Source organism: Cohnella algarum (assembly GCF_016937515.1).
Classification (GTDB): Bacteria; Bacillota; Bacilli; order Paenibacillales; family Paenibacillaceae; genus Cohnella; species Cohnella algarum.
Window position 1 is genome coordinate 3,804,519 of record NZ_JAFHKM010000002.1, and the last position, 57,671, is coordinate 3,862,189.

50 protein-coding genes and 1 pseudogene (2 of these 51 cut by a window edge) are annotated in these 57,671 nt (G+C 58.9%); 36 read left to right on the plus strand and 15 right to left on the minus strand.

What is annotated here, in order from left to right; all coding sequences use genetic code 11:
- Positions 1-3,846 carry the 3' portion of a M20/M25/M40 family metallo-hydrolase gene (locus JW799_RS29355; protein ID WP_080833973.1) on the plus strand. It extends 561 nt beyond the left edge of the window, so only the last 3,846 of its 4,407 coding nucleotides appear in the window; its start codon lies beyond the left edge, outside the window; it ends in the stop codon at positions 3,844-3,846.
- Positions 3,847-4,007: 161 nt separating this feature from the next.
- Here JW799_RS29355 and JW799_RS17030 read toward each other — a convergent pair whose 3' ends face one another.
- The 5 genes from JW799_RS17030 to JW799_RS17050 form a co-directional block, all read right to left on the minus strand.
- Entirely contained in the window at positions 4,008-4,976 is a 969-nt protein-coding gene (locus JW799_RS17030) for a M15 family metallopeptidase (protein WP_080835409.1), read from the minus strand.
- Between the two features lie 187 nt (positions 4,977-5,163).
- The gene (locus JW799_RS17035) at positions 5,164-5,472 is read right to left on the minus strand and encodes a winged helix-turn-helix transcriptional regulator (RefSeq protein ID WP_080833972.1); all 309 of its coding nucleotides are present in this window, start codon (positions 5,470-5,472) and stop codon (positions 5,164-5,166) included.
- Positions 5,473-5,580: 108 nt separating this feature from the next.
- Positions 5,581-6,465, minus strand: coding sequence for an EamA family transporter (locus tag JW799_RS17040; RefSeq protein ID WP_205430788.1), 885 nt, complete (start codon positions 6,463-6,465; stop codon positions 5,581-5,583).
- A 175-nt stretch (positions 6,466-6,640) separates the two neighbouring features.
- Positions 6,641-7,456 (minus strand): histidinol-phosphatase, encoded by an 816-nt coding sequence (locus JW799_RS17045; RefSeq protein WP_080833968.1) that lies wholly within the window; start codon positions 7,454-7,456, stop codon positions 6,641-6,643.
- 28 nt (positions 7,457-7,484) lie between these two features.
- Entirely contained in the window at positions 7,485-8,387 is a 903-nt protein-coding gene (locus tag JW799_RS17050; RefSeq protein WP_080833966.1) for a LysR family transcriptional regulator, read from the minus strand.
- Between the two features lie 351 nt (positions 8,388-8,738).
- Between JW799_RS17050 and JW799_RS17055 the strand changes: the two genes are divergently transcribed.
- From JW799_RS17055 to JW799_RS17080, 6 genes are all read left to right on the plus strand, one after another.
- Positions 8,739-9,197 (plus strand): chemotaxis protein CheX, encoded by a 459-nt coding sequence (locus tag JW799_RS17055; RefSeq protein ID WP_080833964.1) that lies wholly within the window; start codon positions 8,739-8,741, stop codon positions 9,195-9,197.
- Between the two features lie 139 nt (positions 9,198-9,336).
- Entirely contained in the window at positions 9,337-10,122 is a 786-nt protein-coding gene (locus JW799_RS17060; RefSeq protein WP_080835405.1) for an SDR family NAD(P)-dependent oxidoreductase, read from the plus strand.
- Between the two features lie 62 nt (positions 10,123-10,184).
- Positions 10,185-11,780 (plus strand): DEAD/DEAH box helicase, encoded by a 1,596-nt coding sequence (locus tag JW799_RS17065; protein WP_240353321.1) that lies wholly within the window; start codon positions 10,185-10,187, stop codon positions 11,778-11,780.
- 218 nt (positions 11,781-11,998) lie between these two features.
- Positions 11,999-13,225 carry an S-layer homology domain-containing protein gene (locus tag JW799_RS17070; RefSeq protein WP_240353322.1) on the plus strand — a complete coding sequence of 409 codons (1,227 nt, stop codon included), beginning with the start codon at positions 11,999-12,001 and terminating at the stop codon, positions 13,223-13,225.
- A gap of 171 nt (positions 13,226-13,396) precedes the next feature.
- Positions 13,397-14,155 carry an ABC transporter ATP-binding protein gene (locus tag JW799_RS17075; RefSeq protein ID WP_205430789.1) on the plus strand — a complete coding sequence of 253 codons (759 nt, stop codon included), beginning with the start codon at positions 13,397-13,399 and terminating at the stop codon, positions 14,153-14,155.
- Positions 14,148-15,404, plus strand: coding sequence for an ABC transporter permease (locus JW799_RS17080; protein WP_205430790.1), 1,257 nt, complete (start codon positions 14,148-14,150; stop codon positions 15,402-15,404). The genes JW799_RS17075 and JW799_RS17080 overlap by 8 nt, the downstream gene beginning before the upstream one ends.
- A gap of 206 nt (positions 15,405-15,610) precedes the next feature.
- On the opposite strand, the gene JW799_RS17085 is transcribed toward JW799_RS17080, so the two are convergent.
- Together JW799_RS17085 and JW799_RS17090 are read right to left on the minus strand one after the other, a co-directional pair.
- Positions 15,611-16,912, minus strand: coding sequence for an aminotransferase class I/II-fold pyridoxal phosphate-dependent enzyme (locus JW799_RS17085; protein ID WP_080833959.1), 1,302 nt, complete (start codon positions 16,910-16,912; stop codon positions 15,611-15,613).
- Positions 16,913-17,096: 184 nt separating this feature from the next.
- Complete coding sequence (locus tag JW799_RS17090; RefSeq protein ID WP_205430792.1) at positions 17,097-17,729, minus strand: pyridoxamine 5'-phosphate oxidase family protein; 633 nt, start codon at positions 17,727-17,729, stop codon at positions 17,097-17,099.
- Positions 17,730-17,874: 145 nt separating this feature from the next.
- On the opposite strand from JW799_RS17090, the gene pdxR reads away from it, so the two are divergent.
- Positions 17,875-19,368 carry a MocR-like pyridoxine biosynthesis transcription factor PdxR gene (gene pdxR, locus JW799_RS17095; protein WP_205430795.1) on the plus strand — a complete coding sequence of 498 codons (1,494 nt, stop codon included), beginning with the start codon at positions 17,875-17,877 and terminating at the stop codon, positions 19,366-19,368.
- The gene (locus JW799_RS17100) at positions 19,361-20,146 is read left to right on the plus strand and encodes a helix-turn-helix domain-containing protein (protein WP_080833952.1); all 786 of its coding nucleotides are present in this window, start codon (positions 19,361-19,363) and stop codon (positions 20,144-20,146) included. The genes pdxR and JW799_RS17100 overlap by 8 nt, the downstream gene beginning before the upstream one ends.
- A gap of 67 nt (positions 20,147-20,213) precedes the next feature.
- On the opposite strand, the gene asd is transcribed toward JW799_RS17100, so the two are convergent.
- Positions 20,214-21,032, minus strand: coding sequence for an archaetidylserine decarboxylase (gene asd, locus JW799_RS17105; RefSeq protein WP_205430798.1), 819 nt, complete (start codon positions 21,030-21,032; stop codon positions 20,214-20,216).
- A 194-nt stretch (positions 21,033-21,226) separates the two neighbouring features.
- Here asd and JW799_RS17110 point away from each other — a divergent pair, with 194 nt between their 5' ends.
- The 24 genes from JW799_RS17110 (at position 21,227) to JW799_RS17225 (ending at position 47,934) form a co-directional block, all read left to right on the plus strand.
- A complete protein-coding gene (locus JW799_RS17110) occupies positions 21,227-22,330 on the plus strand; it encodes a glycosyltransferase family 4 protein (protein WP_245809670.1) in 1,104 nt (367 codons plus the stop codon).
- A gap of 299 nt (positions 22,331-22,629) precedes the next feature.
- On the plus strand, positions 22,630-27,090 hold the full coding sequence (locus tag JW799_RS17115) for a WIAG-tail domain (RefSeq protein ID WP_205430800.1): 4,461 nt from the start codon (positions 22,630-22,632) through the stop codon (positions 27,088-27,090).
- A 249-nt stretch (positions 27,091-27,339) separates the two neighbouring features.
- Complete coding sequence (locus JW799_RS17120; RefSeq protein ID WP_205430803.1) at positions 27,340-28,188, plus strand: MurR/RpiR family transcriptional regulator; 849 nt, start codon at positions 27,340-27,342, stop codon at positions 28,186-28,188.
- A gap of 62 nt (positions 28,189-28,250) precedes the next feature.
- Positions 28,251-29,561 carry an ABC transporter substrate-binding protein gene (locus JW799_RS17125; protein ID WP_080833941.1) on the plus strand — a complete coding sequence of 437 codons (1,311 nt, stop codon included), beginning with the start codon at positions 28,251-28,253 and terminating at the stop codon, positions 29,559-29,561.
- Between the two features lie 31 nt (positions 29,562-29,592).
- Complete coding sequence (locus JW799_RS17130) at positions 29,593-30,618, plus strand: serine hydrolase domain-containing protein (protein ID WP_205430805.1); 1,026 nt, start codon at positions 29,593-29,595, stop codon at positions 30,616-30,618.
- 28 nt (positions 30,619-30,646) lie between these two features.
- On the plus strand, positions 30,647-31,555 hold the full coding sequence (locus tag JW799_RS17135; protein ID WP_338026283.1) for a carbohydrate ABC transporter permease: 909 nt from the start codon (positions 30,647-30,649) through the stop codon (positions 31,553-31,555).
- Positions 31,555-32,367, plus strand: coding sequence for a carbohydrate ABC transporter permease (locus JW799_RS17140; protein WP_205430808.1), 813 nt, complete (start codon positions 31,555-31,557; stop codon positions 32,365-32,367). Before JW799_RS17135 ends, JW799_RS17140 begins: the two co-directional genes overlap by 1 nt.
- The gene (locus JW799_RS17145; protein WP_205430821.1) at positions 32,364-33,185 is read left to right on the plus strand and encodes an HAD family hydrolase; all 822 of its coding nucleotides are present in this window, start codon (positions 32,364-32,366) and stop codon (positions 33,183-33,185) included. Before JW799_RS17140 ends, JW799_RS17145 begins: the two co-directional genes overlap by 4 nt.
- The gene (locus JW799_RS17150; RefSeq protein WP_080833932.1) at positions 33,182-34,207 is read left to right on the plus strand and encodes an N-acetylglucosamine kinase; all 1,026 of its coding nucleotides are present in this window, start codon (positions 33,182-33,184) and stop codon (positions 34,205-34,207) included. Before JW799_RS17145 ends, JW799_RS17150 begins: the two co-directional genes overlap by 4 nt.
- Positions 34,185-35,099 (plus strand): N-acetylmuramic acid 6-phosphate etherase, encoded by a 915-nt coding sequence (murQ, locus tag JW799_RS17155; protein WP_205430823.1) that lies wholly within the window; start codon positions 34,185-34,187, stop codon positions 35,097-35,099. The genes JW799_RS17150 and murQ overlap by 23 nt, the downstream gene beginning before the upstream one ends.
- A 22-nt stretch (positions 35,100-35,121) precedes the next feature.
- Complete coding sequence (locus JW799_RS17160) at positions 35,122-35,865, plus strand: MgtC/SapB family protein (protein ID WP_205430825.1); 744 nt, start codon at positions 35,122-35,124, stop codon at positions 35,863-35,865.
- A 273-nt stretch (positions 35,866-36,138) separates the two neighbouring features.
- Positions 36,139-36,975, plus strand: a complete 837-nt coding sequence (locus JW799_RS17165) for a glycosyltransferase family 2 protein (protein WP_275901470.1) — start codon at positions 36,139-36,141, stop codon at positions 36,973-36,975.
- Position 36,976: 1 nt separating this feature from the next.
- Complete coding sequence (locus JW799_RS17170) at positions 36,977-38,173, plus strand: hypothetical protein (protein ID WP_205430829.1); 1,197 nt, start codon at positions 36,977-36,979, stop codon at positions 38,171-38,173.
- Positions 38,173-38,904, plus strand: a complete 732-nt coding sequence (locus JW799_RS17175; RefSeq protein ID WP_080833918.1) for a glycosyltransferase family 2 protein — start codon at positions 38,173-38,175, stop codon at positions 38,902-38,904. The genes JW799_RS17170 and JW799_RS17175 overlap by 1 nt, the downstream gene beginning before the upstream one ends.
- A 32-nt stretch (positions 38,905-38,936) precedes the next feature.
- A complete protein-coding gene (locus tag JW799_RS17180) occupies positions 38,937-39,662 on the plus strand; it encodes a sugar phosphate nucleotidyltransferase (RefSeq protein ID WP_080833916.1) in 726 nt (241 codons plus the stop codon).
- Positions 39,659-40,093, plus strand: coding sequence for a hypothetical protein (locus tag JW799_RS17185; RefSeq protein WP_205430831.1), 435 nt, complete (start codon positions 39,659-39,661; stop codon positions 40,091-40,093). Before JW799_RS17180 ends, JW799_RS17185 begins: the two co-directional genes overlap by 4 nt.
- A 2-nt stretch (positions 40,094-40,095) precedes the next feature.
- Positions 40,096-40,674: a GT-D fold domain-containing protein gene (locus JW799_RS17190; protein ID WP_205430832.1), complete on the plus strand. Its 579-nt coding sequence runs from the start codon at positions 40,096-40,098 to the stop codon at positions 40,672-40,674.
- A gap of 42 nt (positions 40,675-40,716) precedes the next feature.
- On the plus strand, positions 40,717-42,093 hold the full coding sequence (locus JW799_RS17195) for a glycosyltransferase family 2 protein (protein WP_080833913.1): 1,377 nt from the start codon (positions 40,717-40,719) through the stop codon (positions 42,091-42,093).
- 353 nt (positions 42,094-42,446) lie between these two features.
- Positions 42,447-42,734, plus strand: a complete 288-nt coding sequence (locus tag JW799_RS17200) for a nucleoside-diphosphate sugar epimerase (protein ID WP_080833911.1) — start codon at positions 42,447-42,449, stop codon at positions 42,732-42,734.
- 61 nt (positions 42,735-42,795) lie between these two features.
- On the plus strand, positions 42,796-43,092 hold the full coding sequence (locus tag JW799_RS17205; RefSeq protein WP_205430833.1) for an alpha-helical endospore appendage domain-containing protein: 297 nt from the start codon (positions 42,796-42,798) through the stop codon (positions 43,090-43,092).
- Positions 43,093-43,141: 49 nt separating this feature from the next.
- Positions 43,142-43,444 carry a hypothetical protein gene (locus JW799_RS17210; protein WP_080833907.1) on the plus strand — a complete coding sequence of 101 codons (303 nt, stop codon included), beginning with the start codon at positions 43,142-43,144 and terminating at the stop codon, positions 43,442-43,444.
- A 741-nt stretch (positions 43,445-44,185) separates the two neighbouring features.
- Positions 44,186-45,337, plus strand: a complete 1,152-nt coding sequence (locus tag JW799_RS17215) for a CgeB family protein (protein ID WP_338026284.1) — start codon at positions 44,186-44,188, stop codon at positions 45,335-45,337.
- Between the two features lie 58 nt (positions 45,338-45,395).
- The gene (locus JW799_RS17220; RefSeq protein ID WP_205430834.1) at positions 45,396-46,892 is read left to right on the plus strand and encodes a glycosyltransferase family 4 protein; all 1,497 of its coding nucleotides are present in this window, start codon (positions 45,396-45,398) and stop codon (positions 46,890-46,892) included.
- A 49-nt stretch (positions 46,893-46,941) separates the two neighbouring features.
- Complete coding sequence (locus tag JW799_RS17225; protein WP_080833896.1) at positions 46,942-47,934, plus strand: SDR family NAD(P)-dependent oxidoreductase; 993 nt, start codon at positions 46,942-46,944, stop codon at positions 47,932-47,934.
- A 52-nt stretch (positions 47,935-47,986) separates the two neighbouring features.
- Here JW799_RS17225 and JW799_RS17230 read toward each other — a convergent pair whose 3' ends face one another.
- Positions 47,987-48,994 (minus strand): ketoacyl-ACP synthase III, encoded by a 1,008-nt coding sequence (locus tag JW799_RS17230; RefSeq protein ID WP_205430835.1) that lies wholly within the window; start codon positions 48,992-48,994, stop codon positions 47,987-47,989.
- 191 nt (positions 48,995-49,185) lie between these two features.
- Between JW799_RS17230 and JW799_RS17235 the strand changes: the two genes are divergently transcribed.
- The gene (locus JW799_RS17235) at positions 49,186-50,073 is read left to right on the plus strand and encodes a YhcN/YlaJ family sporulation lipoprotein (RefSeq protein WP_205430836.1); all 888 of its coding nucleotides are present in this window, start codon (positions 49,186-49,188) and stop codon (positions 50,071-50,073) included.
- 423 nt (positions 50,074-50,496) lie between these two features.
- On the opposite strand, the gene JW799_RS17240 is transcribed toward JW799_RS17235, so the two are convergent.
- Positions 50,497-50,721: a helix-turn-helix domain-containing protein gene (locus tag JW799_RS17240; protein ID WP_019422432.1), complete on the minus strand. Its 225-nt coding sequence runs from the start codon at positions 50,719-50,721 to the stop codon at positions 50,497-50,499.
- 349 nt (positions 50,722-51,070) lie between these two features.
- On the opposite strand from JW799_RS17240, the gene JW799_RS17245 reads away from it, so the two are divergent.
- Positions 51,071-51,301: a response regulator transcription factor gene (locus JW799_RS17245; protein ID WP_080833888.1), complete on the plus strand. Its 231-nt coding sequence runs from the start codon at positions 51,071-51,073 to the stop codon at positions 51,299-51,301.
- A gap of 113 nt (positions 51,302-51,414) precedes the next feature.
- Here the strand turns inward: JW799_RS17245 and JW799_RS17250 are convergent, their stop codons facing one another.
- From JW799_RS17250 to JW799_RS17270, 5 genes are all read right to left on the minus strand, one after another.
- On the minus strand, positions 51,415-51,555 hold the full coding sequence (locus tag JW799_RS17250; protein ID WP_176220676.1) for a hypothetical protein: 141 nt from the start codon (positions 51,553-51,555) through the stop codon (positions 51,415-51,417).
- Between the two features lie 18 nt (positions 51,556-51,573).
- Positions 51,574-52,725 (minus strand): Ger(x)C family spore germination protein, encoded by a 1,152-nt coding sequence (locus tag JW799_RS17255; protein WP_080833886.1) that lies wholly within the window; start codon positions 52,723-52,725, stop codon positions 51,574-51,576.
- Positions 52,718-53,827, minus strand: coding sequence for a GerAB/ArcD/ProY family transporter (locus JW799_RS17260; RefSeq protein ID WP_205430837.1), 1,110 nt, complete (start codon positions 53,825-53,827; stop codon positions 52,718-52,720). Before JW799_RS17260 ends, JW799_RS17255 begins: the two co-directional genes overlap by 8 nt.
- A 61-nt stretch (positions 53,828-53,888) precedes the next feature.
- A complete protein-coding gene (locus JW799_RS17265; RefSeq protein WP_338026285.1) occupies positions 53,889-55,322 on the minus strand; it encodes a spore germination protein in 1,434 nt (477 codons plus the stop codon).
- Positions 55,323-55,427: 105 nt separating this feature from the next.
- A complete protein-coding gene (locus JW799_RS17270; RefSeq protein WP_205430838.1) occupies positions 55,428-56,795 on the minus strand; it encodes a sensor histidine kinase in 1,368 nt (455 codons plus the stop codon).
- 133 nt (positions 56,796-56,928) lie between these two features.
- Here JW799_RS17270 and JW799_RS17275 point away from each other — a divergent pair.
- Positions 56,929-57,671 (plus strand): annotated as a pseudogene (locus JW799_RS17275) (DRTGG domain-containing protein); it runs 600 nt beyond the window's last position.

Sequence of the window (57,671 nt, forward strand, 5' to 3'; positions counted from 1 at the left end):
GTCGCATTCGGGGCCGAGGAGCAAGGCTTGCGCGGGTCGAATTATTACGTTTCCCAGATGAGCGACGAGGACAAGAAAAACACGGTCGCCATGATCAATCTTGACAGCCTGGCCGTCGGCGATCACATGTATATTTACGGCGGGGCCGGCGAGCAAGGCTTCGTGCGCGATCAGGGGCTTGCCATTGCGGAGCGCCTCGGCTTGAACCTTCAAACGAACCCGGGGATCAATCCCGATTATCCGGCCGGAACGACGGGAGACTGGAGCGACCATGCCCCGTTCAAAAGAGCCGGCATCCCTTATGGCTACCTTGAAGCAACCAACTGGACGCTGGGGGATTTGGACGGGTACACGCAAACCGAGCAGGACGGGGAAATTTGGCATACGCCCAAGGATAATCTCGAGTACATTTCCGCCAACTATCCCGGACGAATCGAAGAGCGGTTAAGCACGTTTACGCAAGTTTTGACCCATCTCGTGCTGGAGCTCGAGGTTCCGGTTCAGGAACTGCAAGTAAGCACCGACAAGGCGTCCATGACCGAAAAACGGACCATCGACGTCGAATTCCAACTGCTCAACGCCTCGACCTTGAACGATTTGCAATGGACGTTCGGAGGCAAGCCGCTGTCGGAATGGAAAAGCTGGAGCACCTCTCCCTCTCCCGCCGGCTATAACGGAGCTCCATTCATTTATTTGGAGGAGCCGCCGACCGTTAACGGAACGACGGTAACCGCGAAGGTCACCTTCGACTTGGTCTACGGGACAAGCAATCTGTCCGGATCCTTCCGTTCCCGGTATCCGGCGCTCATCGGAACGTACGATCTGGCCGTGCTTGACGGCGCAGGGGAAACGATCGCCAAAGCCCCCGTCAAGCTGAACGTATACGACGATTACCATACGTACGACGAGATCAAGCCGGCGATCGACGCCATTGCCGAAAGCCCCGACCGGGTGGACGGACGGTATGCGGAGTACAAAGTCATCGGCAAGTCCGGCCAGGGCCGCGATATCCACTTCTCGATCGTGGCCAGGGACAAAGCATCGGTCGACCAGTATTTGAACGAAACGATGCCGATGATGCTCAATAACCCGGAAGCCCTTCAGGAGAAAGTAAAAAGCGGTTCGCTCGGCGACTATAAAGTGCCGATCTGGATCAACAATATCCATCCCGACGAAGCGCCGGGCGTGGACGCCATCATTACGATGTTCGATACGCTGCTTACCGATGAATACGTAACGTACGAAACGACGGACGCTTCCGGCACTCCGCAAACGGTTGTGCTGGACATCGACAAGGCGCTCGACAACGTCATTTTCCTGCTCGATTATACGGAAAACCCGGACGGACGCTATTTGAACACCCGCGCGAATGCGGCCGGATTCGACCTCAACCGGGATAACTCCTATCAGACGCAGCCGGAAACGCAACAGGTGATGGAAGAGCTCGCCAAGTGGACGCCGCTCAGCTTCCTGGATCTGCACGGTTTTGTCGGCGAATTCCTGATCGAGCCATGCACGCCGCCGCACGATCCCAATTTCGAATACGACCTGCTGATCGACAACATGCTGGAGCAGGCGAACGCGATGGGCCGGGCCGGGGTGGCCAACACGAAGTACGATTCCTATTTGATTCCGTACGAAGAGCATCAAAGGGGAACGGATTCCGGCTATGCAACCGGCTGGGACGACGCTTCCCCGGCTTATACCGCCGTATTCGCCATGCACCACGGCGCGCTGGGTCACACGATCGAAATTCCGGAGCTGAACCAGGATTCCGCGGATGCCCTATATTACACGCTTCTGGCCGCGACGAATTACGTCGTGGAAAATAAGGACAAGCTTTTCCTGAATCAGCTTGAAGTGTTCAAGCGGGGCATCGAAAACGAAGACAACCGTAACGTCGACCAATATCTGATCAACGCTTCCGACGAAGTAATCGGTCGCCCGAGAGGCGAGCACGAAAACTTCTTCCCGGAATATTACGTCCTCCCGGTTAACTCCGAGCTGCAGAAGAATCCCGTGGAGGTTTATAAAATGGTGCAGTACCTGCTTCGAAACGGAGTCAAGGTCGAACAAACGATCGAGCCCGTCGCGTTGGAGGGCGTTCCCTATCCGGCCGGTACCTATGTCGTCAACATGCATCAGGCGAAACGCGGGTTTGCGAACCTTGTGCTGTACGACGGGATCGACGTTTCCGATTTTTCGGCGATGTATTCGGACATCATTCAGGATTTTCCGGTAATGAGAGGCTTTGATCTCGTCGCGGTTCGTCAATCGGGCGTATTTTCGGGAAGGACGAGCCAGGTGAACGCCGTATCCGTTCCGGAAACGTCTTTCCCCGGCAACTCGACGCATTACATTATCCGCAACAACGGCAACGCGGCCATTCAAGCGGTCAACGAATTGATCGCGGCCGGCAAATCCGTTACGCTTCTGAGCGAGGGCGGGGAAGGATACGAAAAGGGCGACTTCCTCGTATCCTATGCGAACTTGAAGGGTCTGAAAGCGAAATATTTGCTGACTCTCGTTCCGTTTCCGGATGACGGAGGCAAAGAAGGCAAAGTGCTGAAGGCGCCCGTCGTGGGCACTTCCGACCGGGTAACCGATTTCGTGCTCAGACAGCTCGGATTCACCGTTTCCTCCGACGCGTCTGCAAGCGGCGTATTGGTCAATTCGGTCAACAAGAACGAAATTCTGGCCGGCAAGCCGTACGTCGGCTTCGGCAGAACGGGCATGAACGCCTTGAGGAACAACAGTCTGCTGACGGAGGAAGGATTCGCCTTCACCTCCCAAAGCTCGTACGAAGGGCTGTACAAAGCCGTTTTCGCCCAGGACAACGTCATCACGGCGCCATACGCGGAAACCGATTATTTGTACACGAACACCGGCTCATACATTACCTCTTTGCCGGAAGGCGCAATCGAACTGGCGCGGATCGGAGACGGCGAAGATTTCTTCAAGGCCGGCTGGTGGCCGACCCGCGACAATGCGAAAGGACAATATGCAGGCTTCCTGTATAAGCAAAACGGCCTTAACATTACCGTATTCGCTTCCGATTCCTTGAACAAGGATCATCCGCAAGCCCAGTTCCGCCTGCTGGCCAATGCCATCTACGCCGCGGCTCCGGAGCTTGGGGAAAACGAAACGATGGACGACGGCGTGACGGAACGCCCGTACAATTATAATCCGATTCCGACGAATCCGGGCACGCCGACGAGTCCGGAAACGCCTGCGGATCCGGAAGCGCCGGCCGAGCCGGAAACGCCGACCGACCCCGGAACGCCTGAGCCGCCCGAGTTCAACGATCTGGACTCCGTGCCTTGGGCCGCGGACGCCATCTTGGAACTTGCGGCCAAAGGCATCGTGAACGGAGTCGGCGACGGCACCTTCGCGCCTCAACGCGAAGTCACCCGCGCCGAATTCCTGGCGATGCTGATTCGGGCATTCGATCTGCTGGACGAAGAGGCAACCGTATCGTTCGGCGACGTGAGCTCGTCTTCGTGGAGCTATCCGTATATCGCCTCGGCGGTCAAGCTCGGCCTGGTTCAAGGGGTAGGCGGAGGCAAGTTCGATCCGGCCCGTCCGATTACCCGCGAGGAAATAACCGTAATGGCGGCCAACGTCCTGAAGTTTGTCGCCGGCGCGCAAACAGCCGACGGCGAAGCCGCGCTGAGCAAGTTCAAGGACGGCGGCAGCATCGCTTCCTTCGCCAAAGAAGCCGTCGCGCTTCTGACGGAGAACGGCGTCATTACCGGCGTCGGCGCGGACCTGTTCCTGCCGAAAGGCGTGGCAAGCAGAGCCCAGGCTGCCGTCGTGATCAGCCGACTGCTGAACCTGAAGCTGTAAAGTCCCGAAAGCGGCCCGCGGGCTCGATAGGCGGCCGGCAGCGAATAATAGGGAAAAATAAAGAAACGGCGGCGCTTGGGAGCTTTCCCGGCGCCGCCGTTTCATTTGAACAGATATTTTGAAGCTTTGCGGGCCGGAAATCCGGCCGTTCGGTCTGCTTCTCAGGACGCCGATACTTCGACCGCTCCCGAAAATTGCTCCATATATTGCTCCAGCGTAACGCCTTGCTCCATGACGTCCCGAGCGATTTCCTTGCCGACGTAACGGATATGCCAAGGCTCGTACGTGTAGCCCGTAATATCCTCCGTGCCTTTCAAATACCGGATAATAAAGCCGTAATCCGCGGCATGCTCCTTCAGCCACTGGCCTTCCTTCGTGTCGCCGAACGATGTTTCCAGCGCGTAGCCGGCGCTTTTGCTGGATACGTCCATCGCGAGCCCCGTTTGATGCTCGCTCTGGCCGGGCTTCGCGCTTGTCCGGTTCGCGACTTCCTCGCCTTTCTGCTCGGCGTTGCGCTCGAAGATCGATTTTTGCGTCGCGTACGAGCGATATCCGGATACGGCTTTAAGCTCGATGCCGTCCGCCTCCGCTCCCGCGAACAGCTCCTCCAGCGCTTCGGCCGCCGGCTTGCGAAGCTTCTTCTTCGGCGAATCGCCGGAGAACGAAAACGCGACGTCCGGAACGACGAGGTCGTCCGGCACGTAGTCCGACGGCAGGTTTCGCTTTTTGTTGACGAGCACGAGGAGGCTGGATTCGTTGGTTACGACCGCCAGGCCGTCGTTTCCGGTCGCGATCGTCGCGTCCGGCGCGTTCTCGCGGAGCATAGCTTCGACGGCCTCCGAGAGCGAGCCGCCTGCGGACGTTTGCGTATCGCCGTCCGAGCCGGCTTGTCCGCCGCCGGCTTGTTCTTCCCCGGCCGTAGCGCCGGATCCCGGGGAAGCCGCCGGCCCTTCCGTCGCCGCGCCGTCAGCCGTTCCCGACGGAGCCGCCGAACCTCCGGTTTGCGCCGGCTTGGAAGACGGCGCCGTTTCCGAAACGCTTCCCCATACGTTCCATTTGCCGTATTCGGACGCTCCCCAAATGCCGGCGGCCACGACCACCGCGAGAATGCCCCATTGTCTAAGTTTCATTAAATTCGCCTCCAAAGAAATGACGACCAAGCGACCGTACAAGTTGCATGCATGTGTCGAATGATAGCCGAAAAAAGCGAAAAAGAAAAGGGCCGAATAGCGCAATTCCTGCCAGTTTGGCCGAAACGGCGGAATTTGAAACAACAAAGCCCGAGAGCCGCTTCGTTTCGGCTTCGGGCTTATCCGCTTATATCCATTTCTCGGCCCAGATTTGGATCGAGTTGGTCACGTCTTCAAGGTCTTGACCCTTTTCGGTTAATTCATACTCGATTCGCACGGGCATTTCGGGATAAACGGTTCGTTTGACGATTCCGAGCGATTCCAGCTCCTTCATGCGGTCGGTCAGCATTTTGTCGCTCATATCGGGGATTTGTTCCTTGATATCCTTGAACCGTTTCGGACCTCCCATCAGTACGCGAATGATGAGCCCCGTCCACTTCTTGCCGAGCAATTCCGCGGCGGCTTCGTACTTGGGGCACATTTTGGAGTAGTCCATCCGAATCCCCCCTCTCTTTAGGCATTATAGCATATCCATCACCGAAAAGAAAGAAGATACAATACAACGAATATTAACTTAACAAAAGTTAGTAAATGCCGATCGGAATTAAATCCGAACGAGCGCGAGGCCTGCCATCAAAAGCAAAAAGGCGACGCGCTGGAGGGGACCGAGCTTTTCCTTGAAAATCAGCAACGAGCCCAGCGCGACGACGAGGCTGTTCGTGGCGAAAATCGGCGCGACGAGGTGGGAGGGGCCTGCCAGCAGAGCGGCCGAATACAATTGCAAGCCTCCGTACGAGCCTATTCCCGCCGCCAGCCCCCATGCAAGTCCCGTCCGAACGGAGGATGAGCCGAAAGACGCGGCGGCGCTTCGGCCTGCGGAGCTCCGTCTCGAACCTGCGGCCGTCGCGGCGGCAAACCAGAGAAACGACAGCAAGTACCCCGACCATAGCACGGACGCATTGTCGAGTCCCATTTCCGCCGTTACCTTGAGCCCTCCGTTGCGGAACGCGAACAAAAGCGTGGCCGCGATCACGAGCGCGAACCAGCGCTTGCCGGCTTCGGCGCTCGCTGCTCCGGGCTTTACGGACAGCAAGACGACGGCGGCAAGCAAGGAAACGACGCCGGCGATGCCGGCCAAGCTTACGGCTTCTTCGTAAAAGAAGGCGCCCATCGCGACGACAAGAACGATGTTGCTGTTGGTAAGAGGCGAAGTGAGACTGGCGGGGCCGCAATCCAGCGCCTTCATGAACAGCAGGTTTCCCCAGGCCGAACCCAGCCCGATGACGGCGCCGGCGATCCATATGCGGTAATCGAACGGGGTCCAACCGCCGGAACCGGCGGCTTGAAGCCAAAAGCCGCAAGTGCCGGAAGCGTACAAGCCAAGCAGCATGGCGGTCGTCGAGCCCCGCCGCATTTGACTGACCTTCATGAACAACCCGGCCAACCCGAACACGAGCGCGCTGCCTACGGCAAGCGTAAACCACCACACGACAAGATCACCTTTCCGGGTTGCGATTCACTTTCGATAGGAGCTTTGTCATACAAATGAAATGTGACTGTTACGATTTTGTCGTATTCCGGGGCTATAATGAACCTCAAGACCCCCTTTTTCATTTCTTGACGAGCCTGTCTGCCTGGACGGGTTCTTTTTTTTGGGAATAAGGTTACAGAGCGACGACGACTTTGCTTTTTTGACGATAATAGACCCAGCGGGAAAACCCGATTTCCTTGAGCCGCTTGCGGACTTCCTCCCATTCGTCCCCGACCCGCTTCGGCACGTGGGCGTCCGAACCGAACGTAACGTCGACCCCGAAATGCAGCGCCCGTTCCAAAATTTCGTCGGAAGGATACCAGCCGCCGCAATCCTTCGTCTTTCCGCTTGTGTTGATTTCGATGGCGATATCGTGCTCGGCGACGGCTTTCAGCGCCTCGTCGATTTCCTTTTTCGCGCCGGGAATTTCGGAAAATACCGGGTAGTAGCCTTTCATCGCGTCGATATGGCCGAGCGCCTGGAACAGGCCGCTTTTGGCCGAGTGGCGGATGAGTTCGTAGTAGTGGCGTTTTTCCTCCGTTTTTCGCGCTTCGTCCAGGTTCTTCCAGCGGTTTCGGTTAAAAATGCTGACGCCCCTCGTTTGGTGCACCGAGCCGATAATATAGTCGAACGGGTAGGGGGCGTAGCTCGAGCGATACAAGTCGATCTGATCGGGATAAAAGTCCGACTCCACGCCGAGCAGCACTTCGATTTTTCCTTCGTATCGTTTTTTGAGCTCCAGCACTTCCTTGACGTAGTTCGGGAATTCGCTTTTGGCCATGCAAATGCCGGGCTGGGGGTGATCTTCCTCTCTTGCGAAATAAGGCGAATGGTCGGAAATTCCGATGGCCGAAAGACCGGCTTCAATCGCCGCTTCGATGTAATCCTCGATAGTGCCCTCGGCGTGGCCGCAGCGGTAATGGTGGGTGTGCAGATCGAATTTTTCCATCCGAATTCCTCCTTGAAATGAGCGCTTGTTATTCGCTGCCGATAAATTGATCTTCCGGCATGCCCTTCAAATCGCTAATAAATTGCCGCATCGCGCTGTTCATGTAACGACCCGATTTCGTGATGACCCCGACCGGGTGGGTGGCGTCGAATTCCCGCACCGCGATCATCTTCAGGCTTCCCCGCTTCAATTCGGCGGCGATGGAAAGCTTGGAGACGACGGCGGCGCCGAGGTTGAGCTCGGCCATCCGCTTCACTTCCTCGCTGCTGCCGAGCTCCATCACGACGTTCGGCTGAATATGGTATGCGCCGAAAACCCGGTCGACAAACCTGCGGCCTTGCGTGTCCGGGGAGAGCAGAATCATCGGCACGTCCTTCAGCATGCCCACGTTGATGACGTCGAAGGATGCGAGCGGATGATCCGGAGAGACGACGAGCTCGAACGTATCGTAGTAGAGCGTCGACGTTTCCACTTGCGCGCTTCGCTCCGACAAGTAGCCGATTCCGACGTCGATCGTCCCGTTTTCCACGCTCGCAAGCACTTGAGACGAGGGCATGGACATAATCGTCGTCTTGATCAGCGGAAACTGGTTTTGAAAATAAGAAAGGACGCGGGGCAAAATTTGGATGGCGATCGAGGCGGTCGTGCCGAGCACGATATGCCCTTGGGGAATATGGTCGAGATCGGCGAGCTTCTGCTTCAGCTCCTCGACGATGGCCAGTATTCGCTCCGCATGCTCCAGAAAAACTTTGCCCCGGTCCGTCAGCGCGACCGGATGGTTGCGGTCAACCAGCACGACCTTGAATTCGTCTTCCAGGCTTTTGATTTGCGCGGAAACGGCGGGCTGCGTCAGATTGAGCCATTCACCGGCTTTCCGAAAGCTTAGCGTTTTGGAAATCGTAAGCATCGTTTCCAGCTGGCTGATGTTCAATGGAAGCGCCTCCCTAAATTTAAATTATTTATCAGGTTAATAAAGAGGCATAAAATCCTTTTGTCAACAAACCTATTATAGGCCATTTGTGCCTGACCTGCAAAACCGTTCCAACTGTACAATCGAAGGGTTAGGGTTCGAAGCGCGAATAGGGATAAACGACTATTTTTGCATATTCATCCATTTGTCTTCGACAATATTCATGCGGGTTCGAGCCGATTTTCGTCCATGCGGACTATTTTTTCCCGAATAAGAGTATACTTGTCCAATTGATTACAGTATAATAAAGGAAATCGTATCGGACCTAAGCAGGATGTCGGGCAAACGAGATGAGGGGCGGCGTTCAAACTTATGAAGGCAGAATTCATCAACCCATTTTTGGAATCCGCGAGCAATGTCATCGAACAGATGGTACAAATTCGGCCTAGCACCGGCCAGCTTACGTTGAAGGACATTCAGTTGATCGACCACCACGTATGGATTCATATCGGGATGACGGGCCAGGTTAACGGCAATATTGTATTCGGATTAAGCGAAGCGGTCGCGTTGCGGATGATTTCGGCGATGATGGGCGGATTCGTCATAACGGAAATCGACGAAATGGGGAAAAGCGCCATCTCCGAACTCGGCAACATGATCAGCGGGAACGCGAGCACGCTTCTGTTCAACCAGGGCGTGCGGGTGGACATCACGCCGCCTCGCGTTCTGCAGTCCGACGCCGTGCGGGATTTTTCGCCGGGCCGGGCGTTGACGGTGCCGCTTATTATGGACGGGATCGGCGAATTGGAAATTCAGGTTTTGATCGCTTGACGGCATTTTCGGAGAGATGGCTTCAAGGCGATTGTCGCGCCCTTCGGGGCTATTTTTTTTTGCTTTCGGGAAGCGCGATTACCGGATGGCGGCCCGATTGGTGTATGATGGAAAGAAGAACGTTCCGGGAGTGATCCGAATGGTGAGACAATCGCTTGAAGGGCGCGTCGTATGGATTACCGGCGCGTCGAGCGGCATCGGCGCGCTGACCGCCCGCAAGCTTGCGGAAAAAGGCGCGATCCCCGTGCTGACCGCGAGGTCCGCGGACAAGCTGTCCGACGTTTCCGCTTCGATCCGAAGCGAGCATGCGGCGTTCCCGCTGGACGTGACCGACCCGGAGGCGGTTAGCGCCGCGGCCGAGCGGGTTTGGGAGCGGTTCGGACGCATGGACATTTTGCTCAACAATGCCGGCTACGGCGAATTCGTGCCGTTTGACGAAGCGACGCTGTCCCATTTCCAGAATATGATGGACGTCAATTATATGGGGGCCGTCCGGTGCGTCAAAGCGGCCCTTCCTTATATGCGAAAAGCCGGCGGAGGGCATATTGTAAACGTCGCCTCGATCGCCGGGAAGCTCGGAACGGCCAAGTCGACCGCTTACACCGCCTCGAAGCATGCGCTGCTCGGATTTACGTCCGCGCTTCGGCAAGAGCTGAGCGGGGAAGGCATCGCCGTGTCGGCCGTCAATCCGGGGCCGATCGACACGCCGTTTTTTCAGCGCGCCGATCCCGGCGGCACCTATGTCAGCAATGTCCGGTGGTTTATGATGAAGCCGGAAAAAGTGGCCAACGCGATCATAAGCGTAATGGAAAGCAGGAGGGCGGAGAAGGATTTGCCGCTGCTCGGATCGGCCGGGGCCCGGATCGTCCAGCTGTTTCCGGGATGGACGAGCGGCATCGTCGCTCGCCTGACGAATAAGAAATGACCGCCGCCGCCCGGCTCCATGACCGGGCGGAAGCGGTTCAACGCGATGAAGGAGCAAACGAAATGAACGAAAAGGAAATGCCTTTTAACGAACCTCGGGCCGGCGAAGCGGAAAAGCGGGAAGCCCGTTCGGCGTCTTCGCTGGGCATCGATTCGAGACTGGCCGATAAACTGGCCGAGGCGGGCATCGCGGAGCCGACGGAAGTCCAGGCGGAAGCATGGCCGCCGCTGCTTGCCGGGCGGGACGCCGTGCTGCGCTCGCCGACGGGTTCCGGCAAGACGCTTGCATACTTGCTGCCGCTGCTGCAGCGGCTCGACCCGGACAGACGCGAGACGCAAGCGATCGTGCTGGCGCCGACCCAGGAATTGGCGATGCAAATCGTGCGCGTCGCCGAACATTACGGAGAGCCGCTCGGCATCAAGACGGTCGCCCTGATCGGCGGCGCCGCGCTGTCGCGTCAACTGGAACGGATGAAAAACCGTCCCGCGCTCGTCGTCGGAACGCCGGGCCGGGTACGGGAAATCGTCCTGCGCAAAAAGCTCCCGCTGCCGGCGGTGCGCATGGTCGTCGTCGACGAGACGGATCGCGTTTTTTCGCTCGGAGGCAAAAAAGACGTGGAGGCGATCCTGCACGGAACGTCGAGGGAACGACAAACGGTATTCGTTTCCGCCACCCGGACGGAAGCGATGCGGGAAGCGGAAAGCCGATGGCTGAAGGAGCCGTTCGTCGCGGAGGCGGCGAACAACGGTACGGCTGCGGGACTTCCGGACACGATCGGACATTGGGTTTTCGTCTGCGATCGCCGGGACAAGATCGATACGGTGCGCCGGATCGCAAGATCCGTCAAGCCGTCCTCCGCCATGATCTTCGTCAACGATACGGAGAAAATCGCCGAGCTGGTCGCCAAGCTGAAATACGAAGGCTTTACGGTGGAAGCCCTATACGGCGACACGGGCGGAAACGACCGCAGCGAAGCGCTGCGCAAGTTCCGGGAGGGCCGCACGAAGCTGCTCGTCGCGACCGATGTGGCCGCGAGGGGGCTCGACATTCCGTCGTTGCCGCTCGTCATTCAATTCGAGCCGGCTCTCGATGCCGACCATTATGTCCACCGCGCGGGACGGACCGGCCGGATGGGACGGTCGGGCGTTTCGGTTACGCTCGTTTCGCCGCAGGAAAGATTCATTATCGGCAAGCTTGCGAAGAAGCTCGGCGTCGATTTCGAGGAAAAGGCGCTGCGCGAGGGGCAAGTGATCGGGGCGGGCGAAGCCGAACGCAAACGCGCGCCGGCGAAACAAGCGGATCGTCCGCGCAACAACGAAGCGAACGTCCGGCCGCGCAACGAAGCCGCCTTCTCCGGCAAAGGCGAGAAGGCGGCCCCGGCTCGTGAAGCGAGCAGGGGGAGCGGCTTTTCGGGCGGCAGGGCGAACGGGAAAGCGGATGGCACGATGAAAGGCAAAGCGGCTAGCATGATGAACGGCAAGGCAACGGACGGCAGCATGCACGGCAAGCCGGACAGCGCTCCGCCGAAGCCGAAGCCGGCCCGCGCGCCGTCCGGCCCGGCGAAAGCCAAGACCGATCGGGCAAAGAAGAATAAAGACAAAGGCGCGCCGCGCTGGCTGAAGGAAAAGCGGGAGCAGTCCCGGCCTCCGGCGGAATAAATCCCGGTTTTTCGCAGGCCCGATTCGGGTTCGGAAGGCATCGGGATACGACAATAGTACCGCCGTCAACCAAGACGGCGGTATTTTTTAAGGCTTGAGCCTTATTTTTAATCGCGTACCCAACCAATCTTCCCGAAGTCCCCGAACGGTATAAATAGCGGCGAACGGCCGAGCGGCCGGCAAGCGCCGAAAATTCGGAAATAAGGGGATGGATGGACATGAACATGCCTTTCGAAGAAACGAAAAAACGGAAATTCCGCTCCGTCCTGCGGAAAACGACCGTTGCGACGCTCGCGGTGGGGCTGGCGGCCGGAAGCTTGTCCGGCGTCTATGCGGATGCCAAAGGCAAGGATAACGGCAACGGCAACGGCAAACGGCAATCGGCCAAAGGGGAAATCAACCTTCGCTACAGCGATTTGAGCGAAAAGGAATGGAAATGGGCGTACAAGCACATTATCCGGCTCGCCTCCAGGCAAGTGTTCAACGGCTACGAAGACGGAAGCTTCAAACCGGCCAGCAGCATTACGCGCATCGAAGCGATCGTGGCGTCCGTCCGGCTGCTCGGCTTGAAGGACGAAGCGGAAAAAGCCGAAAACATGAATGCGGCGTTGAACTTTAAAGATTTCGACAAAGTGAAGAAAAAATTTCCGTGGGCGATCGGCTACCTGAAGGTGGCGCTGGAAAACGATCTCCTTGCGGAAACCGAAACGTCGGTGCAGGCGGAAAAAGCCGCCGATCGGCTGTGGGCGTCGATTTTGCTGGTGAAAGCGCTCAAGCTGGAAGACGAAGCGCTTGCCAAGATGAATACGCAGTTGACGTTCAAGGATGCGAAGGAAATTCCGGCGGGAGCGGTCGGATACGTTGCGGTGGCGCTGGAAAAAGGGCTGATCACCGGTTACGGGGACAACACGTTCAAGCCGAACAAGCCGGTGACGCGGGCGGAGCTCGCCACGCTGCTGGACCGCGCGGGCGAGCAGCTTCCGGAAGAAGAAGCGCAGGCGGTTGTCGGCTCGGTTCAGTCCGTAACTTACGGAACGCTGACGTTGACCAAGCCGGACGGCAGCTCCGTCGCGCTCGCGCTCGGCACGGACGTCTTCGTGTTCCGCGAAGACAAGAAAGTCGACGTATCGGCCGTGCAGGTCGGCGATACCGTGCTCGCCCGCACGTACGGGGGCAAAGTCGTGTTCATCGAAGTGACGAAAACGGCGCAGCAGACGATCGAAACGACCGACTACGGCACGGTCGGATCGTTCACCTTGAACGCGCAAGGCAAAATAGCGACGCTGTCGCTCTCGAAAACGGTGAACGGCTCCGCGGCGATTACCGTTTACAATGTGGCGGATAACGTCGTCATTTCGGGCGGGAACGGAGCGCTTTCGCCCAACCAATCCGTCATCGTCACGATTGCAGCCAACGCCGTCACCAAAATCGCGATTCAATCGTAACGGTCGCGCCCGTCGCCAAGCCGCCGCAGGATCGCGGCCCAACCGTTCTGGACATGGCAAAATGGAAAACCGGCCCCGCTGGAGTTAGCGGGGGCCGGTTTTTTAGATTTTCCCTTTTTGTGCCTGCGTTTTCGCTCGAGTATAATTTGATATAAAGAAGGGGGAAGGGACATGACGCCAGTGTTGAAAATAGAACGGCTGACGGGAGGCTACAGCCGGCGCAAGCCGGTGCTTCACGAGGTGTCGTTCGACGTCGGAGCGGGCGAAATGCTCGGCCTTATCGGCTTGAACGGAGCCGGCAAGAGCACGACGATCAAGCATATTCTCGGCCTGATGATGCCCCACGAAGGCGAAGTGCGCATTTCGGGCGTGCGACTCGAGGAAGACCGCGACAAATACCGTTCCTCCTGCGCTTACGTGCCGGAACAGCCTTCCCTGTTTCCGAATCTAACGGTGGGCGAGCACTTAAGGTGGACGGCGATGGCTTACGGCCTCGATCCCGGGGAAGCGGACCGGAGAACCGCCAGGCTGTCGGCCACGTTTCGGATGGACAAGGCGATGAACGCTTTGCCGGACACCCTTTCCAAAGGGATGAAACAAAAGGTTATGCTGATGAACGCGCTGCTTGTGGCTCCTCCATTGCTTATTATCGACGAGCCTTTTCTCGGCTTGGACCCGCTGGCGACGCGGGCGCTGATCGACGCGCTCGACGACGTTCGCGAGCAAGGCACGGCCATTTTGCTCAGCTCGCACATTTTGCCCGCGCTGGAACGGCGCGCCGACCGGATCGTCGTGCTGCATCAGGGCCGCGTCCTCGCGGCGGGGACGCCGGATGCGGTGAAGGCCGCGGCGGACGGCGCCGATTCGTTGGACGACGCATTCGAAACGCTTGTTTTGTCGGCCGAAGAAAGGGGCAAGCCCGGTGAATAAGGAGCGGCGTTCCCGCGAGGAGCTGCCCGCCCTTCGCGCCAGGCGGGCAGACGAGTTCCGCAAAGAAGTCGTGCCCTATTTCCGCTATGTTCTTCAGAGCGGCGGGCTTGTTTTTTCGGCTATCGCCATTTTTCTCATATCGGGTTACGTCGGCTTGCTGACCGATATGCCGGCCGGTTGGCCGGCCGCCGCCGTCGGGGTGGCAGGGCTTGCGATCGTCGCCGTTTATACGCCGTTGCGCACTTATTTGCAGCCGTCGGATACGATCTTTTTGCTGCCGCTGGAGACGGATTTGGCGGATACGGTCATCCGGCCGCGGCTTCGGCGGGCGATCGTCGCCGCCGCAGCTCGTTTGCTTGTCGCGTTTGCGGCGTTTGCGCCGCTTTACGTCCGCGCGCCGGAAACCGCCTCCGCTGCCGAAGCGCGGCCGTTATGGGCGGTTGGGCTCGCGTTCGTCCTGCTGGGCGGCTGCAGCTCCTGGCTTGCGTGGCAGGAACGCCGGATCGTCGCCGCCGCCTTGCGGCGCTTTCTCCGCCTTCTTCGCTGGCTCGCCGTTGCCGTCATGACGGCTGCGCTGCTGCTCAAGCCGTTCTGGCCGGCGGCGGCGTTCGCCGCGCTCTGCTGCCTTCTGCTGGCGCTGGTCGTTCGCTTGCCGGCGCGCTACGAGGTCCCGTGGGAAGCGCTGATAGCCGAGGAAGGCGCGACCCGCCGGAGATGGATGCGGTTTTTGGGCTGGTTTGTCGACGTGAAGACGGAGCAGGCGAAACCGGCCAAGCGGGATTGGATCGCGTGGACGGCGGATTTGCTTCCGCGGCGCAGCCGATCGGCGTGGACGTACTTGTATGCGAAAACGTTGGTGCGGGGAGAGGCGTTCGGGGCTTTTTGGCGGTGGAACGCGCTCATGGCCGCGCTTGCCCTGTTCGTGCAACAGCCGACGATCGACCTGATCATTTATGCGGTCGGCGTGGCGGCCGGCGGCCTTCAGCTCACCGAGCTGGGCCGGGTACGTTTCGCGGAGAGCGCGGCTGCGGTGCCGCTTTCGGCGGACAAGCGCCGGCCGGCGGCTGCGGCCGTTTCCCGCGCTGCCGGCACGGCCGCTGCGCTGCTGTTGTGGCTCGCCGCCGCGCTTCCCGTCCGGCCGTTTTCGGCCGGCGCATGGCTGATCGCGCTCGCCGCGGGCCTGCTATGGTCGGGCTGGCTGCTGCCGCGCCGGACGGCCCGACCGGACGAGGACGACGACGAGGACTGACGGGATCTAGACGGTCTTCGAGCCCATTTCCATTAAACGACGTCGCTTGATCGGATGAAATCGAACGAAAACGGGTAAACGGTGATTTTGCGAAAGCCCGGTTCTTTGTCGGACAAAATCCAACGAAGGCGGAATATGAAAAAGGGGTTGCCCGCGCCGCGGCGGAATGCTTCCGCCGGACGGGACAACCCCTTTTTCATGCCGGATCAGGCGCCGTTTTTCACGTCGAGCACGGCTTGATGAATGCGGTCGAACAAATCTTCGAGATAGGGCTCCTCGATGCAGGAGAAGGCGACGCGCAAATCGGTGGAGCCGAGCGCGATCGTCCCGACCTGATACTTCTCGAGCAGGCGTTGGCGAACCGCTTCGGCATCCGCCGATTGCAGCTTCAGGCACATGAAGTACCCCGAATTAAACGGATAATACGTCCAATCGTCGCCGTATTTGCCGCTGTCGAGCAGCTGCTTCACCTTGTTGGCGCGGCCCTTCATGATCGCGAACTTCTCGGCTTTCTGGACTTCGAAATCCGGCGATTTCAGCGCGTCCAGCACGAACGTTTGCGAAGGATGCGGACCGCTGGAAATCGTCGCGCGGATAATGCCGAGCGTCTTTTGCTCGAGGGCGGCCAGCACCGCCTCCGACGCTCCGCCGTACGTAATGAAACCGACGCGGAAACCCCACACGTACTCTTCCTTCGTCGCTCCGTCGACTTTGACCGGAAGCACCCGTTCGTGCAGCCCGCACAGCCGTCCGAACAGCGATTCGTGCACGGAATCTTCGAAGAACAAGCCGAAATAAGCGTCGTCCGTTACGGCGACCACGTTGATCCCGGCTTCGGCGGCCTCCCGGATGGCGGACACGATCGCCTTGCCTTCTTCCGGCCCAGGCGTGTAGCCCGTCGGATTGTTCGGGAAGTTCAGCAGGACGATGGCTTTGCCCTTGCCCTTCTGCGACAGGAGGGCATCGCGCAAGCCCGCCGCGTTGAACCGGTTGTCGTTGTCGTACAACGGATATTCGACCATGACGGCTCCCCGGCGAATGCCGAACGTCAATTCGTAATTTTCCCAGTTTTTGTCGGGTAAAATAACGGCGTCCCCCGCGTCCGCGAACAGATCGGCTACGATGCTCAGGCCGTGCGTCAGCGCGTTCGTCGCGATCGGAAGGCTGATCGTCTTGCCCGCGATCGACGGATTTTCCTTCAGCATTTTCTCGCGCCATACGGCGCGAAGCTCCGGTTTGCCCGCGGGAGGGGCGTATTCGTAAATGTCCTTCGGATCGTAGGCGGACAGTTTATCCTGGATGACCTTAAGGTGCATCGGCTTGCCGTTCTCCGTCGCGATGCCGATGGTAGCGTTGTACGTTTTCGCCTTTTGCTTCGCTTCCGCGGACTGGCTTAAAATGCCTTCTTTCGGAAAATAAATCGCTTTGCCCAGCCCCGAGAGCATTTCGGCAACACGCGGATGCTCCCGCTCGATCGTTTCGTTCAACTGCTGTGCGAGGGGGTTCATAATGTCCTTCCTTCCAATGGTCGTGTGTCGGCGCCCGATATAAGCGGATATCTTCCGTCCTTGGGGACGACGCCCGCATTTTCTTGGCCGTTTTTCATTCGCAGTTATTATACACCATTGCGAAGGGGGAGTCATCGAATCGAAGTCACATTTCGGGAAAATGACGGCGACTCCGTTACATTTTTCAAGTTTGCCGCTTTACCCGATCGTCCTTTTGAGGAATCCGCGCGCGGATTTCCGCGGCGGCGCGTTCGTCTCCGGGCCGATCGCGCTGCTCGAGCCCTTCCAGCACGCGGTCGCGCTTCGGTTCCGACAGGTTCTGCCCGAATTTGAACTTGCCGGTCGTTTCCTTCGCCACAAGCCGCATCAGCGCGACGCCCCGCAGCGAGGCCGCGTATCGGGGGTCGCCCGCGTCGATCGGGGCGTGCCCGCCTTCCGGCTGCATGCTGCGCATGAGAGCGCCAAGCGCGGCCGCCTTCTCCGCGGCGTCTTCAACCTGCTCGATCTCGCCCCGAATCCGGACCGACCGGAAAAACACGGTCGCGGGGCAGGCGAGATAAGGGTCGGAAAAGTAGGAAGGAATGAAGGCATGCGCTTCATACACGACGAACTCGGCGCGGGGGTCGGCCGCAAGCCCGTTCATTTTTTCCCCTTTTTTACTGCCGTGAAAATAGACCGACCCGTTATGCCAAACGTAATTGAGGGGAACCGCTTTGGGCCAGCCGTCCTCCCCCGCGAACGCAAGCACGCCGTCGTTTCGCTCCGCAAGAAAAGCCTCGCACTCGGCGATATTCGCTTCGAATTCCGATCTGCGCATCGTCATGCACCTTCTTTATCCACGAGATTTGCCGCCCGTTCGATTCGAGCGGCGCAGGGAATGCCGCTTCATTTTACGTCGTTTATTGACAATAAAAAAGATCCAATTTACATTAAAAATATTAGTCCAATGTTGAGGTGTTCGCATGACGTTCCAGGTGCCTTACGAGCTGCGGCTGCGAGAGTGCGGGTCCAAGCATCTTGCGATGTACAGGGCCATCCGGGACAGCGTCGCTTCCGGCGCCCTTTCTCCGGGGGAACGATTGCCGTCCTCGCGAACGCTAGCGGCGATGTACGGCCTGTCGCGGGGCAGCGTCAGCCTCGCTTACGATATGCTCGCGGCGGAAGGCTACGTGCGGACCGGAATCGGACAAGGCACGTTCGTCTGCGGCGAGCCGAAGGATGCCGGCTTCCGGCCGCAAGGCGCGGCCGCCCGGCCGGAATTGCCGGAACTGTCCGCTTGGGGCAGACGCATGATGGCGAAGGAAGAAGCTTTCGGCGACGAGTCCGAGCCTGCCGATCCGGGTTCGTTCGTGCCGAGGGGAATGGGCAGACGTTCCTTTCCCTGGGCGGAGTGGCGGGCAGCCGTCGCGGCGCAGCTGCGCCGCATCGGCGAGCGGGCGGAGGACGGAGGGACGGAAGGCAGCCTCGCGCTTCGTCAAGCCGTCGCCGCCCGGCTGCGCAGGGAACGCGGCATCGTTTGCGGACCCGAACAAATCGTCATGACCGGCGGCTCGATGCAGGCCATCGCCTTGCTCGCCCAACTGCTGCTGGAGGAAGGCCAGTCCGCCGTCGTGGAGGATCCGTGCTACCCGGGCACCCGCCTTGCCGCTCAAGCCGCCGGCGCCCGCGTCATTCCCGCGGCCGTCGACCGGCAGGGAATCGTTCCCGCCGCCTGGGACGCCCGGCTGCTGTTCGTCACGCCGACGCGTCATTTTCCGACGGGAGCCGTGCTCAAATTGGAGCGCAGGCTCGAACTGCTCGCATGGGCGTCGAAAAACGAGGCGTGGATCGTCGAGGACGACTTCGACAGCGATTTTCGCTGGGGAGGGCGTCCGATCGAGCCGCTCAAATCCCTCGACCGGGAAGACCGGGTCATTTACGTAGGCACGTTTTCCCGCACGATGCATCGGGAAGTCCGGATCGGCTACGCGGTGCTGCCGGAAACGCTTCGCGAGCCGTTCAAGCGGGCCAAGCGGCTGTACGATCCGTATCCCGCCGGGTTCGCGGAGCAGCTGGCGCTCGCCGGCTGGATCTCCGAGGGCGGATACGACCGGCATTTAAGGCGGATGCGGCGCGGTTTCCACAAGCTCCAGCTCTGTTTGGCGGAAGGCCTGCGGAGCGAATTGGGCGAGCTGTTCGAGGCGCTGCCTTCCGATTCGGGCCTGCTGCAGTTCGCGTATTGGAAAAAAAGCCGGGAAGAATACGCCTTGTTGTACGACAGCTGCAAACGGCAGGGGGTCGTCTGGGGCGATGGCGCGCGCTGCGCGGCCGCGGGCCCGGCGGCTCCGCCTTCGGCTTTGTTCGGTTTTGCCCATTTGGAGGAGGAGAGCATTCGGAGCGGCCTGATCCGCATTCGGACGGCCGCCGAGACTTTGGGGCTGATCGCTCCCGGGAAAGGAGGAAACGACCATGCTTAACGCTCAGCCGGACTCGTTCAAACTGCTGCCCTCTTTTGCCAAAATCGTATGCGAGCCGGGGTGGAAATGGCAGAAACGCGAAATTCCGCTCGTCAATTACGATTTGTTTTACGTCTGGAGCGGCGAAGGAGAGGTCGTGCTGAACGGGAAAACGTACGCCGTAGGCAAAGGAAGCTGCTTTCTGTTCCGGCCGGGCGAGCATCCGACGGCGACGCACAATCCGCAGAAGCCGCTCGTGCTCACCTACATTCATTTCGACGTGGACGAGCCGGTAACGCTCATACCCGAATCGTATCGGGTGCTGGAGGAAACGCTGGAATTTGAAAATTTGCTGTCCCGTTACGTCCGGCTTTGTCTCGTTCCTTCGTTCGGCTCGGAGGAGGAAGCCCGGCTTATTCTGAAGCAGCTGCTGATCCGGATGCTCCGCCAGGACCGCGAAGAACCGGTGGAACGCAAAGCGTCCAACCAGCTGACGGAAAGCATTCGGGAAGTGGCGAACTTTATCCGCCAGCATCCGGGGCTTCCGCACCGGGTCGACGACCTGGCGGCCAGGGCGGGACTGTCGTCGCGATATTTTTCCATCAAATTCAAGGAATTGATCGGGGTTTCCGTTCAGTCGTACATGATCCGGATGCGGATCGAGCGGGCTCAGCATCTGCTGACGCACGCCGGCATGAACGTGACGGAAGTGGCGGAGACGCTCGGCTACCGGGACATCTTTTTTTTCAGCCGGCAGTTCAAGCAATATACGGGCAAAAGCCCGTCCGAGCTGCGCTGACGAAAACGCCGGCAAAAACGGCGACAGGCCGCTTTCCTTCGCGGGAAGGAACGACGGCCTGTCGTTTTCATTTTTCGTCCGAAAGCTCCCTGGCCTTCCGGTTGCCGTCAAGCACGCCCAGAAGCTCGCCCATTTTGACTCTGTCGCCGGCTTTGAGGCCGCTTCTCGCCCGGCAAGTCTGATTTTCCGCCAGCAGGACGACGGTCGAGCCGAATTCGAAATACGCCAGCTCCTGGCCGCGATCGACGTTTGTGGGCCGCGGGGTTACGTACCGGATGCTGCTGACGTTAAGGGCTCCGACCTTGACGACTGCCACTTCGCCGAATTCATGGCGGATGTAGGTGACGAGCCTTTCGTTGCGCGACAGGACGCGCCGCATCGACGTCAAGCCGAAGTCGTTCACCGGATATACCCGGCCGGGAATATGCTCGCTTTCCGCAATCGTTCCTTCGCAGGGAGAATGAATTCGATGATAATCTTTGGGACTCAAGTACAGAACCCAATACAGCCCGTTCTCATACAATGTAGTTCGAGGCGAACGGTTGAGCAGCTCTTCCAGCGAGTAATCCTGGCCTTTGATTTTCAACAGCATTCCGTTTTCGATTGAGCCGCATGCCGTGACGAGCGCATCGACCGGACTGACGAGCGCTTGGGCGGTTTCGTCCACGAGACGGCAACCCGGCTTCAGCCTCCGGGTAAAAAATTCATTCAACGAGCCGTATTCCTCCAGCTTCTTCTCCGCCTCTTCCGCCGGAATGCCGTACAGGGCGACGAAACGCGGAATGTAGCGGCGGCTGAAGGCGGATTTGGCGAGCCGTCCCGTCAGCCGGGAAACGAATTTGCGCGAGGACAATTCCGTCATGGCGCGCAGCAGCCAACGATTCATTCGCATGGCCACTCCTTTTGCCTCAATTTGATTTCGCTTGAACGATGGCTTGGCAGGCAAAGCCGTGCCGATTTCAGTGTGACATATCGCCGTCCAAAGTTCAACTTTTTCGCGGGGCCGGCTTGGCGAACGATGCGGCTTAAGGGGGGATCGACATCGTAAAAGTGGCGTTTGTCACGCCGGGGGCCTACGCCGTGCCTTCTCCGAGGGGAGGGTCGGTCGAACGGGTCGTCGAAAAAGTCGTTCCGCTGCTCGCGCCTGCCATCGAAGCCCGAATCTACGGCAGGGTCCGCCGGGGCTTGCCGGCCCGGGAACGGTGGCGGGGCGCGGAATGCGTGCGATATCCCGCATCCGACAAGGCGGCTTACGCCGCGCGGGTATTTCGAAGCCTGGCTTCGTACCGGCCGGATCTGATCCAGGTGGAAAACAGGCCTCTGTTCGTGCGGGAGCTCCGCAAACGGTTTCCGGATAAGCCGATCTGGCTCAGCTTGCAATCGACGACGTTTATTTCGCGTCCGTATCTCGGACCGAAAACGACGCGGGCGTGTTTGCGGCTTGCCGACCGGATCTTGGTCAACAGCCGTTATTTGGCGTCGCAGGTAAGGGCACGGGCGCCCGAAACGGCCGATAAAATCAGCGTCGTGCATCTGGGCGTCGAACCGGAAAGGTTCGGCTTGTGGAATCCGGAGGAGGAACGAGCGCGCCGAGGCTGGGCGGACAGGCGGATCGTGCTGTACGTCGGGCGGCTTATTCCGCTCAAGGGCGTGCATCACCTCCTCGCGGCAATGCCGGAGCTGGTCCGGGCCGTTCCGAACGTTCTGGTCGTGATCGTCGGAGGCGCTTTTTACGGTTCGTCCCGGCGCACCGCTTACGTCGAACGCCTGCACAAATTGGCGAAGCCCTGGAAGCGGCACGTTCATTTCCAATCGTACGTTTCGCATACCGACATTCCCCGCTGGTTCGGCCTGGCTCACGCGGTCGCCGTTCCTTCCGGGGAAAGGGAAGCTTTCGGACTCGTGAACGTAGAGGCGATGGCGAGCGGGCTTCCCGTCGTCGCGGCCCGATCGGGCGGCATTTCCGAAATCGTGGAAGACGGCGTTACCGGCTTCCTCGTGGACCGGCAATGCCTGCGAAGCGGACTCGCCTCCCGGCTGTCCCTGCTTCTGCAGAACGAGAGTTTGCGAGAGGAGATGGGGCGCAGGGGGCGGGAAAGAGCGCTGTCCTTGTTCACTTGGGAGCATACCGCCGGCAGATGGCTGGACGAAGCGAAGCGGGCGGGCATTCTGAACGGCGACTAAATATTTGCGTATGTCGGATTGCGCGGCTTTTCCGCCCATGAGCGGGATGGCCGCCTTTTTGTGTCGTCTCCTTTCCCAAGCCTGTTGCGATATCCGCTCCATGGCGCTCCGACCCGGAAGCCTGCGCAATTGCAGTTTTTGTCGCTGCCGGAAGTAAAGAGAAAGTCTAAGGGTACCGCTTATTTTTTTAAATTACAGTTTATAGTTATTTAACCGACCTAGCTCCCAAACAATCGGGTGACGTGCCTATGGGTGAATGCATATGATACGTTAGATTATCCGTTGGGAAGGAGAGGAACATGAAAAAAGGCAAAACGAAAAAAGCGCCCAAAACGCGCCGGCCGCTTTATTTTGTCGACAATCCGAACACTTCCGAACTTCATTGGCTGGATGATATAAAAAAGCAAAATGCCAAACCGGTCAGCGTGCACGGGGCTTCCGCCGTCGCGGACCCTCCCCGCGAGGCGCAGGAAACGGCAACGGTCGAAACGCCGGCGGAAGCGGGAAGTGCGCCTTACGATGCGTTCTCCGGCTTGACTTCCGATTTTGCATCAGCCCAGGAAACCTTTGAAACCGCCGATCTGTTTGCGGCGTATGGCGATGCGGATTCGGACGCCCCGAAGATTTCCGAACAGGCGGAAGAGATCGCCACCGTCGTTTCGTATGCCGAACGCAACCGATACGAAGCGGCGGAAGCGCTCGCGGACCTGCTGTATAATCCCGATGTCCCGAATCCGGCCGCAGAGGAATCCGCGTCGGAGGAAGAGGCGGAGCCGGCCGAACGGGAGCCAAGAAGCAAGCGTCATGAAAAGCTGGCCGAAAAACGGATGCCGGTGCCGGAGCCGATCGTGTACACGGACGATTTGGCGAACGAATCCGTCACCGGCGACAAACTGGCCCCGTTCTCGGTCGGTTCCCGGCATCTGCAGGCGGAAGCGGTGACGACGGAAGCGCTCGCCGACTTTTCGGTCACGGCGATCAAGCTGGCGGACGGTTCGGTCACGTCCTCCAAGTACGCTCCCGAATCCATAACGGGCGAGCATCTGACGAAAAACGCGATTTCCGGACAAAAAATCCGGGACCGCTCGATTACGAGCGAAAAGCTGAAGGATGGCAGCGTGACGTCGGAGAAGCTGGCGGACCGGACGATCAGCGCGGACAAGATCGCGGAAGGCTCGATTCAGCCTAAACATTTGAGCCAATCGATCATTACGACGGAGCTGCTGAAGGACCAGGCGGTTACGGCGGAGAAAATCCGCAGCGGGGCTATTCGCAGAGAAAATCTGAGCAATGAAATTATCGACACCTCCAAGCTGGCGGACGGTTCGGTGACGGTTTCCAAGCTGCGGGACGAATCCGTCGGCCCGGATAAAGTGGCCCGCGAAGCGATCGAGACCCGCCACCTGAAGCCGGGACTCATTCTCGCGGATCACGTCGCTCCCGGAGTCATCTCGGGAAAGCATATCGCTCTGCAGGCCATCACCTCGGGCCATCTGAACAAAGGCGCCGTGGGCGCGGACGAATTGGCCGATCAATCGGTAATCGGAAGCAAGCTGGCCCGCGGGGCGATTCAAACCGAGCACCTGCAAAACGCGGCCGTCCGCGGCGCCCAACTCGCTTCGGAAGCCGTTGAGAATCAGCATATCGCGGAGGGGGCCGTTACGGCTCCGAAGCTTGCGGAGCAGTCGGTTACGACAGTCAAACTCGTCGATCACGCGGTCACGTCCATGAAAATCGCGGATCAAAGCGTAACGTCGGGCAAAATCGCAAGCGAATCGGTGCTTTCCCGCCATTTGGGGAAAGGGGCGGTCGAGGCGGAACATTTGGCGGACTATTCGATCGAACGCCGGCATTTGACCGACGGGGCGGTGGACGGCCGGCATCTGGCTTACGAATCGGTCCGGAGGGAGCATTTGCAGGAGCAAAGCATCGGTTCGACCCAGCTCGCGTCAGAAGCGGTCATTCGCCGGCATATCGCGGGCGGGGCGATCGGCGAAGAGCAGCTGGCAAGCGGCGCGGTTCAATCCGGGCATATTGCCGACGGAGCCATTGGCCAGCAGCATCTGGCTCCGGCCGCCGTTCGAAGCGAGCATCTGACGGAAGGCAGCATAACGGCAAGCAAGCTGGCTGCGGGACAACTCAAGACGTTCCACTTTGCCGAAGAATCGGTGACGGGAGAAGCCATCGCCGACCGGACGCTCGAGGGGCGGCATTTGCGCGAACGCTCGATCGAGTCCGGCCATCTGGCCGATCAATCGGTCGGGACCGCGGCGCTTAAACCCGAGTCCGTGACTTCCGACATTATCGCTCCCGGCGCCGTCGGCGAGCGGCAGCTCGGCATCCGTTCGGTATTTTCGCATCATTTGTCGGATCATTTGATCACATCGCTAAAGTTGTCGCCGGAAAGCGTTTCGACCGACAAGCTGGCGGATATGTCGGTGACGACCGCCAAGCTGGCCGAAAAAAGCGTGGGCGGGCGCCAACTGCAGGCGTCGAGCGTCGATAATTCTCACTTGACGGAGCGTTCCGTCGGTCCGAATCAGCTGCAGATGGGGGCCGTCGGGACGGAGCATCTGAAGCCGAACACGGTCAAAGCGGCTCATCTGACCGCTAACAGCGTCGGGGAAGCGGCGCTCGCCGAAAATGCCGTCACGGAAAAAAAACTGGCGGACGGAAGCGTAACTTTGTCGAAGATGGCTCCGGGAAGCGTCGGCGGCGAGCAGCTGCTAAGCGACAGCGTCGGCGGAAAACACGTGAGACCGGACTCGATTCAAGGCTATCACCTCCATAAGGGCGCCGTATCCGTGCCGCATCTCGCTCCGGATATGCTTCATTTCGTGAAGCTTGCCGAACGGCGAATCGATTCCGAGCGGCTCGAACCGGGATCGGTCGCCCAGGTTCACCTGCGGGATCTCGCGGTCACGGAAGCGAAGCTGGCGGCGGCCAGCGTATCGGAGGATAAAATCGCCAACGAAGCCGTTTCGGCCGACAAGCTGGCGGCGGGCAGCGTGGTCACGAGCAAGATCGGCAACGGCGCGGTGACGAAGGAAAAGCTGGCGGACGGCGCGGTGACCGAGTGGAAGCTGGCGGACGGGGTCGTTACGGAAGGAAAGCTTTCCGTCGGAGCCGTCTCGGAACTGAAGCTCGCCGACGGCAGCGTGACCGCCCGCAAGCTGTCGGGCCAATTGCTCGATTACATGTCGGCGATCGGGAAGCCGATCTCGACGGATAGGCTGGTCGACGGCAGCGTGACTTCATCCAAATTGGCCGCTTTTAGCGTAGGTTCGAACCAGCTTGCGGACGGTTCGGTCGCGTCGAATAAACTCGCCGCGCAAAGCGTTGGAACGGATCAGCTCGCGGCGGGCGCGGTAAGCGGAGAAAAGCTTTCGGCCCGGAGCGTCGGTCCTTCGCACGTGATGGTCCGGTCGATTTTGACGGAGCACTTGGCGGACGGAACGGTCACCGAATCGAAACTTGCGGCGGGCGCGGTTGGAACGGAGCAGCTGGCCGCAGGTTCTGTCACGACGGATAAATTGGCCGATAACAGCGTAGGAACCGCGCAGCTTGCGAACGGGGCGGTCGGAACCGCGCAATTGGCGACGGGAGCGGTCGGCCGGAGACAGTTGGCGTTGGACGCGGTAGGTACGGAACAATTGTTGGAAGGCAGCGTGACGTACAGCCGGCTGTCGCAGGAATTGCAAGTGGCCGTCGATAAGGCGGTTGCGCCGGTAGATCCGGCGAGCCTTCCGGATGAAAGCATTCCGTCCGCGAAGCTGGCGACGGGATCGATCGGCACGGACCGGCTCGCGAACAGAGCCGTCACCTCCGACAAACTGGCCGGAGGCAGCGTAGGGACCGCACAGCTTGCGAACGGGGCGGTCGGGACCGCGCAATTGGCGACGGGAGCGGTCGGTGCCAAACAGATCGCCTCCGGCGCGGTCGGTACGGAGCAGCTGTCCGAAGGGAGCGTGACGTACAGCCGCTTGTCCCCGGATCTGCAAGGGGCCGTCGACAAGGCACTTGCGCCGATCGACGCGGCGGAAATTCCGGACGAAAGCATTTCGGCGGCGAAGCTGGCGGCGGGATCGATCGGCACGGACCGGCTGTCGAACGGAGCCGTTACCGCCGAGAAGCTGGCCGAAGGAAGCGTAGGCGCGGCCCAACTCCAGGTAGGAGCTGTCCAGTCGGAAAAGCTCGGACTGCACAGCGTCACTTCGCTGCATATCGTGCCGGGCTCGATCGTCACCGGCCATATAGCGGAAAAAGCCGTGCTTGGCGTCAATCTCGCCGACGGCAGCGTGACGGCCGAAAAGCTGTCCGGAGATATCGTCGAGATGCTGGACGAATTGCGAACCTCCGCCCGCGACAGCCGCGTCTTCGAGCCGGCGGACGGCAGCGTAGACGGCTCGAAGCTGGCACACGGAAGCGTGACCGGAGAGAAGCTGGCCGACGGAAGCGTAGATGGGGCAAAGCTGGCTTTTCTCCCCGTAGCGGCATCGCTTCCAAACGTAACCCTTCTGTTCGGAAACGAGCCTTATCAATTTCCGGGACCGGTGGAAAGCATCAGCATTACGTTAAAGTTCAGTCAACCTTTCGCCGATGCCTCTTACGTCGTCGTCGCGCTTTCCGACCACCCGTCCTGCATTTGCATTGTCAAAAGCAAGCAGCCGGAAGAAGCCGTCCTGGAAATGATTCGGACTCGACTCGGTCCCGATCCGCAAGGCGCGATTCAATGGATCGCCGTAGGGGCCAAAGCGTAAAAAGCCTAAACGGTTCGACAGTGCGCTTTGCTGTCGAACCGTTTTTTTTCTAGTACGGATCGAAAGGCGATCATGATCGTCAATCTTATCGGGAATCCGGACTATGGAAGGAGATAAGCGAGCTGCTTATTCAACTCATGAAATAAAATTACAAAAAAATATTTACATAATGAAATAATATTATATAATGAGTGTGTAAGTAAATCTGTCATCGCGTAAGAATGCCGAACCGAAAGAAGGGGATGGGGAATGCTTAAAGGCGGCCTGGTCAGTTTGAAAGCTGCGATTTCAAGCCTGAAGCCGACCGAGCGAAAGGCGGCCCAGTTCATTGCGGAACATCCGGAGGAGGTCGTCAATTCTTCCGTGCAAAGGGTGGCGATGCTGGCTGAAGTGAGCGAAGCGACGATTATCCGATTGTGCCGCTCGCTTAATTTCAAAGGTTTTCAGGAATTGAAGCTCCGCATAGCGGCTGATTTATCGGAAAATTCTGATCAAACCGACTCGTATCACGAAATTCAGATCGACGGTCCCATTTCCGACCTGGTCACATCGATCTCGCACAACAATATGAGATCGATCCAGGATACGTTGACCGTTTTGTCTGAAGAAGAACTGGAAAAGGCGATCGATGCAATGAGCGGGGCCAAAAAAATCGCCATATTCGGCGTGGGAGCTTCGGCGGTCATCGCCATGGACTTGAAGCAGAAGCTGACCCGGATCAATTATTGGTGCGAAACCGGCCTTGGCCTCGATGAACAGACAACGCTCGCGGCCAATATGGACGAGCGGGACGTCGCCTTCGGAATCTCCTATTCCGGGCAAACGTTGGATGTCATCGATTCCCTCTCGCTCGCGAAGGAAAACGGAGCGAAGACGATTTCGTTGACGCGGTTCGGAAGCAATCCGGTCGCTGGCGTTGCCGAAATCAATTTGTTTACGAGCTCGTTGGAAAACAGCATACGCAGCGGAGCGATGGCGTCCCGGATCGCCCAACTCAACGTGATCGATATCTTGTATGTCGGCATTGCCAGAAAAGATCACGAGCGCCACGTCCGCGCCCTCGAAAAAACCCGCAAAGCGGTCCGAAACAAAAAATGACTTGCTTCTTTCGGCTTCAACCTATTGGTTTTCTATACAAATCATCTTGGGAGGACATTCGAATGAAGAAATGGATGTTTGGGGCAAGTTTGCTGCTGCTGTCGAGCGTATTGATATCCGCCTGCGGGGGAAGCGGAGGCGGCAATTCCTCTCCGCCCAGCCAAGGCGCCTCAGGCGGTCCCGCCTCAGTCGAAGAGGCCGGCGATCCGGTAACGCTGACGATGTACAGCTGGCGGCCGGAAGACGCGGAAGGCTACAGGGTTCTGATCGAGGAGTTCAACAAGACCAACCCCAATATCAACATCGAATTCAAGCCGTTCAAGTCGACGGAATACAACACGATCCTCAACAATACCCTCCATTCGGGAACGGGAGTCGACATCCTGCAACTTCGTCCTTATGACGCGGCCATTGCCCTTGCGGACGCGGGCTTTTTGACGCCGCTGGACGGCCTTGCCGGGCTGGACCAGATTCCGGATGTCTACCAGGAAGCGGCGAAGGGAAGCGACGGCAACGTGTACGGCGTTCCGTTCATGCTGAATAACGCGGTCATTTTTTATAACAAGGAAATGTTCGATGAGCTCGGTCTGGAAGTGCCGGAAACGTACGAAGAGTTTTTGGCCGTATGCGAGCAATTGCTGAACAACGGCATCACCCCGATTGCCCAGTCGGGCAAGGCCGGGTATTTGCTGTCCATGACGCATGCGGTCATCGGCGAAAGCGCGTACGGCGGAAACGAATTCGCGCAAGCCGTCGTCGCAGGGGAAACCGACTTCAACGATCCGCGGTTCGTCGAATCGATTGCCCGGATGAAGCAATTGGAAGCGTTCTTCCCGAAAGACTTTATCGCCATTGAAGACAAGGACGCCCAGGCGATGTTTTATAACCGCGATGCGGCTATGTACATTAATGGAAGCCACCGCCTGGAAACGTTCAGCGAGAACGATCTCGACTTTACGGTAGACTTCTTCACCGGTTTTGCGGAGAACAAGGGAGAATCGGCCGACATCGTAACCTGGGTCGACGGCTCGTACGCGGTAGCAAAAAGCTCGGAACATCAGGAACAGGCGCTAAAATTCCTTGAATTCGTCGCGTCCGAATCGTTCGGCCAAACGTTCAGCGAAAAGCTGACCCGGGTAAGTCCGATTTCCGGCGTTGAGCCCGCCAATCCTCTGCTGCAAAGAATGGCTCAAGCGAACAGCGAGCGTTCGACGCCATATTTGATTCTGACCAACTTTAATCAGGGCGCTCCGACCTCAAAATCCATCTTCGAGGATTCGCTTCAAGGGATGTATTTGAACAAGCTGACCCCGGAAGAAGTCGCAAGCACGTTCCAGGCTTCGGTGAACAAGTGGTTTAAACCGAAGCCGTAAACGTAAAACGCGCAAACGGGGAGCTGTTGGCATGTACTCGTTCGATGCTCTGATTGCAGGCTGGGTACGGGAAAAGGTCATTCCCGGAGCGGTGCTGGACGTTCGAATCGGCGATCGCTTCCGGTTTGCACAAGCCTACGGAGCCTACTCGGACAACGAGAGGGCGCGGGAGGTTCGACTCGATACGCCGTTCGATCTGGCATCGCTGACGAAAGTCGTCGCAACGCTTCCGACCGCGTTGGCCCTGGTCAAAGACGGGCGCATGGCTTTGGACGATCCCGTTAGTCTTTACGTTGATGAATTCCGGCACCGCCAGGTGACGATTCGTCACTTGTTGCAGCACGCTTCGGGATTGCCGCCGGATCTTGCGGGCGTTTCCAGAGGAAGCGACGGAGCCGAAGTGTTGAGGACGATATGGGAGACCGGCCTGGATTCCGCGCCGGGAAGCAAGGTCGCATACAGCGATCTGGGCATGATCGTTCTGGGCGAGCTGATTCGGCGCGTTGCCGGAGAGTCGCTTGACCAAACGGCAAAAAAACGCGTATTCGACCCGCTTGGCATGAAATCGACCGGCTTTGGTCCTACGCTCTCCGGGCTGCCGCTGCGGGCGGCAGCTACCGAAAGCGTAAACGGAACATATATTGTGGGCGAAGTGCACGATGAAAAAAGCGCTGCCCTCGGAGGCGTTTCCGGCAGCGCCGGCTTGTTCGGCACCGCCGCGGATCTTGCGCGGTACGCCGGATACTGGCTTTATCCCGATCGGTCCGGACCGCTTTCTCCCGAGCTGGTTTCCGAATGTTTGCTTCACCCGATCCAGGGCAGGGGACTCGGATGGGAAGTGGTCCACGACCGAAACCATATGCCGCTCGGCTGCGGATCGACCTGGACCGATGGCAGCTTCGGGCACACGGGCTTTACGGGAACGAGCCTCTGGATCGATCCGCAAGCCGAGTTGATCGTCGTTTGGCTGACCAATGCCGTTCATTTCGGACGTCATACGCCGATACGGGCTCTTCGCCGCAGGCTGCACGACCGGATCCGAACGGATCTGGTCTGAACGATTAGGACTCTAGGAGGCGGAACCGGTGAAAGGCCATTTTTCAAAGCATTCGATCCATCTGTTTTTGCTTCCGGCGCTTGCTTTTTATGTCGGATTCATGATCTATCCGATCCTCTCGGCGCTGCTCAACAGTTTTTTTTCCTGGAACGGGCTGCTTCGCGGGGACTTTATCGGGTTGCGCAATTTTATTCGGCTGTTTACCGAAACGCCTTATAAGGAAACATTCAACACCGCCCTTAGGCATAATGTCGTATTCTTCCTCGTGCTGGTACCGGCCAAGCTGATGGTGGCGTATGCGCTGGCCCTCGTCATTAACAGCAAGCTGAAAGGCAAGGAATTTTTCAAGACGGTATTTTTCCTTCCTAAGCTGCTGTCCGTCATCGTCGTAGGGTATTTATTCAGCCTAATCTTGAATCCGACCTACGGTGCCTTGAACACGGCGCTGAAGGCCGTCGGTCTGGCCGATTGGGCAAGACCGTGGCTGGGCGATCCGGATACGGCGCTGTTATCGATCATTCTGATCGACAGCTGGTACGAGTTCGGTTTTGCCGTTCTCATTTTTCTCGTCGGACTGCAATCGATTTCCAGCGAAATTTACGACGCGGCCAAGATCGACCGGGCCGAAGGTCTGACTTTATTGTTCCGGGTAACGGTTCCGCTTTCGATGCCGTCCATTATGATCATGACGATTCTGACGTTTATTTCCGCGTTCGAATCGTTCGAATTGATCTATGCGATGCAGGGCACGTCCGGCGGTCCGTATTACTCGACCGACGTGCTGGCGCTCTTTTTTTACCGGCTGATGTTCGGCACCGCGGGCGGAGGAGACTCCATCGGACTCGGGTCCGCGCTTGCCGTCGTGCTGTTGCTTCTCATTTCCGGGGCCACCGCGATTTCGATGTTCCTGTTCAAGCGCAAAGAGGTGGACTACTGATGAAGCAATTTTTCAAATATGTCTTTGTGAGCATGTTCGCGTTCCTGTCGCTGTATCCGATTTTTCTGATGTTCATGTCGTCTTTCAAGACGAAAAAAGAAATTACGTCCTCGCCGCTCGCGTTGCCCAGCCGATTTTCGCTGGACAACTTCATCGAGGTGTGGCAGAAGGTCAATTATGCGGAATATCTCGTAAACAGCGTGTTCGTAAGCGCCATTTCGGTCATCGTCATCTTGCTCATCTCCTCGATGGCGGCCTTCTATTTGGCGAGGTTCAAATTTCGCTGGAACGGCGCGATTCTGTTCTTTTTCATGCTAGGCCTGATGCTGCCGATGAAGCTTGCGATTTCGCCGCTTTACATGCAGCTTCTCAAGCTGAACTTGCTGGATACGCTGACGGGACTTATCGTTGTGTTCGTCGCGGGCCATATTTCCTTCGCGGTGTTTTTGTTCTACGGCTTTTTCGGGACGCTGCCGAAGGATCTGGATCAGAGCGCGCGGATCGACGGCTGCAGCAATTTCCAGGTGTACTATAAAATCGTGCTGCCGCTTATGCGCCCGGCCATGGCGACGGTGGCGATTACGGATTTGATCAAAGTGTGGAACGATTTTTTCTACCCGCTTATTTTTATCAAATCGACGCATAAGGGAACGATTCCTCTCGGCATGCTGAGCCTGTTCGGCGAATACGATACGCAGTGGAACTTGCTGTTCAGCGGCTTGACGCTGTCGTCCTTGCCAATGATTATCGCCTTTCTGTTCGCGTCGCGGCAATTTATCGAAGGCTTGACAGCCGGGGCGGTGAAATCATGAAGCGCTGGATTACGTTCGATCTGGACGGCACGCTGATGCAAAATCCGTTCAGCGGTTCGATATTTCCCGAACTCGAAGAGCTCGTGTCCGCCGATTTGAACGAGCCTTGCGGATTGAAGCGCAAATTGCTGGAAGAGCACGAGCGGCTGTTGGCGAGCGGGCAAATCGTGTCGGCATACGACTGGGACGAAATCGTCGGACGTTTGCTGCGGGAATTGGGCGTTCGCCGAAAGGTCGATATTTTGGAAATGGTTCGCCGGCACTCCGTGCCTCCCAACATTTTTTTGCTGGACGAGACGATCCTTCCCTCTCTAAAACGGTTGAAACGAAGCGGTTTTTCGCTCGCCGCGGTCACCAACGGGTTTTACAAATATCAATATCCGGTGATGAAAGCGCTTGGGTTAACGGATCAGCTCGATGAAATCGTCACCCCCGACCGCGTCGGCTGCGCGAAGCCGGACGCTCGGATGGCAGACGGATTGCGGCTTGAAGGAGCAGTTGCCGTCCATGTCGGGGACCGTCTGGATCACGACATGGTGTTCGCGCATGCCATTGGCGTTCCGGCCGTGCTCATTCACCGCCGGCTGCCGGACGCGCTTCTGCCGCTTTCGCCGGGAGAACGGGCGGAAAGCGAAAACCTTCTTCCCGTGCTGCGACGTCTGGCTTCGCAAGAGAACCTTCTGCCGGAGGACGCGGCATCGTTGCCGGATCGCTTTATGCCGTCTTACGTCATCCGGGACTTGCGGGAGTTGTTCGCCTGTCTGGAAGCGGAGAAGAACCGCGAAAGAGGCGGAGAACGGGGAGGAAGCGGGACATGATGCCAAAGAGAAGCAGGCGGTTTCTTGCCGTCGACGGGGGAGGAACGAAGACAGTTTTGCTTGTCGGGGATGACAAGGGCCGGGTGCTGTCCGTTTCCGGCGGAGCGTCGACCAACCTGAAATCCAGGCGATGGGAAGAGGTGAGAACGGAACTGTCCGCTCTTATCCGCGACGGACTGGAGCGTTCGGCTTCTTCCCCGGAACAAGTGGCAGGAATCGCGCTAGGCCTTGCCGGAAGCGATCGGCCGGAGGATAAAAGACGCGTTAAAGAGCATCTGGCGGCGGAGTTGCCGTCCCATGCCGAGATAGCCGTTTACAACGACGCCGTGACAGCGTTAGCGGCCGGAACCTTCGGCGAGAAGGGCATGGTGCTGATCTCGGGCACCGGCTCGATTTGCTGCGGCTTCGATCCCGCCACGGGAAAATACGTGCGGGCAGGCGGATGGGGATATTTGTTCGGCGACGAGGGAAGCGGCTTCGACCTCGGAAAAAAAGCCCTGCAAGCCGTCATGAAAGCTTTCGACGGTCGGGCCGAAGCGACGCTGCTTACGAATAAAATCTTGGCCAGGTTTGGGCTGGAGCGTCCAGACCAGTTGATTACCGCCATCTACGAAGAGGAGAATGCGCGGTCGACGATCGCTTCGCTCGCCCCGGTACTTTTCGAGGCCGTGCGGGAAGGCGACGAGCAGGCCCGGCGCATCGCGGAAGAGGCCGCGCGGGATTTGGCTTCTCTGGCCGCATCGGTCTTTGCCGAACTCGCCTCCGATGCGGCGGGCTTGCCGCTGATCGTCAGCGGCGGCGTGTTCCGGGAGCCTTATTTCCTTCGGCTGTTCGAAGAGCAGCAGCAGATTCGCGCGCCGGGACTCGCGGTCCGCCCTTTGGACGTGGCTCCCGTAGCGGGAAGCTATTACATGGCTGTAAAGCAGGCGGGCATCGTCGTGTCGCCCGACATGATCGAACGAGTACGACAACATTGCGGAATAGAAGGGGAATGCAGCGATGAAACGACCACAACCCGTTAACGATACGCCGATAACCGAACAGGCCAATGAGCGCTCCCGTCATTTGGACCGTTTGACCGTCCGGGAAATCGTTGAATTGATGAACGAAGAGGACCGGACCGTGGCTGCGTCCGTAAGCCGGGCGCTTCCCGAAATCGCCGCGGCGATCGAGGAGATTGTCGGGGTCATTGAAAACGGGGGACGATTATTTTATATCGGGGCGGGAACGAGCGGACGTCTGGGCATATTGGACGCTTCCGAATGTCCGCCGACGTTCGGGGTTTCTCCGGAGCTGGTCGTCGGCGTGATCGCCGGAGGCGAGGGGGCCATTACGCGATCGATCGAAAATGCGGAGGACGATGCCGACGCGGGACGCGGCGAGGCGGCTCGGCGGGTCACGCCGCGAGACGCGGTCGTCGGAATCGCCGCGAGCGGTCGCACCCCGTTCGTCATCGGAGCTCTGCAAGAAGCTTCGCGCATCGGAGCGCTGACGGTAAGCCTGAGCTGCAACAAAGGCGCGCCGATGAGCAGGGAAGCGCGGTATCCGATCGAAATTCCGGTCGGTCCGGAAATCGTAACCGGCTCGACGCGGTTGAAGGCCGGTACCGCGACCAAAATGGTGCTGAACATGATCACGACGACTCTGATGATTCGTCTCGGCAAAGTTTACGGCAATTTAATGGTTAACGTTCAGGCGACGAATTCGAAGCTGAGGGAGCGCGTTGTCCGCATCGTGCAGAAGGGAACGGACCGCGACGAAGAAACGGCAAGGGCGTATGCCGAATTCGCCGGAGGAGACGCCCGGGTGGCGATTTTGATGCTGAAATACAACGTCGGAGCCGGGGAAGCGGCCCGGGCGCTGGAGGAATCGGGCGGCCATTTCGGAAAGGCGATCGAGCGGCTGGGCCGGTAGAGAGAAAGGGGGGAATTCGGGCATGACGGCCGGCACGGGAAGCGTTTGGGAACTTTCGCAGGCGGATTTGGCGATTCGCATGATACTTGCCGCCGCGTTGGGGGGCTTGATCGGAATCGAACGGGAGTGGAGCAACCATGCGGCCGGCTTCCGCACCCATATATTGGTTTGCCTCGGCTCGGCGACGATCATGCTGATGTCGCTCTACGGGTTTTCGCAATTCGTGAACGAACCGAACGTTCAGGTCGATCCGGCCCGGCTGGCCGCCCAAGTGATCAGCGGAATCGGATTTCTCGGGGCCGGGGCCATTCTCCGCAACGGGGACGTCATCAAAGGGCTGACGACGGCCGCGTCGATCTGGACGGTAGCCGCCATCGGACTTTGCGTGGGGGCCGGATTTTTTACCGGCGCGCTAATTTGCACGTTCCTGGTCCTGGTCAGTTTGTACATGCTCAACAAATGGGAGAAGCGCCTCCTGAGGCATCGCAGATTTTGCTCGGTAGAGATCACGTTCTCGAACGATCACGGATCGCTGGGAGCGATTGCATCCGTATTCATGGAGCGACGCATGCAAATTTCCGCCCTGAAAATCAATCCGGTCTCCGGAGGGACCGGCAACGAGCGGGAATTAAGGTTGGAAATCAAGCTGAAAAGCGTCCGGCAGGATGCGCTAGTGGAAGCCGTCGAGGAAATCGGCATGCTGGACTTCGTCAAAAAGATCGAAACGGCCGGCCTGAACGCGGCCGAAGCCAAGCGCGCCGGATAGGGCGGGCTCGGGCCGGGCCGGGACGCTCAAGCAAGAACGTAACGGGGCGCTGCCGGAACGGCCGTCCCGGACTGCCGGAAAAACGGGGCTAAACCGAAAATCCAAAAGCCGATCACATGCTGAAAACGCCTTCGAGGCGTTTTTTTTATGGAAAACCGCCTCGGCTCGGAATCCGATTCGCCGGCCGCGGCTTAGTACAGATGCCGTTGCGCATGGACACGTTACACATACAATGTCATGTGCATACCGTTGCCCGAGTCGGGGGTGAGAGGGTTGGCTGGAAAAAGGGGCAACATCCGTCCGAAACGAAGGCCGGTCAGGAAAACCGGAGGCTACGCTTCTCGCGGGAAGCGGCCCGCAAGCGAAGAGAGGGCGGCGGGGAAGCCCGCCGTTTCGGTCATCATTCCCGTCATGAACGAAAAGCGGAGGCTGGCTCGCGTCATTCGGGAAGCGTTTCGCATCCGTCCCCGAACCGAAGTGATCGCGGTCGTCAACGGTTCGACCGACGGTTCGCTGGACATCGCCCGCAACAGCGGGGCGAGGGTCATCGTTTTCGACCGGCCGTTAGGCCACGATGTCGGGCGGTCGGTAGGAGCGATGGAGGCGCAGGGCCGGGTTCTTCTTTTTATCGACGCCGACATGGTGATTCCCGCCGCGCAGCTCCGGACGTTCGTCGAGGCGGTGGAACGGGGAGTGGATGTGGCGTTGAACGACTATTCGGGCCCGACGGACCGAGCGACCGTGCACAGCGTCGTTTTGGCGAAGCACGCGCTCAACGGGCTGCTCGGGCGCAAGGATTTGCGCGGCGCCTCGATGACGGCCGTGCCTCACGCGATCAGCCGCAAGGCGCTGGAAACGGTCGGCGCCGCCGCGCTCGCGGTGCCGCCGCTCGCCCATGCGATGGCCGTTCACGGGAAGCTTTCGGTCGAGCGCGTCAAACACGTCAACGTGGGCCGGCTGAACCCGCTGCGCATTCGAAGGGAACGCACGAACTCCTTGGAGCCGCTCATCGTCGGCGATCATCTCGAAGCGATCGATTGGCTTATGCGGAACACCGACGGCCGGGGAGGGTGCGGGGAAGACGACCGCAAGCGATGGATGGTGAGATAACGTGAAGGCAAGAGTCCGCAAGTCATTGGCAGCATCGTCCGGAAAACCGAAAACCGGCCGCGCGGCCGGCAAACCCTTCGCGAAGACGTCGTCCCGCTCCGGGCTTGCCGGAAAAAGGGGCGCCCGGGGAGCCCGCAAACGGCCCGGCGGCCTTCGCGCGGTGAAGCCCCGGGACGGCAGCCGGCGAACGCATGCGGCCGGAAGCGTCCGGCGGCGAAAGCCGCCGAAGCGGTCGGCGCTTCTCGCCGGGCTTTGGAAGGAAGGCCGGGGCGACGGAGCGGATTGGCGAGCCGGGCATCCCGAGGCCGCCGACGTTGCCATGAACGAAGCCGTTCGAAAAACGTGGATGCAAAAGCTGCAAGAACATTCGAACCTGCCGAAACTGGACGGCAAGGAGGTATGGGAAAGAGCGAAGGCGTATGCCGAAGGCTTTGCGGCCGGAGCGGGAATGGCCCCCTCGCGGGTTCCGCTGCCGTTGTCGCGGGGCGCGGGCGCGGTCGTTTACGCGAACGCGAACCCGGATGCATTACGTTCGGTGCTCACGGAGCTGGCCCGGCTGCCGCTGGCCGAAATCGTCGTCGTGCTCGGGAGTCCTTCGGAACGACTGCTCGAGGCGGCCCGAAGCGGCGGTACCGCCACGATCGCCTGCTTGCCGGAAGACGTTCATCCCGACATTGGACGGGCACTGGGCGCCAAACTAACCGATGCGGATCTGCTTCTGATCGCCGACGGCGAACAGAAGGCCGAAGCGTCGGAGCTGGCCCGGTTGCTGTGGGCGGTCGACGGGCGGTTGGACGTCGCGTTGAACGACCGTTCCGCTTTTTTGGGCCTGTTTCATAAACGAAGCGACGTGGAACGGTTTCACGAATTTTTGAATGTCACGTTAAACAGACCGGATCTTCAAATGAACACGATGGCCGCGCTGCCGCTCGCCATGACCCGAAAAGCGTTGGAAACGCTTGGAGCCGCGGAGCTGTCCGTGCCCGTCAAAGCGCATGCCAAAGCGCTGCAGCGGGGCCTTGCCGTCGGCACGGCCGCCGCGGTCGATTGGCGTCCGCCGGCCATGCCAAACCGGGATCGCATAGCCCGAGGGGACCACCTCGAGGCTTGGAAGATGGCGTTTGCGGAAGCGGGTTTTCGGCTTCGTTTTCCCGACAAGGCGCGCAATCGAAAGGCTGCGAAAGGAGCGGTCGGCTAATGCGCGCATCGATTATTATCCCGACATTCGACAGGCTCGATTTGCTGCAGGCTTGCGTCGCTTCCATTCGGGAGCATACGGAAAGCGAGTACGAGATCGTCGTCGTCGACAACGGATCCCGCGACGGGACGATCGACTGGTGCGCCGCCGAGAAGCTGGCGTTCGTCTCACTGCCCGCAAACGCCGGTTTTCCGACCGCATGCAACAAAGGGCTGCGTCTTGCGACGGGAGATACGCTCGTTCTGCTTAACAACGATACGATCGTGACGGCCCGCTGGCTGGACAATTTGCTGGCCGCGCTCTACAGCTCGCCGAGTGTCGGAATGGTCGGCCCGGTCGCCAATTATTGCAGCGGGAAACAGCAGGTCAAGTATTCTTACGATAGCTTTGAGGAATTTCAGCGAATCGCGGCGGAAGTCAACCGCTCGAATCCGGAAAAATGGACAAAAACCGACCGGCTCGTCGGTTTTTGCCTGGCGTTTCGCCGAGAGGTAATGGAGCGGATCGGACTGCTCGACGAACGGTTCGCTCCGGGGCATTTCGAAGACGACGATTATTGTTTGCGGGCCAGGCTGGAGAACTTCGAGCTGCTTATCTGCCGCGACTGCCTCATCCATCACGAAGGAAGCGCCAGCTTTAAAATGGACGCCGCGGCCCAGCGACGGCTGATCGAACGAAATTATCGGCTCTTTCTGGAAAAATGGAAGATCGATCCGCATGTCTTCATTTAAATCGTCAGCTATGACGCGAGGAGGGCATTTCGTTGAAAGCAGTCATTCTGGCTGGCGGCACGGGTACAAGGTTAAAGCCGCTGACCTATTGGAACAACAAACACCTGCTTCCCGTAGGGACGTATCCGATGATCTGCCATGGAGTGGCTAAACTCCGCCAAGCCGGAATCCGGGACATCGTGCTCGTAACCGGCAGGGATGCGCTCGGCAATTTTGCGGATGTGCTCGGAAGCGGGAGAGATTGGGGAGTCTCGCTCATATACCGGGTTCAGGAGGAAGCGGGCGGGATCGCGCAGGCGCTCGAACTGGCGGAGCCCGTCATGAAGCCTGACGAGAAGTTCGCCGTTCTGCTCGGCGACAACCTTTTCGAGGAATCGCTGGCGCCTTACGCGGAGGCGTTCGAGAAACAGAGGGACGGGGCGATGGTGCTTCTCAAAAAAGTCGAAGACCCCAGGCGGTACGGCGTTCCGCTGCTGGATCGCGCTTCGAGCCGGATCGTGCATATCGACGAAAAGCCGGCCGTTCCGCAATCGTCCTATTGCGTCACCGGTCTGTATTTTTATTCGAGCGAAGTGTTCGAAATCATACGCCGCGTTCATCCGTCGCATCGGGGCGAACTGGAAATTACCGACGTGAACAACGTATTTGCCGGGGAACGAAAATTGCATTACCGCATTTTGGACGGCTGGTGGACGGATGCGGGAACGTTCGAGTCGTTGGAGGAAGCCGGGCGGAGATTGAAAGGAACGCTCCCTTGAGCGCCCGTTTGGCGGTCCGGGCGGGAGCGGGCAGGCTTGCGTCCCGCGCCTCCGGACCGAGAAAAGGAAAAAGATCGAGACGCGCCCGCAAAATAAGGCCGATCCGGACCGGCCGCCGCAAGCTGCACGGAACCGCGACGCCGCGTCCGGGACGGCCGGAGCGGAACGGAAGCAATCGGGTCGACGTTTTGCCGGATGCTTACGACGAAGGCGTCTACGACGGCGGCGAGGCGCTGCTGGAAGCGAGGCTGCCTGCGGATCGCGTTTACCCGGATTTGACGCTGGACGACGTGCTGGCCGCCGGGATCGCGGCGCTTAAGCCGAGCGGCATTCCGTTGCTCGGTCCGGCGGCGGTCTACGACGAGCTGGAAAGGGCGCTTGACGAAGGCATTCCTTATTCGCTGGTCCGTCTGGGGACGGGGAATTGCTGACGATGGCGCAAGGCACGGTGCTTTCGGCGACCGAAGTTTCCCGGCAAGGCCCGTTTCTGGCCTATGCGGGAGTAAACGTGCCGGATATAAAGGCCAGGGACGTACTTACCGCCGCCGTCCAAGCGGCTTCCGTCATCGGAATCCCCCTTTCGCGAAAACCGACGTTCCAGCCGCTTTTATTCAAGGTATGGAGGGCGCTCGGCATCGATTGGGAACGCATCCGGCTGACGACCTCGACGATCAATTACGCACTGGAAGAAGGAGACTATTGGCCGAAGCTGATGGCCGGCCGCCGCGTCCTGGTCGTCGGCAACGCGGCGGCGCCGCTGGCGCGGGTGCTCGGCAATCGAGGAGTCCGCATCGCCGCCGCGGTCGGCCCTGTTAGAGGGATAAGCGACTGGGAACGGGTCGCCGAAGAGGCGTCGGGACATCCGTTCGATCTGGCGCTCGTGTCGGCCGGAATCGCGGCCGTTCCGATTTGCGTGCGACTGGTCGAACGAACCGGCAAAGCGGCCGTCGATTTCGGCCATTTGGCCGATCGGATGGCCGGGTTGGAATATCAGCCGAAAATCCGGCGGTAAAGCGAAAGGCTCGCCATCAATTTCAGAAAGAGGTGCGTCGGCATGGGCTTGGCAAAAAGGCCGGCTCGCAGCCGGCGTTCGCGTCGCCCGCCCCGTTCCGACCCCGCCCGGAGAAAAAGCGGGGGAAAAGCGCCGAGCAGACGAACGCCGGCGAGGCCGGGAGAATGGTACGATCGCGGTTATCAAGAAGGGTACCGGGAGGGCGTCCAAGTCGGACTGCAAAGATTCCATGAGGGGTTCGAAGGAACCAGCATCATTATTCCGACTTACAACCAGCTGGCCCTGCTAAAGGAATGCATTCGCAGCATTATGGACAATACGAATGTACCTTACGAGATTATCGTCGTGGACAATGCCTCTGCCGACGGAACGGCCGCCTATCTTCGGAGTCTGGGCGGCCAGGTCCGCTTCCGGGCGCTGGACGCGAACCGCGGCTTCGCCGGCGCGATCAACGTCGGCCTGATGATGGCCAAAGGCAGCACCCTTTTGCTGCTGAACAACGATACGCTCGTCACCGAGCGGTGGCTGGACAACATGCTGGCCTGCCTGAACAGCGACGAACGCATCGGCATGGTGGGACCGGTTTCCAATTGCGTGAGCGGCGACCAGCAAATAACGGTTCCGTACGATCACATCGGCGACATGCCTCGGTTCGCCGCCGCCTTCAACCGTTCCGACGCTTCTCGCTGGCGCCGCACCGACCGGCTTGTCGGCTTCTGCCTTTTGTTCCGCCGCGAGCTGTTCGAGCAGATCGGGTACTTCGACGAGGGCTTCGAATTGGGAAATTTCGAGGACGACGATTACGGCATTCGGGTTCGGCTGCTTGGCCGCAATCTCGTCGTAGCGGAGGATACGTTCATCCACCATTTCGGCAGCGTCAGCCTTCGCGCGATCGGCGAGCAATTCGCCCGCATCAACGATCGGAATCACCTCTATTTTAATGAAAAATGGCAGCACCCTTACGAGTGGATCCATCGGGTTTTGAAGCTGTCTCCGTCCGTGTCCGAGCCGCTTGCGGATATGTCGCTGCTGTATCCCGAACGGATTGCCGTTCAAGGCATCGGCGCCGCCGTATATTGGGTGGAGGACGGAATGCGGCACTCCGTGGAGGGGGAGCTGTCGCTTCCCGTGACCCGGATTTCGCAAATCGATTTGAAGCGCTGGCCTATCGGCGGCAAAATAAGCGGAGAGGAAGCGTCCGCGCGCTGGTTCGGAGAAGCGACAGGCGTAGTCATGCTGCCGGACGGGACGCTTTTTTACCGGGAAGCCGATCGCTTGCGGCGAATCGTCAGTTTGGCCGCCATGCAGGCGTGGCACCTTCATCTGAAAAAAATCGACGTCATGCAGCCGGAGGAGGCGGCCCGCTGGGCGGAGGGATTGCCGATCGTCGCGCCTCCCGTTTTGCGGCAGCGGCTTTGAAACGCGCGAAGATACCTCCGGCGCATCATAGCCGCGGCTGCCGGCCATATGCGGGCGCCCTGCCGTCGGCTTGAGCGCCGGGCCGCCGTTCGGCCGAAAACCGATGCGTTTTCGCCGCCGGCGGCTTTTGTGTCGGGAACGGCTGCGGGCACCGGAGGGCGTTGCTCGGGTAGTGGAACCCGGTTGGATCGTTTCTTGACGGCGTGAGAGTGGACAAGCCATATGCTCGGGCGAACGATTTTCGGACGGGCGAAGCCGCGTCTTCTTCGGCGCAACATGTGGCAAGGAAAGCGAAAAGGCATATGCTGTAAAGACTCGGCAGTTTGCCAGCAAAGGACGGTGGCTAAGGCCGCATGCAGGACTTAATGACGGAAATCGTCGTCCATTTATCCCAGTCCCACCAGCAAATGGCGAGGATGCTCGACGCCAAGCGGCACGTGACGGTTCGAATGGCGCATCTGGTGCAGGCGCTGCCGGATGAAATGCCGCAATTCGAAGGCCTGGACGGTCTGGCGGACAGTTCGTCCAAGGTCACCAAAAGCGTCATTTCTTACGTGAATTCCATTGCGGACTTGCAGGAGGCGGTGGCGGACAGCCTGACTCAAATCGTAAAAGCGACCAGTTCCCCGGATGAGGAATAAAACGTCCGCCGCATAGCGGACTTTTGCGCGGAGAGCGGCGACAGAAGGGAGGGGCGAAAAAATGACTCGCGAAGACGCGTATAGAGTAACTCTCGACGCGCTGGCCAAGCTGCATTGGAACATGGCGATGATGTTGGAAGCGAAGGCGTCCGAGGCGGAGAAGGTGCGCAACTGGGTGCTTAACCACATGACTCCCGATAAATATGAAGAACAGACGGAACAGTTGTCCACGTCCCTTCAATTCCACAAGCAAAATGTCGAATTGATCGACGGATTGACCAAGCTTTGCAACGGCCTGAACCGCAATATGAAAGCCATCCTCGAACCGGAGGAGGACGACGACGGGGCGGAGGGCTGATGGGCGGCGGAGGGTTAATGGGCGGATTCGACTTCGGAGACGGGGAAGGATGAACCGGGAACAGGCATGGGAGGTAAAGCTGTCTTTGCTCGCATCCATCGCCCGCAGCCAGGAGGCGCTCGCCCGGATATTGGAAAGCGTGGCCGACGTCACGGAAGGCAGCTCCGGTTCCGCCGCGGTACTGAGAGAGCATGTCCGGGTCATTTCCAATATGCAAAGAGCGTTGCTCGGGACGGCGGCCGGCGGCACCTGGGCGCCTCCCGTGCGGGGCGAAGCCGCCGCTCCTTGGCTGAACGAGAGGCTGGTCCCGCATAACCTCCGCAGGCGAAATACGGGAGGGATGCCGCAATGAAGCCGCGCTTCAGGCGGGGGTCCCGTCCCGCGGGCAAAACGAGGACGGGCGCCCGGGGAAAAAAGCGGACGAACAGCCCGTCCCCGGCAAAGAAGAGGGGGCGGCCGGAAGTCGGACGCGCAGGCGCAGGGGGCGAACGGCCGGAAACGTCAGACCGCCGCTTCTTCACGGGAGCGGTTCGGCCTACCGCGAGGGCTACCACGCCGGCTTTGCCCAAGGCTTCGAAGACGGGCATCAATTGGCCTACGAGCAGCAACTATGAATGGGGGGAGCCGACTGAAACGCAAAGGACATTCGCGGACGGCGGCCAAGCGAAGACGCGCCGGACTCGGAAGAAAGGGCGCCGCGAGGCGGAGCGGACGGAAGGCGGGCAACCCCGGCCGGAAACGAAGAAAAACAGGACCCGCTCGCCGGCGCGGCCGGGTTTTGCGCAAACGATCTGCCGCCCCGAGGAAGGCTGCCGCGGGAGGACAGACGTATCGGCAAGGATTTGACGAAGCGTACGAACAAGGGTTTCAAGCCGGGTTTGCACAGGGGCTTGAGGAAGGCGGCAAGCTCGAATTTTAAACCGCATACGGGTTTTCGGCAGTCGTCTTCCCGAGTAGGGAGGGCGGCTTTTTCTTTTTTCGATTTACGCACTTGCGGACGGGTAACTATCCATGTCCGACTCAGAGAGGGCGCATATATTGATGTTGGGTGATCGTGGACGACTAGGCGGTAGAACGCGAAGGAGGAATGGATTTGGCAGTCATCCGCAATCGCGCGAAGATCGGCGGGAAAGTCCGGACCGGGCAAAAATCGGGAACGGCATCCGCGTATGCCGCCGGACAAAGGTCGGGTCTGGCGCTCGGGTTCGCCCATGGTCGCTGGCAGGGACTGTGCGAGGCCGTCATCCAAAAATCGGCCGGCGCGCTTCCGCGCCGGGCGGCGACCGTACTGTTCGTAACGTCGGGCAAAGGCTTCCCGTACAGCCCTCTGGACGAAGCCGTGCAGCTTTCGCTTCTTGGGTTGGCGGAGCGGGTCATCGTAGCTTCCCCCAAGGACGATGTCGCCGGACTCGCCGCGGCGGAACGCCCTGATTTGGTGCTGGTGCTGGAAGGCATGGAATTTCCGCCGGAGCAGGTAGCCTCCATACGCTTGAACGGCATCCGGACCGCGATCTGGTTCACCGACGATCCTTATTACACGGACATTACGAGCGGACTCGCTCCTTGCTACGACTACGTATTCACGCTGGAAAACAATTGCGTGCCTTATTACCAGCAGTTGGGCTGTCCCCGGGTTCATTACCTTCCGCTCGGAGTGTTTCCCGAGTATTTCCGACCGCGCAATCCGCAGCTGTCGCTTCGCGGCGACGTCTGCTTTATCGGCAGCGCGTACTGGAATCGGGTCGACTTTTTTTCAAGGCTGCTTCCTTATATCGAGCATCGGTCTTTTCATTTGTCGGGAATCTGGTGGGACCGCCTTCCCGAATACAAGCGGTGGAAGGATCGGATTCAATTGGACCGCTGGATGACCCCGCTGGAAACGGCGGAGCACTACAACGCCTTCAGCATCGTGATCAACGTGCACAGATCGCATGACGACGAAACGTTCAATCGCAACGGCGCCAAAATCGTGGCCCAGTCGCCGAACCCCCGCGTATTCGAAATTTCCGCCTGCGGCACGCTGCAAATCGTCGATCAACGAAGCGATTTGCCCTTGTATTACAAGCCGGGAGAAGAAATCGTCACTTACGATACGCCCGAGGATCTGGCGGCCAAAGTCGAGTATTACCTGAATCACGAGGAAGAACGGCAACTGTTAGCCTTGAGGGCTTTGCGCCGCACGATGAGGGACCACACGTACGCGAACCGGCTGCATCAATTGCTGGAAATCGCTTTGGCTCCGTAACGCAGAAACCGTAATCGGATAAAAGCGGAACAGCCGCATGGAGAAGGAGGAGGGCGGCATGCAAGCAGTCACCGTTCGGCCGAAGCTGGTCATTTTTTCCCATTTGTGCAACGACGTTCACGCCACGGGCGCGGAAAAGCTTTTGCTCGCCTTTTTGAAGGAAATGCGGCATTTTTTCGAATGCTTGCTTGTCGTTCCGCAAGAAGGGGCCATCGCCAGAGCCGCGTTGCGCGAAGGGATCGAGTCGGCAACGCTCCCTATTCCGCTATGTCCGGCAGTGCAAGACGGTTCGCCGCAGCTCGACCGGGAATTGGAGTCGCTTCGGACCGATCCGGTTTGGGAGCGGATTATCGATCTTTTGCAGCGGGAGCAGCCTTCTTATGTATGGGTGAACACGTGCGCGCATCCCCTGCCCGCAATCGCGGCGAAGGCGCTCGGAATTCCCGTTGTGTGGGCGCTGATGGAAACGATCGCCGAAGACGGTCCGCGCAGGGCTCAGGCCGCGGCGCTGATCAACACTTACAGCGATCTGATCGTCGGCATTTCGGAGACGGTGCTGGCTCCGTTCAGCCGCAAGACGCTGCTCTCGAAGACGGTCGTGCTGCCGCCTTTCGTAAGCTTGAGGGAGGCGGAGCCGGAAAGCTGGTTCTCCCATCGATTTAACGTGCGCAGGAGCAACGGGTGGGGGGAATACCATCGGGTCGCGGGCTTCGTGGCGGCCGGCCTGCACCCGTCCAAAGGGCTGAAAGAGTTCGTCGAAGCGATGATCCCGCTGGCGCTGAGAGATCCGATGATCCGAATGCTGATCGTCGGCAACGGCGCCGACGAGGAATTCGTCCACTCCTGCATCGAGCTCGCGCGCGGGGCGGGGCTCGGCAACCGGATCGGGTGGGTGCGGTACGCGGAAAAAATCGAGACGATCTATCCGGCGATGGACGTGTTGGTCGTGCCCAGTCTCGTCAAGGAAGGCTTCGGCATGACCGCGGCCGAAGGCATGCTGTTCGGCAAGCCGGTCGTCGCGTTCGCTTCCGGAGGCCTGACCGAGCTGATGCAGGCTACCGGCAACGGCGAATTTTTGGTCGCCCCGGGAGACGTTCCCGGGCTCGCCGCCGCGGCAGGCGGTTTGCTGGCCAGCGACGAGTGGCGCTTTACGGTCGGCGGGCGGAATATGCAGGCGGTGCAGCAAGCGTATGGACTTGAAGCGTTCCAAGCGAAGCTGGCCAAGCTCATCCAGAAGCTTCCCGATCCGGTCGAACAGCTCGCCGGTCTCGTTCGGGGCATGGGCCCGACCGTTTATTGGCTCGAAAACGGCCGAAAACGGCCGTTTCCTTCGCCGGAGTCGCTATTGGCCGCGGGGTTTCGGTTCGAGGACGTGCGTTATATTTTGGAAGAGAAGCTCGTCTTGATTCCGCCCGGCTTGCCGATGGAGGAACCGGAGACGGACGAAGCTCCCCCTCGAAGAAGACGCCGGCGCAAACGCCGAAGACGGATGCGGGCCAAACGAAGCGCGGTCAAAACGAGGAAACGCCGCGGCCGCAACCGTTCGCGCGGGTAAGTTCCGTTTCGCACGAAGCAGCAGTCTACTTTCGGCTCGGGGGGATACGATGTTCGCGGGGCAGCGTATTTTGATCACCGGAGGAACCGGTTCCTGGGGACGGGAACTCGCGCGGCAGTTGCTCGATCGGTCTCCGGAGGAAATCATCGTTTATTCGCGCAACGAGTCCGGCCAGGTGGCGATGGATCGGGAGCTCCGCGACTCGCGGGTTTCGTACCGCATCGGCGACGTGCGCGATCGCAAGGCGCTTACCCAAGCGTGCAAAGGGGTCGATCTGATTTTTCACCTGGCCGCCCTGAAGCATGTGCCGGTATGCGAGAATCATCCGTACGAAGCGCTCAAAACGAATGTGCTCGGCACGCAAAACGTCATCGAGGCCGCGTTGGAGAACGGCGTGAAAAAGGTCGTGAACGTTTCGTCGGACAAAGCGGCCAGCCCGTCCGGTTTTTACGGCATGACGAAAGCGATCGGCGAAAAACTGATCGTCTATGCCAACCTGCTCGATGGCAACACCAAATTTATCTCCGTGCGCGGGGGCAATGTGCTCGGAACGGCCGGAAGCGTCTTGAGCTTGTTCATGAACCAAATCGCGAAAGGGGAGCCGATCGGCATTACGCATCCGGCCATGACCCGGTTTTTTCTGACGCTTGCGGATACGGTCCGGTTTTTGATCGGGGCGGCGTCCGAAGGCGAAGGCGGGGAAATATACGTCATGAAGGCGCCCGCATGCCGCATCGCCGATTTGGCGGAAGTGTTGATGGAAGAGGCCGGAAAGCGGGTTGATGTCGTGGAAACGGGGGTCCGGCCGGGCGAGAAGCTCCACGAAACGCTATTGACGGAGCAAGAATCCGCGACTGCGATCGCGTACGACGATCGTTATTTGATTCTTTTGCCGACGATCGACATCCCCGGCCTCAAACCGCGTTATTCGGGCTTTGCCGGCATCGGGAGCGGAGGCATCCGTTCCGACCGGCCGACGATCGGCAAGGCGGACATTCGCCGCTTGCTGGAACGCGGCGGGCTTCTTTCGCGGCCCGGCTAGCATCTGTCCGACTCGCGCCGGCCAGATGCTGTGCGGCCTGCCGGACCGAGCTTCACTCCAGCGTCCAGTCCAGCACCAACCCCGCTTGCGCAAGGCCGGATCCGAATCCGTAAAGGGCGATGCGCTCCCCTTTCTTCAACTTGCCTTCCTTAACGGCAAGATCGAGAGCGAGAGGAATGGATGCCGCCGAGGTGTTGCCGTAAGGACCGACGCTGTGCAGCGAGCGTTCGAAGGGGAAGCCGAGCCGCTCGCAAATCGCTTCGATCATGCGCAAGTTGGCGCTGTGGGGAACGAACCAGTCCAGATCGGCGATCGACAGGTTCGCCTTTTCCAGCATGTTCTTCATACCGTCCGGGATGGTCGAAACCGCCCATTTATACACTTCCCTGCCGTTTTGCCCGATTTTTCCCCCTTCTTCCGCAGGCTGCCCGTCGAGCTCCGACGCCAGTCCTCCGGCCATTACATAAGAACCGCCTTTCCCGTCCGTGACCGCGTAGGATCCCAGCATCGCTCCTTTCTCCGCCCGCTCAAGAAGAACGGCTCCCGCTCCGTCGCCGAATAATATGCAGGTGGACCGGTCGGCGTAATTCGTGATCTTGGATAACGTTTCCGTCCCGACGACGACGATTTTGCGATAAGCGCCGGAAAGAATAAGGCCGTTGGCCGCTTGCATCGCGGAAACGAAGCCGGCGCAGGCGGCGTTCAAATCGAAGGCGAGCGCGCGTCGGATGCCAAACGCCTGCTGCACTCTCGAGGCGACGGAAGGAAAAAGAAAATCGGGCGTGGTCGTGGCGCCGATAACCGCGTCGATATCCGTCGAATCCGTCGGATAACGTTCGAGCAAATCGCGCACGGCTTCGATGGCCAGATGGCTGGAAAATTCGCGCGGTCCGGCGATTCTGCGTTCGCGGATTCCCGTCCGGCGAACGATCCATTCGTCGTTCGTGTCGACGATTTGCGACAAATCGTCGTTCGTCAGCCGTTTTTCCGGTACGTAGCTGCCGATGCCTGTCATTTCCGCTTGCGAATAAAAGGAGCCCGGATTCGGCCGATCGTTCATTTTCTTCGCCCTCCATTTGGCTTGATTATAGAACTTGATTCTAATACCTGGTACTAATTTTAATTCTTGTTTCCATACTAGGTCGAAAATGTTCCGCTGTCAAGGCGAATGCAGAAGCATATTCAGCGTGCCCGGAGGCCAACCTAACGATGCGGCGGGAACAGCCGAAAACCGATTAAAGGAGGAGTTCGATGCGCAAGGGATTAGCCGCCTCGACGCTTGTTTTATCGGCGGCTTTGGCGTTGTCCGGCTGTGCTGCCAATCAGGGGGATTTGGGCAATAAAAACATCCGCCCCAACAATGCGGGCAATATGAGAGGCCTGAACAACCGGTTCGCGAACGATCAGGCGAACGAAATGAACCGCATTCACGGCACGCAGCAAATGAACAACAACGTGGTCGGCCTTCACGGCAATACGAATATGGAACTGAGCGACGATATCGCGAACAAGCTCGCCGCGCTGCCGGAAATCAAATCGGCGTACGTGATGCTGACCGATCGCAACGCTTACGTTGCGATCACGGAGGAGACGAACGGCCGACAACGCGTCAAAGGCACTTATCGTTCTAATAACGGAACCGGCCGAACGAAAGGCATGGGAGCCGGCATGGCCGAACGCGGCGTCGGCATGAGCAATCCGAACAGCGTAACGCCCCGTTCGGCCGCTCCTTACCGCTCGGATTATTACAGCGTGGGAGACAACACGGGAACGACGGCGGGCGGAGGCACTTACGGCGGTTTTGGCCGCGGCGGAGCGAATAGCCGCGCCGGAACGAACGGCCGCGCCGGAACGAACGGCCGCGTCGGCGCGATGAGCGGCGATGCTTCCGACACGCTCAAAAACAAGGTCGGAGATTTGGTTAAAGGGATGTCGCCGACGACGGAAAACGTCTATGTATCGACGAATCCGGACTTTTTCGGCCGGATGGAGCGGATGGCGAACGACTTCCGCAACGGCAATCCGATTCAAGGCATGATTACCGAATTCAATACGCTCGTCGAGCGCATCTTCCCCGAACAATCCGGCATGAACGGAACGTCCCGGGCTCAGACGGCGCCGAACTATATGCACCGCTAAGCGGGGCTTGGGCGGAAATCGAAAGTTGGCCGCGGCAGGGACGAGGGTCCCGCCGCTTTTTATCGTATAAAGGGGGGCAAACTTATGTTGGATTTTATCCAACGGGCGGCGTGAAAAACGAGAAAACTTCGAGATAGAGTGGATTTTATCCAATGAGGAACGGCCATTACGGCCGAAAGGCATGAAACGGTCTCGCCCCGTTGGACAAAATCCAACCAAGCCCGAGGATGTCGTAAAAAAGCCGGTTTAGATTGGACAAAATCCAACGAGGGACGAGGCAAAGCAGAGGAAAGGATGTCGGGGCAGAGCTGCGCCAGGCACGTGAATTTGTTCAGCATCAAAGTAAAAACCTTCTTTCCGCGCCGCCCTCACGGAGGACAACGAAAAAGAAGGCTTGCTGATCAGGAAAGCGGCGAAGGAAGGTCAAATTTTCAGTTCCCCGAGCTTAATCAGCTCGACAACCGCTTGCGAACGCCCTTTTACATTTAATTTCTGCATGACATTCGAAATATGATTCCGCACCGTTTTCTCACTGATAAACAATTGCTGGGCAATGTCGCGAGTCGTTTTGTCCTGCACTAACAGTTCAAAAACTTCGCGTTCCCGATTGGTGAGAAGGAATTTGCTTTTGTGATCGCTGCCTTTCAACGTGTGTCACCCCTCCTTGCCCGGGAATGGAAGTGATTACAAGGTCCAGGGATACAGTCAACTTTATCATATGAAAGCATGCGAACTCTGGTGCGGTAACCCGGTAATTTTGGGCGTACAGCCTCCGGAAAAGCGCCTTAGGCTTTCGTATTATGCAACGTCGCCCTTTATCGAGATACAGCACAATATATGTAGACGACGGAGGGCGCGCAACGTACAAACACCCATTTTTTCGACTTATGTATACCTTGTCCGACAAGAGAATCCGACAGCTTTTTCGGCCAGGCCCGGCTATAATCGACTCATATCGGCGGTTTAATTCACATTGATCACGCGGGGAGGAAGAAACGTGCTGCTTCAAACGCTGGAGAAGGCGCTGCGCGACAAATCCGAGATGTACGGGTTAACGGCGCGGGAGAAGGAAATTTTGAATTATTGGGTTCAGGATCTCGACTACAAGGAAATCGCGCTCAAGCTCGGCATCAGCAAAAATACCGTCAAAGTCCACATTTCCCGGATTAACCTCAAGCTTCAGGTCAATTCCAAAGCGTCCCTTATTTTGAAGCTGATCGGGGCCTGACGGACGGCCGATCGCGCAGAAGCCCCAGGCGATTGGCGGGCTGCTCCGGTCACAGGCTAAACGGGCCGAGCGGAACAGCCCGCCCGACCGTTGTGCCCGGCACGGTCAAGGCGTCACTCTTTTTTCCACGGGGGATCCCCGTACTTGTGCCACCATCCGTTAATCTTATAGATGCACCAAGGAACGAAAACCGACAGCAAGGCATAAAACAGCTCGTTCAACGAGGGTATGCGGTCTCTCCAAAACTCCGACATGTACGGGCGCCTCCTTCGCTATTCCGCTTTCTGGATCGAACCGACGACATGCAGTCTTACTTTGGCCTCGACGCGAATCGTGCATCCGGAAAAAAGGTTTTCCCCCGAGTCCCAGTCGTCTTTGATTTGCTGCCAAACGCCGTAGTGCTCCCTGTAGAGATGCTTGCCGAACTCGAAAATGTCGGACCGGTACTCCTTCTGGGCTTTTTCGGCCACGATCCGGGTCAGGGATTCGATCTTTTCCTCGATCTTCTTCTCCGCTTCGGCGAGGACGGCCTTGTTCAGCAGCGACGCATTCAGGTGCGATTCGCCGATATTGCCGTCCGCCATGACGGAGACATGAAAGACGGGACGTCTCGGATCCGAGACGTCGGCCTCCAAGGTGCGCGCCACATGCTTCATTTCGAAAACGACGAACGCATCGTTCAGCTTGATTTCAAGAGCTCCTGCATTCAAGCTGCCGAGGATGAAATTCCGTCCCGTCGTTTCCGCCTCGTTCAGAAATCCGCGCAGCCGATGGTCGTGACCGTTAAACACCGCGGCTCCGCTGGTCGCGACGGCGTTCTCGGCGGCCAGGGCAATTTTCGGCACGGCAAAGCTCGTATCCTGCAGCAAAAAGGCGTGCACGTTCCCGATGTTGGTGGGCGGCGAGATCGACTCGCTTTTGTCCGGATTTTCCGACGTTTTCTCGATATAGCGAACGGGCAGCGCCTCGACCGGAGTCGTCGCCTCCAGCAATTGTCGAGCTTCTCCCTCAGCGATCATCACCTTGGCGGCTCTCCGCGTCTCCGAATCCCGAAAGAAGACATCCAGCACGTCGCCCAAATCGCCCCGCCTCGCCAGGCTTTCCGAGATGAGGATGATCCGGTTGTGCTCCAAATATGGCGATCGGCTAAAAACGTTGGACATCTGCCTTGCCGCCTTGAACACGGTATTGGCGGTTACGGAGAGATTGCTGTACGTTTTTCCGCCGGGCTTCGAAGCGCTGTCCGTGCTGTGCAAGGCGCTCGGGTTTGCGAACTGGAACGTAAGCATCACTTTGCCGTCGTCTCCCGCGTCCAACGCGGAGCCGACAACGAATCCGCGTTCCTCGATCTCGGTCCGGTCCCAGCATCCCGCCGCCAGCACGACGAGAACGGCCATTCCGCATGTCCGCAGCCATTTACGCATCCGGTTTCACCCGCCGCGCTTTGGCCGCGATCAGAAGGAAAGCGGGGAAAACCCAAGCGACGATGATGCCCAAATAGCTGATCCACTCGGAAAAAAGGCGGATTTCTTGCAGATTCGTCGGCTGCATCGCCACGAGAAACACAAATGGAGTCAGCAGAAAAATCAGGCTCATTCGGCTCGCCTTCGGGAACACCGACTGCAGCGCGATCAGCGTCACGTCGAAAGCCATGACCGCGGTGCAGTACAGGGACATGACCCAAACCGCGAAAAAAACCGATTCGAACCGCTCGAAAAAGCCGCCGGGCACTTCGACCTGCTTGGCCAGCTCCGCGAGCGGAAAAAGGGTGTTGGCGACGACCTCGGTGCTGAAGACGCCGACGACAAACAGAAAGACGAGCAAATAGACGAGAGTCGGCATCAGCATCCCGATGAATACGGCTTTTCCGAGTTTTTTCGGGCGGTTGACGAATAGGTTGTAGAACAGCAGGATCTCGAACCCGAGGAAAGAAAAGGCCGTTTCCTTGGCCGCAATCAGAAGCTTCGGGAAAGGCGTGACGAAAAACGGCTTCAGGCGTTCGTAATCGAAATCGCCGGCGCTCAACGCCAGGACGGCCGTCAAAATGAGCAGGATGATCGGAAAAAACAGCAGATTGAGCCGCAGCAGCGAAATGCTCGGGCCGGACACGCCGTAAACGAGCACCAGCAAAAACACGAAGCAAATCGCTTCCACCGGCGTGCGGTCGAACAAATACAGCTTCGATATGCTCGACACTCCGCGAACTTCGTAGCTTACGTACAAAAAGGTGTAAAAAGCGAATGACAGCGTCAGCACGTTGGCCGTCGGGCGATTGGTCAAGGACGCGGCGATATCGCGATAGCTTTGCTTCGGAAAGCGGACGGCCAATCGGGTCAGCATCCAGGCGAAGCCGATCGCGATCAGCCCGCCGAGCAAAATCGACACCCATCCGTCCGAGGAGTTCGTGGCCACGACGATCGAAGCGGGCAGCGTCAAAATGCCGAGGCCGATGACGACGTTGCTGACCGCATAAGACACTTCCTTGCTTCCGATTTCACGGTCGGCATACTCGAAGCTTTTCGTCATGGTTCTCCCTCCTTGTCCGCCCGCACCGGATTTTTTGTCTGCATGAACCGGGGCCGGCCGGTCAGAAGCGTGATCGGAGGCGGACGATCAGGTCCCGCCAATCGCTCTTGAGCGTCGGCGCATAGGGAGCCGAATACGGAACGCCGAAGCTGTACAAGCGCAAAAGATGGATGCAAATCGTAATCATCGCAAGCACGATGCCGTAAAGCCCGAAGATGCTGGCGGCCAATATAACGGCGAACCGGAGAATGCGGAACGCGATTCCGACGCTGTAAGCCGGAATGGCAAAGGAGGAGATCGCCGTGATCGACACGATGATGACCATGACCGGACTGACGATGCCCGCCTGGACCGCGGCTTCGCCGATGACGAGGCCGCCGACGATCCCGATCGTCTGGCCGATCGGCTTGGGCAGCCGGATGCCGGCCTCGCGCAGCAGCTCGAACGTTCCTTCCATCAACAGCGCTTCGACGACGGCCGGAAACGGAACGCCCTCCCTTGTCGCCGCGATCGAAAAGGCGAGTTTGAAAGGGATCATTCCCTGGTGAAAAGAGATGAGCGCGACATAAAGAGCGGGCAGCAGCAGCGTAACGAGAACCGCGGCATACCGGAGCGTGCGGATCAGGGAACCGATGATCCACCTTTCGTAATAATCTTCGGGGGATTGGATCAGGGAAACGAGCGTCGTCGGCAGCAGGAGGACGAACGGCGTGCCTTCGAGCAGCAGGGCGACTTTGCCCTGCAGCAGCGCGGACGCGACTTTGTCCGGTCTTTCCGTATGTAAAATTTGCGGAAACGGAGACAGAAAGCTGTCTTCGATCCATTGCTCGATCGTGCCCGATTCCGGAGCGGCGTCCACGTCGAGCGATTCCAGCCTGCGTTTGACTTCCTTGACGATTTCGGGGTGCGCGATGCCGTCGATATACGCGACCGCGAGCGTTTGCCGGGAACGCCGGCCGACGAGAACGGTGTCGAACGTCAGGTTGGGATCGCGAATTTGCTTGCGCACGAGCGTCATATTGGCGGATATGTTTTCGGTGAAGCCTTCCCTCGGGCCCCGGACCAGCGCTTCGGTTTGCGGTTCTTCGATCGCGCGTCCGGGCGGGTTGCGGCTTTTGATCAGGAGCGCCCGGTCTTCTCCGTCCAGCAGCAAGGCCGCGTCCCCCGCAAGGACGGCCGCAACGATTTCGTCCCATTCGTTCGTCCGTTTCAGGACGGGCAGGGAGATGAAGCGGGTCTCGATTTCGTCGAGCCATCCGCCGCTCCGATCCTGCAAAGCCGATTCCCTTCCGCCGAGCTGCAGCGGCTGGACCAAATGCTTCTGAATCGCGTAAATATCGTTCAATCCGTCAAGCGTGATAATCGACGCGACCCGATGGCCGAATTGGACGTTTTGGATCGTTAAATCGCCCGATTCGCTGAGTTTTTGCCGGATAAATCGGAGATTTTGGCCTAGCGTCGTCGACAATAAGGGAGATTGTCCGCTGGTGTTCACGGCATCGGTGTCTCCTTCTCTGGCGGATTCGTCCCTTGTATGTATCTCCAAATGATCGAATAATAAACCTTTTAGCAAAATAAAAGAGGGTTGCGCGTTTATGCCTTAGCCGATCCGGATGTCGCCGCTTTCGGCCGCCGAACCGCCGCGATGCGGAAGACGGATGCGAAACGACGTCCCTTCCGCCGCAGTCGATTGCGCCTCGATCGTTCCGCGGTAATGCTTGACCCGTTCGAGCACGATCGACAGCCCGAGTCCGGAGTGGCCTCCGTTTTTCGTTGTATATCCGGGCGCAAACATCCGCTGCAGCTCGGATTCCGCGAGAATCCGTCCGGAGTTGCGCACCGCCAGCTCGATATGGTCGTCATGGCAGCGGATTTCAACATGGACGAGGCGTTCCGCCGGCGGCAGCGATTCGACTTCTTCGAACGCGTTATTGACGAGATTGCCGACGATTTTGACGACGTCGATCGTCCGGATCGCCGACCGGTCGTTCCACGTATCCGACAGTTCGAACGTAAAGCGGATATCGAGGCTGACGGCGACGGCGATTTTGGCTTTCAAAAAAGCGGCCAGCGGCGGAGAAGGATGGTGCACGATTTCGCTGACGTCGCGGATGTCGTGAACCAGATCGCCCATATAGTCTTTCAGGGCGGCGGTTTTGCCCAACTGAAGCATCGTATGCATGACCTGGACATGATTTAAAAAATCGTGCCGCTGGCCGCGAATCGACGTGAACATTCGGCCGATGTCCTCCACAAACACTTCCTGCGCCGCGCGGGCTTCTTCCCTGGCGCCGGAGAGCAGCCTCGCCACATAGACGAGGGAGACCAGGCTCATCAAGATCGCGGCGCAGACGAGAACCGAAACGATCAAGTCGCTTCCTTGCTGGTTGACGTGAAAAAAACGGGTGGTGCCGAGCAGGACGAATTGGAGCGCCGCGAGAACGACAAGCTTGCCGAGTCCGGTCCGCCAGCCGTCCACGATCTTCGCGAACATGCGTCTCGCCGTCTTCAAGCCCCGTTTGCGAAGGTAAGCGGCAAGAAGCCACAGCGCGATCAGCACGGGATACAGTCCCGCCGCCAGCAGCCACGGAGGGCCTTTTAAAATTTGTTCCCGGTCCGCCAGCCCGGAGATCGCCATGGCGATCTGGGCGAACAGCAAATCGGTCAAAATCGCCATCAGATGAACGCACGCATAAACGCCCAGTTTCTGCTTGAGCGGCACTTCGCGGAACAGAACGCCAAGCATGACGGCGTTGATGAGCATCGAATTAAGCAGATGCAGCTGAAACGGCAAAAAAAACAATAGCGAATCCGTGTAAACGGAGGTTGCGATCGTAAGCAGAATCAATTTGCGCAAGAGGCGTTCCGGCCTGTTTTCCAGCAGCGTGAAGCTGAAGAGCCAGACCATGAAGGTCTGCGGCCACGAGTACAAAAGATCGAGCTTGACGATATCCCAAAAAGTAGTCATTTGAAAAAGCGCTCCTGCCGTTGTTTCTTCCAGCTTCTACTTTACCTTTTTTCGCGGGCAATATCATAGTCTTTTTTTCCTATGGACGCGTTATGGTAAACTGGATAAAAACCGGATGCAAGGAGGAACCGCGATGACGGCTGGCGACGCGCCGGGCGGAGAACAGACGAAGCACGAGCAGCTGCTGCAGTATATACGCGACTTGCCGGTCGGAACCCGGATCTCGGTTCGCCGGATGGCAAAGGATCGCGACGTATCCGAAGGCACGGCGTACCGGGCGCTCAAGGAAGCGGAGCAGCTCGGCTACGTAAATACGAAGGAAAGAATCGGCACCGTGCGGGTCGACAAAAAGCGCCGCAACAGCCCGGATCAGCTTACGTTCGAGGAAGTGCTGGAGATCGTTCAGGGAAGCTTGCTCGGCGGGGAAGCGGGGCTCGGCAAATCGCTCCACAAATTCGTGATCGGGGCGATGGAGCTGGACGAGATGATGGGCTATATCGACGCGGGCAGCCTGCTGATCGTAGGCAACCGCCAAAACGCCCACCGCCTCGCGCTCGAGCACGGAGCGGGGGTGCTCGTGACCGGCGGCTTCGGCACGAGCGACGACGTCAAGGCGCTGGCGGACGAACGGCAGCTGCCGATTTTGACGAGCCGGCACGATACGTTTACGGTCGCGTCGATGATCAACCGGGCGATGTTCGACCGGCTCATCAAACGAAAAATCATGATGATCGGCGATATCGTGGAGCCGTCGGCAAGGACGCGTTCGCTGAAGCAATCGGCTTCGGTGGCGGATTTCGCGAAGCTGAGCGCCGAAACCGGGTTTACGAGATTTCCGGTGACGGACGAATGGAACCGCGCGGTCGGGATGATCAC

Bases quoted from the DNA above. Each gene is read 5' to 3' on its own strand.
- JW799_RS17045 (WP_080833968.1), bottom strand. From the start codon at position 7,456: ATGGAAAAATTCGATCTGCACACCCACCATTACCGCTGCGGCCACGCC.
- JW799_RS17140 (WP_205430808.1), top strand. From the start codon at position 31,555: ATGAAGCAATTTTTCAAATATGTCTTTGTGAGCATGTTCGCGTTCCTG.
- JW799_RS17115 (WP_205430800.1), top strand. From the start codon at position 22,630: ATGAAAAAAGGCAAAACGAAAAAAGCGCCCAAAACGCGCCGGCCGCTT.
- JW799_RS17130 (WP_205430805.1), top strand. From the start codon at position 29,593: ATGTACTCGTTCGATGCTCTGATTGCAGGCTGGGTACGGGAAAAGGTC.
- JW799_RS17160 (WP_205430825.1), top strand. From the start codon at position 35,122: ATGACGGCCGGCACGGGAAGCGTTTGGGAACTTTCGCAGGCGGATTTG.
- JW799_RS17035 (WP_080833972.1), bottom strand. From the start codon at position 5,472: ATGGACTACTCCAAAATGTGCCCCAAGTACGAAGCCGCCGCGGAATTG.
- JW799_RS17220 (WP_205430834.1), top strand. From the start codon at position 45,396: ATGCAAGCAGTCACCGTTCGGCCGAAGCTGGTCATTTTTTCCCATTTG.
- JW799_RS17210 (WP_080833907.1), top strand. From the start codon at position 43,142: ATGAACCGGGAACAGGCATGGGAGGTAAAGCTGTCTTTGCTCGCATCC.
- JW799_RS17100 (WP_080833952.1), top strand. From the start codon at position 19,361: ATGCTTAACGCTCAGCCGGACTCGTTCAAACTGCTGCCCTCTTTTGCC.
- JW799_RS17145 (WP_205430821.1), top strand. From the start codon at position 32,364: ATGAAGCGCTGGATTACGTTCGATCTGGACGGCACGCTGATGCAAAAT.
- JW799_RS17255 (WP_080833886.1), bottom strand. From the start codon at position 52,725: ATGCGTAAATGGCTGCGGACATGCGGAATGGCCGTTCTCGTCGTGCTG.
- asd (WP_205430798.1), bottom strand. From the start codon at position 21,032: ATGAATCGTTGGCTGCTGCGCGCCATGACGGAATTGTCCTCGCGCAAA.
- JW799_RS17205 (WP_205430833.1), top strand. From the start codon at position 42,796: ATGACTCGCGAAGACGCGTATAGAGTAACTCTCGACGCGCTGGCCAAG.
- JW799_RS17070 (WP_240353322.1), top strand. From the start codon at position 11,999: ATGAACATGCCTTTCGAAGAAACGAAAAAACGGAAATTCCGCTCCGTC.
- JW799_RS17090 (WP_205430792.1), bottom strand. From the start codon at position 17,729: ATGCGCAGATCGGAATTCGAAGCGAATATCGCCGAGTGCGAGGCTTTT.
- JW799_RS17055 (WP_080833964.1), top strand. From the start codon at position 8,739: ATGAAGGCAGAATTCATCAACCCATTTTTGGAATCCGCGAGCAATGTC.
- JW799_RS17175 (WP_080833918.1), top strand. From the start codon at position 38,173: ATGCGCGCATCGATTATTATCCCGACATTCGACAGGCTCGATTTGCTG.
- JW799_RS17230 (WP_205430835.1), bottom strand. From the start codon at position 48,994: ATGAACGATCGGCCGAATCCGGGCTCCTTTTATTCGCAAGCGGAAATG.
- JW799_RS17030 (WP_080835409.1), bottom strand. From the start codon at position 4,976: ATGAAACTTAGACAATGGGGCATTCTCGCGGTGGTCGTGGCCGCCGGC.
- JW799_RS17250 (WP_176220676.1), bottom strand. From the start codon at position 51,555: ATGTCGGAGTTTTGGAGAGACCGCATACCCTCGTTGAACGAGCTGTTT.
- JW799_RS17065 (WP_240353321.1), top strand. From the start codon at position 10,185: ATGAACGAAAAGGAAATGCCTTTTAACGAACCTCGGGCCGGCGAAGCG.
- murQ (WP_205430823.1), top strand. From the start codon at position 34,185: ATGAAACGACCACAACCCGTTAACGATACGCCGATAACCGAACAGGCC.
- JW799_RS17260 (WP_205430837.1), bottom strand. From the start codon at position 53,827: ATGACGAAAAGCTTCGAGTATGCCGACCGTGAAATCGGAAGCAAGGAA.
- JW799_RS17235 (WP_205430836.1), top strand. From the start codon at position 49,186: ATGCGCAAGGGATTAGCCGCCTCGACGCTTGTTTTATCGGCGGCTTTG.
- pdxR (WP_205430795.1), top strand. From the start codon at position 17,875: ATGACGTTCCAGGTGCCTTACGAGCTGCGGCTGCGAGAGTGCGGGTCC.
- JW799_RS17085 (WP_080833959.1), bottom strand. From the start codon at position 16,912: ATGAACCCCCTCGCACAGCAGTTGAACGAAACGATCGAGCGGGAGCAT.
- JW799_RS17150 (WP_080833932.1), top strand. From the start codon at position 33,182: ATGATGCCAAAGAGAAGCAGGCGGTTTCTTGCCGTCGACGGGGGAGGA.
- JW799_RS17225 (WP_080833896.1), top strand. From the start codon at position 46,942: ATGTTCGCGGGGCAGCGTATTTTGATCACCGGAGGAACCGGTTCCTGG.
- JW799_RS17200 (WP_080833911.1), top strand. From the start codon at position 42,447: ATGCAGGACTTAATGACGGAAATCGTCGTCCATTTATCCCAGTCCCAC.
- JW799_RS17190 (WP_205430832.1), top strand. From the start codon at position 40,096: ATGGCGCAAGGCACGGTGCTTTCGGCGACCGAAGTTTCCCGGCAAGGC.
- JW799_RS17060 (WP_080835405.1), top strand. From the start codon at position 9,337: ATGGTGAGACAATCGCTTGAAGGGCGCGTCGTATGGATTACCGGCGCG.
- JW799_RS17075 (WP_205430789.1), top strand. From the start codon at position 13,397: ATGACGCCAGTGTTGAAAATAGAACGGCTGACGGGAGGCTACAGCCGG.
- JW799_RS17270 (WP_205430838.1), bottom strand. From the start codon at position 56,795: ATGACTACTTTTTGGGATATCGTCAAGCTCGATCTTTTGTACTCGTGG.
- JW799_RS17195 (WP_080833913.1), top strand. From the start codon at position 40,717: ATGGGCTTGGCAAAAAGGCCGGCTCGCAGCCGGCGTTCGCGTCGCCCG.
- JW799_RS17120 (WP_205430803.1), top strand. From the start codon at position 27,340: ATGCTTAAAGGCGGCCTGGTCAGTTTGAAAGCTGCGATTTCAAGCCTG.
- JW799_RS17125 (WP_080833941.1), top strand. From the start codon at position 28,251: ATGAAGAAATGGATGTTTGGGGCAAGTTTGCTGCTGCTGTCGAGCGTA.